Annotated in this window: 54 protein-coding genes and 1 other RNA gene (1 of these 55 only partly in view); 35 read left to right on the top strand and 20 right to left on the bottom strand. The window is 68.1% G+C overall.

The window, feature by feature from the left end; translation table 11 throughout:
- Positions 1-343: transposase (locus AX018_RS08940; RefSeq protein ID WP_146749262.1), on the top strand; the 343-nt coding region annotated here is incomplete at its 5' end.
- Here AX018_RS08940 and AX018_RS08935 read toward each other — a convergent pair.
- Positions 330-848, bottom strand: a complete 519-nt coding sequence (locus tag AX018_RS08935) for a hypothetical protein (protein WP_111876944.1) — start codon at positions 846-848, stop codon at positions 330-332. The two genes, AX018_RS08940 and AX018_RS08935, sit on opposite strands and share 14 nt — an antisense overlap.
- Positions 849-862: 14 nt before the next feature.
- Positions 863-1,078, bottom strand: coding sequence for a hypothetical protein (locus AX018_RS24720; RefSeq protein WP_146749269.1), 216 nt, complete (start codon positions 1,076-1,078; stop codon positions 863-865).
- 249 nt (positions 1,079-1,327) lie between these two features.
- Between AX018_RS24720 and AX018_RS08930 the strand changes: the two genes are divergently transcribed.
- Entirely contained in the window at positions 1,328-1,828 is a 501-nt protein-coding gene (locus AX018_RS08930) for a hypothetical protein (protein ID WP_146749268.1), read from the top strand.
- A gap of 374 nt (positions 1,829-2,202) precedes the next feature.
- Complete coding sequence (locus AX018_RS25205; protein ID WP_170146218.1) at positions 2,203-2,364, top strand: hypothetical protein; 162 nt, start codon at positions 2,203-2,205, stop codon at positions 2,362-2,364.
- Between the two features lie 37 nt (positions 2,365-2,401).
- Here AX018_RS25205 and AX018_RS08925 read toward each other — a convergent pair whose 3' ends face one another.
- On the bottom strand, positions 2,402-2,773 hold the full coding sequence (locus tag AX018_RS08925) for a hypothetical protein (protein WP_146749267.1): 372 nt from the start codon (positions 2,771-2,773) through the stop codon (positions 2,402-2,404).
- A 176-nt stretch (positions 2,774-2,949) separates the two neighbouring features.
- On the opposite strand from AX018_RS08925, the gene AX018_RS08920 reads away from it, so the two are divergent.
- The 6 genes from AX018_RS08920 (at position 2,950) to AX018_RS08895 (ending at position 9,842) form a co-directional block, all read left to right on the top strand.
- Complete coding sequence (locus AX018_RS08920; protein ID WP_170146217.1) at positions 2,950-3,339, top strand: DUF3486 family protein; 390 nt, start codon at positions 2,950-2,952, stop codon at positions 3,337-3,339.
- 154 nt (positions 3,340-3,493) lie between these two features.
- The gene (locus AX018_RS08915) at positions 3,494-3,964 is read left to right on the top strand and encodes a sigma-70 family RNA polymerase sigma factor (protein ID WP_211322402.1); all 471 of its coding nucleotides are present in this window, start codon (positions 3,494-3,496) and stop codon (positions 3,962-3,964) included.
- Positions 3,961-4,938 carry a FecR domain-containing protein gene (locus tag AX018_RS08910; RefSeq protein WP_111876940.1) on the top strand — a complete coding sequence of 326 codons (978 nt, stop codon included), beginning with the start codon at positions 3,961-3,963 and terminating at the stop codon, positions 4,936-4,938. The genes AX018_RS08915 and AX018_RS08910 overlap by 4 nt, the downstream gene beginning before the upstream one ends.
- Positions 4,939-5,032: 94 nt before the next feature.
- Positions 5,033-7,534, top strand: a complete 2,502-nt coding sequence (locus AX018_RS08905; RefSeq protein WP_111876939.1) for a TonB-dependent siderophore receptor — start codon at positions 5,033-5,035, stop codon at positions 7,532-7,534.
- A gap of 3 nt (positions 7,535-7,537) precedes the next feature.
- Entirely contained in the window at positions 7,538-8,260 is a 723-nt protein-coding gene (locus AX018_RS08900) for a hypothetical protein (RefSeq protein ID WP_111876938.1), read from the top strand.
- A 178-nt stretch (positions 8,261-8,438) separates the two neighbouring features.
- Entirely contained in the window at positions 8,439-9,842 is a 1,404-nt protein-coding gene (locus AX018_RS08895; RefSeq protein ID WP_111876937.1) for a M20/M25/M40 family metallo-hydrolase, read from the top strand.
- 86 nt (positions 9,843-9,928) lie between these two features.
- On the opposite strand, the gene AX018_RS08890 is transcribed toward AX018_RS08895, so the two are convergent.
- Positions 9,929-10,636, bottom strand: coding sequence for a hypothetical protein (locus tag AX018_RS08890; RefSeq protein ID WP_146749266.1), 708 nt, complete (start codon positions 10,634-10,636; stop codon positions 9,929-9,931).
- Between the two features lie 88 nt (positions 10,637-10,724).
- Between AX018_RS08890 and AX018_RS25200 the strand changes: the two genes are divergently transcribed.
- Positions 10,725-10,868: a hypothetical protein gene (locus tag AX018_RS25200; RefSeq protein ID WP_170146216.1), complete on the top strand. Its 144-nt coding sequence runs from the start codon at positions 10,725-10,727 to the stop codon at positions 10,866-10,868.
- 173 nt (positions 10,869-11,041) lie between these two features.
- Here the strand turns inward: AX018_RS25200 and AX018_RS08885 are convergent, their stop codons facing one another.
- On the bottom strand, positions 11,042-11,569 hold the full coding sequence (locus AX018_RS08885) for an Mpo1 family 2-hydroxy fatty acid dioxygenase (protein WP_111876935.1): 528 nt from the start codon (positions 11,567-11,569) through the stop codon (positions 11,042-11,044).
- A 124-nt stretch (positions 11,570-11,693) separates the two neighbouring features.
- On the opposite strand from AX018_RS08885, the gene AX018_RS08880 reads away from it, so the two are divergent.
- Both AX018_RS08880 and AX018_RS08875 read left to right on the top strand, forming a co-directional pair.
- Positions 11,694-12,404 (top strand): Crp/Fnr family transcriptional regulator, encoded by a 711-nt coding sequence (locus AX018_RS08880; RefSeq protein ID WP_111876934.1) that lies wholly within the window; start codon positions 11,694-11,696, stop codon positions 12,402-12,404.
- 28 nt (positions 12,405-12,432) lie between these two features.
- Positions 12,433-13,866, top strand: coding sequence for an aldehyde dehydrogenase family protein (locus AX018_RS08875; RefSeq protein ID WP_111876933.1), 1,434 nt, complete (start codon positions 12,433-12,435; stop codon positions 13,864-13,866).
- A 108-nt stretch (positions 13,867-13,974) separates the two neighbouring features.
- Here the strand turns inward: AX018_RS08875 and AX018_RS08870 are convergent, their stop codons facing one another.
- Together AX018_RS08870 and AX018_RS08865 are read right to left on the bottom strand one after the other, a co-directional pair.
- Positions 13,975-14,877, bottom strand: coding sequence for a ZIP family metal transporter (locus AX018_RS08870; protein ID WP_111876932.1), 903 nt, complete (start codon positions 14,875-14,877; stop codon positions 13,975-13,977).
- Between the two features lie 76 nt (positions 14,878-14,953).
- Positions 14,954-15,586: a superoxide dismutase gene (locus AX018_RS08865; RefSeq protein WP_111876931.1), complete on the bottom strand. Its 633-nt coding sequence runs from the start codon at positions 15,584-15,586 to the stop codon at positions 14,954-14,956.
- A 338-nt stretch (positions 15,587-15,924) separates the two neighbouring features.
- Here AX018_RS08865 and AX018_RS08860 point away from each other — a divergent pair, with 338 nt between their 5' ends.
- The 8 genes from AX018_RS08860 (at position 15,925) to AX018_RS08825 (ending at position 24,298) form a co-directional block, all read left to right on the top strand.
- Complete coding sequence (locus AX018_RS08860; RefSeq protein ID WP_111876930.1) at positions 15,925-17,928, top strand: LodA/GoxA family CTQ-dependent oxidase; 2,004 nt, start codon at positions 15,925-15,927, stop codon at positions 17,926-17,928.
- On the top strand, positions 17,925-19,133 hold the full coding sequence (locus tag AX018_RS08855; protein ID WP_111876929.1) for an NAD(P)/FAD-dependent oxidoreductase: 1,209 nt from the start codon (positions 17,925-17,927) through the stop codon (positions 19,131-19,133). The genes AX018_RS08860 and AX018_RS08855 overlap by 4 nt, the downstream gene beginning before the upstream one ends.
- A gap of 35 nt (positions 19,134-19,168) precedes the next feature.
- On the top strand, positions 19,169-19,939 hold the full coding sequence (locus AX018_RS08850; RefSeq protein ID WP_111876928.1) for an SDR family oxidoreductase: 771 nt from the start codon (positions 19,169-19,171) through the stop codon (positions 19,937-19,939).
- A gap of 167 nt (positions 19,940-20,106) precedes the next feature.
- Positions 20,107-21,249, top strand: a complete 1,143-nt coding sequence (gene moaA, locus AX018_RS08845; RefSeq protein ID WP_111876927.1) for a GTP 3',8-cyclase MoaA — start codon at positions 20,107-20,109, stop codon at positions 21,247-21,249.
- Positions 21,246-21,920 (top strand): molybdenum cofactor guanylyltransferase MobA, encoded by a 675-nt coding sequence (mobA, locus tag AX018_RS08840; protein ID WP_211322401.1) that lies wholly within the window; start codon positions 21,246-21,248, stop codon positions 21,918-21,920. The genes moaA and mobA overlap by 4 nt, the downstream gene beginning before the upstream one ends.
- The gene (locus tag AX018_RS08835) at positions 21,917-22,531 is read left to right on the top strand and encodes a GNAT family N-acetyltransferase (RefSeq protein WP_111876926.1); all 615 of its coding nucleotides are present in this window, start codon (positions 21,917-21,919) and stop codon (positions 22,529-22,531) included. The genes mobA and AX018_RS08835 overlap by 4 nt, the downstream gene beginning before the upstream one ends.
- Positions 22,528-23,856, top strand: coding sequence for a molybdopterin molybdotransferase MoeA (moeA, locus tag AX018_RS08830; protein WP_111876925.1), 1,329 nt, complete (start codon positions 22,528-22,530; stop codon positions 23,854-23,856). Before AX018_RS08835 ends, moeA begins: the two co-directional genes overlap by 4 nt.
- A gap of 88 nt (positions 23,857-23,944) precedes the next feature.
- On the top strand, positions 23,945-24,298 hold the full coding sequence (locus AX018_RS08825) for a thioredoxin family protein (protein WP_111876924.1): 354 nt from the start codon (positions 23,945-23,947) through the stop codon (positions 24,296-24,298).
- Positions 24,299-24,320: 22 nt separating this feature from the next.
- Here the strand turns inward: AX018_RS08825 and rnhA are convergent, their stop codons facing one another.
- Genes rnhA through AX018_RS24715 form a run of 3 tightly spaced genes read right to left on the bottom strand, consistent with a single transcriptional unit; the run spans position 24,321 to position 25,937 of the window.
- The gene (gene rnhA, locus AX018_RS08820) at positions 24,321-24,770 is read right to left on the bottom strand and encodes a ribonuclease HI (RefSeq protein WP_111876923.1); all 450 of its coding nucleotides are present in this window, start codon (positions 24,768-24,770) and stop codon (positions 24,321-24,323) included.
- A gap of 31 nt (positions 24,771-24,801) precedes the next feature.
- The gene (locus AX018_RS08815; RefSeq protein ID WP_245951486.1) at positions 24,802-25,662 is read right to left on the bottom strand and encodes a class I SAM-dependent methyltransferase; all 861 of its coding nucleotides are present in this window, start codon (positions 25,660-25,662) and stop codon (positions 24,802-24,804) included.
- A gap of 2 nt (positions 25,663-25,664) precedes the next feature.
- Positions 25,665-25,937 (bottom strand): helix-turn-helix domain-containing protein, encoded by a 273-nt coding sequence (locus AX018_RS24715; RefSeq protein ID WP_146749265.1) that lies wholly within the window; start codon positions 25,935-25,937, stop codon positions 25,665-25,667.
- A gap of 97 nt (positions 25,938-26,034) precedes the next feature.
- Here AX018_RS24715 and AX018_RS08810 point away from each other — a divergent pair, with 97 nt between their 5' ends.
- From AX018_RS08810 to AX018_RS08765, 11 genes are all read left to right on the top strand, one after another.
- Entirely contained in the window at positions 26,035-26,478 is a 444-nt protein-coding gene (locus tag AX018_RS08810; protein ID WP_146749264.1) for a hypothetical protein, read from the top strand.
- Between the two features lie 1,027 nt (positions 26,479-27,505).
- A complete protein-coding gene (locus tag AX018_RS08805) occupies positions 27,506-28,771 on the top strand; it encodes a replication initiation factor domain-containing protein (RefSeq protein WP_111876920.1) in 1,266 nt (421 codons plus the stop codon).
- A 32-nt stretch (positions 28,772-28,803) separates the two neighbouring features.
- Positions 28,804-29,121 carry a hypothetical protein gene (locus tag AX018_RS08800; protein WP_111876919.1) on the top strand — a complete coding sequence of 106 codons (318 nt, stop codon included), beginning with the start codon at positions 28,804-28,806 and terminating at the stop codon, positions 29,119-29,121.
- Between the two features lie 273 nt (positions 29,122-29,394).
- Positions 29,395-29,541, top strand: a complete 147-nt coding sequence (locus AX018_RS25195) for a hypothetical protein (protein WP_170146215.1) — start codon at positions 29,395-29,397, stop codon at positions 29,539-29,541.
- Between the two features lie 286 nt (positions 29,542-29,827).
- Positions 29,828-30,097, top strand: a complete 270-nt coding sequence (locus AX018_RS08790; protein ID WP_111876917.1) for a hypothetical protein — start codon at positions 29,828-29,830, stop codon at positions 30,095-30,097.
- Between the two features lie 367 nt (positions 30,098-30,464).
- On the top strand, positions 30,465-31,649 hold the full coding sequence (locus tag AX018_RS24710; protein ID WP_146749263.1) for a hypothetical protein: 1,185 nt from the start codon (positions 30,465-30,467) through the stop codon (positions 31,647-31,649).
- 1 nt (position 31,650) lies between these two features.
- A complete protein-coding gene (locus tag AX018_RS08785) occupies positions 31,651-31,986 on the top strand; it encodes a DUF2523 family protein (protein ID WP_111876916.1) in 336 nt (111 codons plus the stop codon).
- Positions 31,983-33,314 carry a zonular occludens toxin domain-containing protein gene (locus tag AX018_RS08780; RefSeq protein ID WP_111876915.1) on the top strand — a complete coding sequence of 444 codons (1,332 nt, stop codon included), beginning with the start codon at positions 31,983-31,985 and terminating at the stop codon, positions 33,312-33,314. The genes AX018_RS08785 and AX018_RS08780 overlap by 4 nt, the downstream gene beginning before the upstream one ends.
- Positions 33,315-33,862: 548 nt before the next feature.
- On the top strand, positions 33,863-34,504 hold the full coding sequence (locus AX018_RS08775; protein ID WP_111876914.1) for a recombinase family protein: 642 nt from the start codon (positions 33,863-33,865) through the stop codon (positions 34,502-34,504).
- Positions 34,505-34,518: 14 nt separating this feature from the next.
- Positions 34,519-35,301 carry a hydroxyacylglutathione hydrolase gene (gene gloB / locus AX018_RS08770; protein WP_170146214.1) on the top strand — a complete coding sequence of 261 codons (783 nt, stop codon included), beginning with the start codon at positions 34,519-34,521 and terminating at the stop codon, positions 35,299-35,301.
- Positions 35,302-35,305: 4 nt separating this feature from the next.
- Positions 35,306-36,826 (top strand): transglycosylase SLT domain-containing protein, encoded by a 1,521-nt coding sequence (locus AX018_RS08765; RefSeq protein ID WP_111876913.1) that lies wholly within the window; start codon positions 35,306-35,308, stop codon positions 36,824-36,826.
- 48 nt (positions 36,827-36,874) lie between these two features.
- Here the strand turns inward: AX018_RS08765 and AX018_RS08760 are convergent, their stop codons facing one another.
- From AX018_RS08760 to dnaX, 6 genes are all read right to left on the bottom strand, one after another.
- Positions 36,875-37,027 carry a DUF3096 domain-containing protein gene (locus tag AX018_RS08760; protein ID WP_111876912.1) on the bottom strand — a complete coding sequence of 51 codons (153 nt, stop codon included), beginning with the start codon at positions 37,025-37,027 and terminating at the stop codon, positions 36,875-36,877.
- A 174-nt stretch (positions 37,028-37,201) separates the two neighbouring features.
- The gene (locus tag AX018_RS08755) at positions 37,202-38,260 is read right to left on the bottom strand and encodes an ABC transporter substrate-binding protein (RefSeq protein WP_111876911.1); all 1,059 of its coding nucleotides are present in this window, start codon (positions 38,258-38,260) and stop codon (positions 37,202-37,204) included.
- 154 nt (positions 38,261-38,414) lie between these two features.
- Positions 38,415-38,819, bottom strand: a complete 405-nt coding sequence (locus tag AX018_RS08750) for an MAPEG family protein (RefSeq protein WP_111876910.1) — start codon at positions 38,817-38,819, stop codon at positions 38,415-38,417.
- A 67-nt stretch (positions 38,820-38,886) separates the two neighbouring features.
- Positions 38,887-39,486 carry a recombination mediator RecR gene (recR, locus tag AX018_RS08745; RefSeq protein ID WP_211322400.1) on the bottom strand — a complete coding sequence of 200 codons (600 nt, stop codon included), beginning with the start codon at positions 39,484-39,486 and terminating at the stop codon, positions 38,887-38,889.
- Positions 39,487-39,508: 22 nt separating this feature from the next.
- A complete protein-coding gene (locus AX018_RS08740; protein ID WP_111876908.1) occupies positions 39,509-39,841 on the bottom strand; it encodes a YbaB/EbfC family nucleoid-associated protein in 333 nt (110 codons plus the stop codon).
- 127 nt (positions 39,842-39,968) lie between these two features.
- Positions 39,969-41,951 carry a DNA polymerase III subunit gamma/tau gene (gene dnaX, locus AX018_RS08735; protein ID WP_111876907.1) on the bottom strand — a complete coding sequence of 661 codons (1,983 nt, stop codon included), beginning with the start codon at positions 41,949-41,951 and terminating at the stop codon, positions 39,969-39,971.
- 123 nt (positions 41,952-42,074) lie between these two features.
- Between dnaX and AX018_RS08730 the strand changes: the two genes are divergently transcribed.
- Together AX018_RS08730 and ffs are read left to right on the top strand one after the other, a co-directional pair.
- Positions 42,075-43,643 carry a methyl-accepting chemotaxis protein gene (locus AX018_RS08730; protein ID WP_111876906.1) on the top strand — a complete coding sequence of 523 codons (1,569 nt, stop codon included), beginning with the start codon at positions 42,075-42,077 and terminating at the stop codon, positions 43,641-43,643.
- Between the two features lie 84 nt (positions 43,644-43,727).
- Positions 43,728-43,824: signal recognition particle sRNA small type (gene ffs, locus AX018_RS08725), an RNA gene on the top strand.
- Positions 43,825-43,885: 61 nt separating this feature from the next.
- On the opposite strand, the gene AX018_RS08720 is transcribed toward ffs, so the two are convergent.
- The 3 genes from AX018_RS08720 to AX018_RS08710 are packed head-to-tail and all read right to left on the bottom strand — an operon-like array spanning position 43,886 to position 51,413.
- Positions 43,886-45,259 (bottom strand): TIGR03862 family flavoprotein, encoded by a 1,374-nt coding sequence (locus AX018_RS08720; RefSeq protein WP_111876905.1) that lies wholly within the window; start codon positions 45,257-45,259, stop codon positions 43,886-43,888.
- A 36-nt stretch (positions 45,260-45,295) separates the two neighbouring features.
- Positions 45,296-48,787: a UvrD-helicase domain-containing protein gene (locus AX018_RS08715; RefSeq protein WP_111876904.1), complete on the bottom strand. Its 3,492-nt coding sequence runs from the start codon at positions 48,785-48,787 to the stop codon at positions 45,296-45,298.
- Entirely contained in the window at positions 48,780-51,413 is a 2,634-nt protein-coding gene (locus AX018_RS08710; protein WP_111876903.1) for a PD-(D/E)XK nuclease family protein, read from the bottom strand. Before AX018_RS08710 ends, AX018_RS08715 begins: the two co-directional genes overlap by 8 nt.
- A gap of 119 nt (positions 51,414-51,532) precedes the next feature.
- On the opposite strand from AX018_RS08710, the gene trxA reads away from it, so the two are divergent.
- Together trxA and rho are read left to right on the top strand one after the other, a co-directional pair.
- Complete coding sequence (gene trxA / locus AX018_RS08705; protein ID WP_111876902.1) at positions 51,533-51,865, top strand: thioredoxin TrxA; 333 nt, start codon at positions 51,533-51,535, stop codon at positions 51,863-51,865.
- Positions 51,866-52,142: 277 nt separating this feature from the next.
- On the top strand, positions 52,143-53,405 hold the full coding sequence (gene rho, locus AX018_RS08700; RefSeq protein WP_111876901.1) for a transcription termination factor Rho: 1,263 nt from the start codon (positions 52,143-52,145) through the stop codon (positions 53,403-53,405).
- 63 nt (positions 53,406-53,468) lie between these two features.
- Here the strand turns inward: rho and AX018_RS08695 are convergent, their stop codons facing one another.
- Positions 53,469-53,771 carry the 3' portion of an AAA family ATPase gene (locus tag AX018_RS08695; protein WP_111876900.1) on the bottom strand. It continues 3,153 nt past the right edge of the window, so 303 of the gene's 3,456 nt are visible here — the last part of the coding sequence; its start codon lies beyond the right edge, outside the window; the stop codon is at positions 53,469-53,471.

The raw sequence follows: 53,771 nt of genomic DNA, 5'->3' as shown, positions 1-53,771 counted from the left end.
AACCACAGCCCAAGTGACTGATCGCAAGGGAGCGCTTGCGGCCTTCAAGCGCTGCAAGCGCTCGCTGGGGCGGGTGCAAAGTGTGCTGACGGACAGCGGTTACACAGGCGAGCCCTTCGCGCAAGGCGTCAAGGACATCCTGGGTGAGCATGTGACGGTGCAGATCGCCAAGAGAAGCGAGTTGCACACCTTCAAGGTCATGCCCAAGCGCTGGGTGGTTGAGCGCAGCTTTGCTTGGCTGGACAAGAACCGGCGGCTATGGAAGAACTGTGAGCGATGGCTCAACACCAGCTTACAGTTCGTCCACTTGGCGTTTCTGGCTCTGCTACTCAGAAGATCGTAAACACGTTCTTAGGCTGCTCCTGTTGTGCTGGCACGAACGCAAGCGATCGGTGACCATCCAGGGATTGGACGTGTACGACCAAGCCCCTGGCTCGCATCACGTCGATGAAGCGGTGCAGAGCATCCATGTAGGGGCGATGCAATGTGCCCGCACCGTAGAGGCCATCCCACAGCTTGTTCAACGCCTCAGAGTCGGTCAGTTCGCCGCAGGCCGCGTCCATCAGGCCCATCAGCAGTTCGGGCGCGATGAACACCTGGGGCGCCTTGGGCGCGGCGGCTTCTTCATGCCGAGCCTTGAGAGCTTGCGCCTCCCGCTCGTTGGCCGCTTTGACCACCTGCGCCAACGTGCCTTGCTGTGCATCGACAAATGCCAGAAGTTGCGACGCCTTGACACAAGACATTTCTTCACCCTCTCGCGCCGTGGCGAGCAGGCCGTAGATGAGGCCCAACTGATCGCGGGCGCTTTCCAGTCGGGAGAACTCTTCTTCGCTGATCTGGTAGTCCATGGTGCACCTCCTGATCAATGAACGGCTGTGCTGGTGTCGATAACGGCAAGCGCGGCCACGGCCTGTTGTGCGGCTTCCAGGCCCTGCTGGGCGAAGCCGTACATGGGTTCGTTGACCAACAGGCACGCCTTGGCGCGCTCCATGCAGTTGATAGCCTGCATAAGCAGGTGGGCGGGATCAGTGGAGACGGCGGCAGTATGCGCGCCGGTGGATGCGAGAGAGTCAGCCATGATGGCTCCTTCGTGACAGGTTATGAACCTGCCGCCCCCTCGACCAAGAGAGGGTGGCAGGACTGTGCGGGTTGGTCGACCGGACGAAGGACCGGCACCCCCTTTCGGGAGTCCCGCACAGCCCCGCCGAAACGGAACCATGCCCAGCGCAGCCTGGGAATGAAAAAAGCCGCCGACTCATAAAGAAGCGCGCGGCTGCTGCGCCTTCGTACCGGGCGACCAAGCCCGGATCCCCGAGAGGATGGGCGGATGATAGACCAAATGCCGCCCCGAGGCGGCATTTCAGCGGGGAAGGCGATAATTTTTTATCGTATGCAGTTAACCGTCGTACGATACTTATTTATCGGATATCTTTTTGGCACCTTTATGCGAATCAGCATCACCCTCGATGGCAAGGCCACAACGATCTCGGTGGACGATACCTTGATGGACTACCTGGGGGCCTACCTCGTGGCTGAGAAACCCAAGCTCCACAAGAACGCCAAGCGGCAGCAGGAATGGGCGAAGCAGTACATCCGCGAGGTGATCCTCACGCGCTCCGATGTGCCCGGCAAAGACCTCAGCCAGTACGTACAGCGGCACATCCTCCATGCCATCGCAGTCCCTGGCCTTGCCGACATCATTGAAGCGCGCGGAGCCCGGTACAAGAAGCAGCCTTTCGATGTGGCCTCACTCTTTGCTAGCCCCGCAGAGTACGTACGAGCGCAAGCTGAGGCGATGCGCATCGCTGCGATGCCTTTGGATCATTGACTCCGAACGTTCGGCAAAAGTGGCAACGGCTGCCAAATTTGCGAACCTTGCGCTTGCCCAGGCGACAGCTTCACGAACGGCGCGGGCTGCTACGGCAGCTATCTCAAATATTTGAGATAGCTGCTGGTTACAGTGCCCACCTGAAAGAGGCAAAAGCATTGCCCCATAACGCTTTAGAAACGTATCAACCTGGTTACCGTGCCCATTTGAATGTCAAATATTTGAATTTTCATTGTTACGATAGCGACTATCTTCTGGCCGAATTCGGGCAAAGATAGGAGGTTCAAAGTTGCGACGGTCGCACTTTTTCAGGTGGCGGGTTCTGTACCGCCGATGGCGACGGTCGCCAGAAAAATTCTTACCGTAAGAACCACATGAGCCGCAAGGCCTTGCCAGCATTGGCCTTCGCCGATGGCGGAGTTCTGACCGTCAGAAAAAATGGCGACGGTCGCCAAGTAGTGGCTGGACTTTATTGCCGTGACGGCAAGAAAGCCGCACTCGCGGATTACCAAAAAGCAAGGAAATCAAAGGGTTGACGCCCTTTGAGGTGTCCCTACGCTGCCGTTTCGGCAACTATTGCCCCTTGGCCTTGGCGGACTGTGGCCACAGTTCCATGAGAGAGAAGATGCGATAAAGCATCTTTCGTGCCTCCAAAGACTCCAGCGATTCACCGTCTCGCGCGCGCCGCGCCCCACGCGCCTGCAGCGCATCGAACCGCTGCGCTGCCTTGCGCCACTGCGGTGCCAGCTTTGCGGCCAGCTCTGGCTGCGTGCGCAACAGATGCGGCAACACGTTGAGAAATACCACGAACAGGCCCCCGGCCCAGTCGTCAACTTTGTCCAGCTCCTCGCGCAGCGGGGCCACGGCTCGGGCGGTGGAGATGGCGATCTGCGTATGCAGCCATGCAGCGGTTTCGGGCGAGAGATCGGCGGGCTGGTTGGTCATCATGGGCACCTTGAGAAGTAAGTTGATCGGTGCCGAAATCATGTTGCCGCATGGCCTGCAAATCTAGGCTCAGAGCGGCTTTTTGTTTGGAAGAGGTGCAGAGACAGGGCTTCCAAGATGCAAAGGGAATTGGAAGCGACTGTGCTTCCGACAGGGCAGAAAAGGAACTGCTCTACATGACTTTTCTGGTCCGTTTTGTGATATTGATGGCGGCAGCGTCGTGCTGTCGCTATAGGAGTCCGAAGATGGGCCGTCTCAGCACTATTGACCTCCTGCCCGTAACCGAGAAGCTGTTTGTTGAATCGACGATCCGTGCGCATCGATACCAGCAGATCAACCGCGCGCACGCACTGATCAGGGGAGCAGGCATCAAGGTATCCAGGTCAGCTTTAGCTAGGCATTTTCAGAAGCTGGCTGATCACGATGCCCAGCATCGCGACACCCCCCATGACTTGGTAGTGATCTTGATCGAGCGGAGCACGGGCAGCACGACGACGCTCACCACCGTCGCAGATAGGGCGCTTGTGGTCTGCGCCATCGAGCAACTATCCACCCCGTCCGCTTGATTTCACCCGTTGTAACGAAGTTTCAAATCCTATTTCGCTATATCGCACCGAGTCCCCGTAAATCTCGATTTTTCGCACCGCGTGGGTGTTGGTTTTCTCAACTCCCATCACCAACGCGCCTCCCACGCTCCTTCCAGCCGCCCCGCCCACCGACGTGACCAGCCTCTACCGCCACCATGCCTGGCTGCAGGGCTGGCTGCGCCGCAAGGTGGACTGCTCGCACAGCGCGGCGGACCTGGCCCAGGACACGTTCGTGCGTATCCTGGGCCGGGGGCGCCTGCCCGCCATCCAGGAGCCCCGCCCTTATCTCGCCACCGTCGCGCGGGGCCTGCTCATCGATTTCTATCGCCGCCGGTCGCTCGAGCAAGCCTATATGGAGACGCTGGCGGGCCTGCCCGAACCGATGGCGCCCTCGCCAGAAGAGCGCGCCACCGTGCTGGAGGCGCTCACCGCGATCGACGCCATGCTCGATGGCCTCAAGCCCGCCGTGCGCGAGGCGTTCCTGCTGTCGCAGCTCGAAGGCCTCGGGCACGCGGCCATCGCCGAGCGGCTTCACGTCACCGTGCGCACCGTCACCAACTACCTGCGCACCACCCTGGAGCACTGCTGGGACCTCGCTCCATGAGCGGCGGCACGCCGCCGGACCTCCGCAAGGCGGCCATCGACTGGTACCTGCTGCTGGGCTCGGGCACGGCCACGGAGGGCGACCGGCTGCGCTGGCGCCAATGGCTGGAGGGCAGCCCCCGGCACCAGGAAGCCTGGGCGCGCATGGAATCGATGCGCGCCGTGCTGCAGAGCGTGCCGGCCCACGTCGCCGCCCCGGCACTGCGCGCACGCCAGGACGGCCGCCGGAGCGTGCTGCGGCTCTCCGCGATGGTCCTCACGGGCGGGGCCGCGGCCAGCCTGGCATGGCCGCTCGCCCGCGAAGACGGCTGGCTGCGCCGCTGGACCGCCGACCACCGCACCGATGCCGGCGAGCGCCGCGCGCTGGTCCTGGAAGACGGCTCGCGGCTGGTCCTCAATACCCGCTCGTCCGTGAACATCGCCTTCGACGGGCAGCGCCGGCTGGTGCGCCTGGTCGCGGGCGAGATCTCCGTGCAGACTGCCAAGGCCCCGGCCGGCCGGCCGGCGGAACCCCGGCCCTTCCTCGTGCAGACGCCGGAAGGCACGGTGCAGGCCCTGGGCACCCGCTTCACCGTGCGCTCCGAACGCGGCCGCTCCGTCGTCGCGGTGCAGCAGGACCGGGTCGTGGTGCGCGTGGACGGCCTGCCCGGAACGGCGGCCGTGGCGGCCGGCGAGCAACTGGTTTTCTCGCGCACGGCCCTGGGCACGGCGCAACCCGCGAGCGACGGGGTGGCGGCCTGGGAGCAAGGGAGCCTGCTGGCCTCGGACATGCGCCTGGGCGACCTGGTGGAAGAACTGGCCCGCTACCGCCCCGGGTACCTGGCCTGCGATCCGGCGGCCGGCGATCTGCGGGTGTCGGGCGCGTTCCCGCTGGATGACACCGACCGCGCGCTCTCCGTGCTGGCCCGCTCGCTGCCCATCCAGATCCGCCACCGAACCCGCTACTGGGTGCGGGTGGAGCGCGCCGCGGACTGATCCGGCACCGGCCGCGCGGCGGATTTTCCTGTTTTGGCCGCTCGTCCGGCCTACCGGGCAGATACCTCCCAGAGCCCATCACCGGAACTGCCCTATGCCCTCCCCCCAGCTTTCCCTGCCGCCGCATGCGCGCGGCCTTCTGGCGCACCCGCGCGCCACGCGTCCGGCGCCCTTCGCCCAGGGCCTGATCGCCGCGTCCCTGCTGTGCGGCGCCCTGGCCAGCCAGGCCGCCGGCAACGCGCCGGCGGCAGCGCAGGCCGCCGCAGCGCCCACGATCCGCTATGCCATCGAGGGCGGCAGCCTCGCCGCGGTGCTGAGCCGCTTCGCCGCGGCCTCCGGCATCGCGCTGTCGTTCGACCCCTCGGCCACGCTGGGCATGAAATCGGACGGCCTGCGGGGCGACCTCACCGTGCGGGCCGGCTTCGCGCGCCTGCTGGCCGGCAGCGGCCTGGAGGCCGTGGACAACGGCAATGGCGAGTTCACGCTGCGCACCATGGCGCAGAACACGGCCCCGGGCGCCGCGACGCTGCAGACCGTCCAGGTCACGGCCTCGGGCCTGCGGGCGCCGGTCGAGGCGGACAACAGCTACCGGCCGACGCCCAGCGCCAGCACCTTGCGCTCCGCGCTGCCGGTGCTGGAAGTGCCCCAGGTCGTCAACGTCGTGCCGGCCCAGGCGATCCGCGACCAGCGCCCCCGCAACCTCGACGATGCGCTGGCCAACGTCAGCGGCATCACGCAGGGCAACACCCTCGCGAGCACCCAGGACACCATCATGAAGCGCGGCTTCGGCGGCAACCGGGACGGCTCCATCATGCACAACGGCATGCCGCTGGTGCAGGGCCGGGGCATGAACGCCGCCGCCGAGAGCGTGGAAGTGGTGAAGGGGCCGTCCAGCCTGCTGTACGGCATCATGGACCCCGGCGGCGTCGTCAACGTCGTCAGCAAGCGGCCCCAGCTCGTGCAGCACACCTCGGTCTCGGCCCTGGCCTCGGGCTACGCCGGCGGGCGCAACGGCGGCGGGCTGACCCTGGACACCACCGGCCCCATCGGCGAGGACGGGCTGGCCTACCGCCTCGTGGTCGATCGCGTCAGTGAAGACTACTGGCGCAATTTCGGCAGCCACCGCGAAACGCTCGTGGCGCCCAGCGTGGCGTGGTACGGCGACCAGACCCAGGCCGTGCTGTCCTACGAATATCGGAGCTACCTCACGCCCTTCGACCGCGGCACCGCGCTCGACCCGCGCACCCAGCGGCCGCTGGACATTCCCGCCACGCGCCGGCTGGACGAGCCCTTCAACGCAATGCGCGGCGAAAGCCACCTGGCCCAGCTCTCGGTGGACCACCAGCTCGCCAGCGACTGGAAGGCCCACCTCGGCCTGAGCTACAACCGCGAGACCTACGACGCCAACCAGCTGCGCGTGAACGGCGTCAACCCCACGGCGGGCACGCTGGCGCGAAGCAACGACGCTACGCACGGAGCGCTCAGCACCGACAGCTACGCGATCGGCTACCTCGACGGCAAGCTCACGCTGGGCGGCCTGCGCCACGACCTCCAGGCCGGCGCCGACCTCGAATACCGCCGCATCTACCGCGCCGACCTGCTGCGCCAGGCCAGCCGGAGCACGTTCAGCTACCTGAACCCGGTCTATGGCCGGGAGCAGCCGTCCGCCACCGTCTCGGCCAGCGACAGCGACCAGACCGACAGCCTGCACAACCAGTCGCTGTTCCTGCAGGACGCCATCCACCTGGGCGATCGCTGGATCGCCGTGGCGGGCCTGCGCTGGCAGGGCTACCGGCAGATCGCGGGCCGGGGCCGGCCGTTCGTCACGAACACGAAGACGGACGATCACCAGTGGCTGCCGCGCCTGGGCCTCGTCTACCAGGTGGATGCCGCCACGTCGCTCTACGCCAGCTACACCCAGTCGCTGAAACCCGCCTCCACCATCGCCCCGCTGTCCTCCGGCGTGGTGATCACCTCGGCCATGGAGCCCGAGAAGGCCCGCTCGTGGGAGATCGGCGCGAAGTACGACGTGCCCGGCACGCTCGCCGCCACCCTCGCGTTCTTCAATATCGAGAAGAAGAACGTGCTGGTCTCGCAATTCAACGACGTGACCAAGCTGACCGACTGGCGGACGTCGGGCGCGGCCCGCTCGCGCGGCATGGAGCTCGACGTATCGGGCCAGTTCAACGCGCAATGGAGCGCCATCGGCAGCCTGGCGTACATCGATGCCAGGACGACGGAAGACCCGCTCTATGCCGGCAACCGCCTGTGGAACGTCGCGCGCCATACCGCATCGCTCTTCGGCGTCTATACGACGGCGGGGCCGGATGGCCAGGGGCGGGTGCGGCTGGGCGCCGGGGCGCGGTACGTGGGCCGCCGCGCCGGCGACTCGGCCAACAGCTTTGAGCTGCCCTCCTACACCGTGGCGGACGCCTTCGCGGCCTACGACACGCGCATCGGCGGCCAGCGGGTGAAATTCCAGCTCAACGTGAAGAACCTGCTGAACAAGGTCTACTACACCTCCAGCGTCAACAGCTACTTCATCTCCATGGGCGACGCCCGGCAAATCTCCCTGCTGACCACCTTCGACTTCTGAGCCATGACCGCATTCAAGCCCCTCCGGCACGCCGCGCTGCGCGCCGGCGCCCTGCTCTGCCTCGTCCTGTCCCTGGCGCCCGCCGCACATGCCCAGGCGGCGCCTGCCGGCAAGAAGATCCTGATGCTGATCCAGGCCGGCGGGCCCAACCGGGCCACGGACGAACAGGTGCGCAGCCACCTGCAGGCCCGCGGCTTCGAGGTCGGCCTGGCGGACCAGTCGGCCCGCCCGGACAGCGCGGCGGGCTTCTCGCTCGTGGTCATCTCGTCCACCGTCTCGGGCAAGGACGTGGACCCCGCCTGGCGCCAGTCGCCGGTGCCCCTGCTGACCTGGGAGAACGATCTGCTGGACGATCTGGCCATGACCGGCAAGCGGCATGACAGCGACTTCGGCACCACGGAAAAGGAGCGCTTCCTCTGGCTGGTGAACGCGCCCCACCCCATGGCCGGCGGCCAGCCCGCCGGCCGGGTCAACGTCTACCGCAAGCAGGCGCCGATGGGCTGGGGGCGGCCGGGGCTGGGCGCCACGACCATCGCCACCGTCTATGGACAGCCGGAGAAAGCGGCCATCTTCGGCTACGAGAAAGGCGCCACCATGGACTACGAGGCCCTGGCGCCGGCACGCCGGGTCATGGTGTTCCTGGACAACGACAGCTTCGGCAACCTCTCGGAAGCCGGCGTGCAGCTGTTCGACGCGGCCATCGACTGGGCGGTGGGCAGCCGCTGAACCTGCCCCGGCCGGCCCCACCCCGGGTGTCGCCAAGGCGGCAGCCCCCGGGCGGACGGGCGGGCCGGCGCGCGCAGGCCCCATTACAGTGGGCCTGCGGTGCTTTCCCGCGCAGTCTCTCCCCCGAAAGCGCACTCCCCCCTTCCCCTCCCTCCTTCTCCCGAGAAAGGCTTTTCCCATGCCGCTGCATGCGACCGTGCTCCTGTCCTCCGCTTTCCGCACGCCACCATCGTCCGCCGCGCCTCGCCGCTTCAAGGCGCGCCGGACCGCTGCATGGGGCCTGGCCCTGGCGCTCGGCGCCGGCCTGGCCGGGGGCGCGGCCACCGCGCAAACGCTGCCGCCGGCCCCGGCCGTGCAGCGCGCGGTGGAGGCGGTGCGCGCGGCCCCGGCGGTGCGGCAGGTGCTGGACGATCTGCGCACCGACCATGCCCGCGCCATCGACGAGCTGCGCCACCTGGTGCAGATCCCCGCGCCGCCGTTCAAGGAACAGCGCCGCGCCGAATACGTGGTGAAGCGTTTCAAGGAACTGGGCCTGGCCGATGCCGCCATCGACAAGGAAGGCAATGCCATCGGCATCCGCAAGGGCACGGGCCAGGGCCCCCGGCTGGTGGTGTCGGCCCACCTCGACACGGTGTTCCCCGAGGGCACCGACCTCACCGTGCGCGAGGAAGGCGGCAAGCTGCATGCGCCCGGCATCTCGGACGACACGCGCGGCGTGACCGTGCTGCTCTCGTGGCTCAAGGCGCTCAACGAGCGCAAGCTGGCCACCGAGGGCGACATCGTCTTCGTGGCGAACGTGGGCGAGGAGGAGCTGGGCAACCTGCGCGGCATGAAGGCCCTCTTCCGCGACCATGCCGACATCGACGGCATGGTGGGCCTGGAGCCCGGCGAGGGCGACGGCATCCTCAACCAGGGCACGGGCAGCCACCGCTACGAAGTGGCCTTCAAGGGGCCGGGCGGCCACAGCTTCGGGGCCTTCGGCCAGGTGCCGAGCGCCATCCACGCCATGGGCCGCGCGATCGCGTACATCGGCGACGTGCAGGTGCCGGCCGACCCCAAGACCACCTTCACCGTGGGCAAGGTGGGCGGCGGCACCTCCGTCAACACCATCGCGGGCGACGCGGCCATGGCGGTGGACATCCGCTCCAACGCGCTGCCCGCGCTGCTGCAGGCCGAAAAGGACATCATGGCCGCCATCCAGCGCGGCGTTCATGAAGAGAACCGCCGCTGGAACACCGCCGCGAAGATCACCGCAGAGCCCAGGATGATCGGCGACCGCCCGGCCGGCGCCACCGCCGCCACCGAGCCCATCGTGCAGGCGGCCGTCGCCTCGGTATTGGCCTCGGGCGGCAAGCCCGCGCTGCGCGCGGCCAGCACCGACGCCAACGTGCCCATGGGCCTGGGCATCCCGGCCATCATCCTGGGCAGCGGCGGCAAGAACGGCGGCTTCCACGCGCTGGGCGAATGGTTCGACCCCACCGATGCGTGGAAAGGCGCGCAGACCGGCCTCGTGACGGTGCTGGCGCTGGTGGGCGTGGAAGGAGTGAGCCCGCCGGTGCTGGTCCGGCGCACGCGCCCCTGACCCGGGCAGCCCGGTACCCTGCCGACGCCACAGGCGCTGCCCTTTCAGGCAGTTTCAGGCAGCGGCCCGGGCGCCGGTGGCCGGGTTTATTGCCCGTTCACCACCAGACGTGTCGCTTCCGAGGTCTTGACGCCACTGCCATTGGCCGTGCGCACGACCAGGCCCTTGTACCGGCCCGCTGCGACCAGCCACGTATAGCTGACATTGGCGGTGGTGGCGCCACCGGTCACTTCGATCCGGATCTTGCACGCGGGGAACGTCCCGGCCAGCACGCTGACCGATTCCGACGAGAACGTTGTCGTGCTGGTTTGTGCCAGCGGAGGCTGCGTGGTCCCGCCGCTTTCCGTCGTGGTGGAGTAGTTGGCCGCATAGGCCGTGTCGAGCGCGGGATTCAGTGGCGCCCCGGTATAGGCATAAGGCGTGAAATAACTGCTGGCCGTCGTGGTGTTGCCCTGAAAGAGATTGGAGACGGTCAGGCCATAGGTTTGCCGCACATCGCCGACGACCTTCGAATAATTGTTTTCCGTCGTCGTCATGACGCTGCCGCCAAAGCTCCCATTGACGGCCGCATTGGTGTATGTGGTGGTATTGACCTGATTTACCAGGAACAGGTCTGTCTTGTCACGAAAGCTCGCGCCATTCGACGTTGAAAATCTGCGCTGCTGGGTGGCGATGACGGTGGTGCCGTCGGTGTAATAGACGTTCGCGTCGATTTGGGCCGTATTGCCGGGAACCGTGAGCACCTGGCCGTCTTCACCGCAATCGTTGACGGCGCTCGTCGGGGCGGGCGTCACGGGTGACGGTGTCGTTGTCGTGGTCGAACCACCCGTAGCGGCGGGGCTGCTATCGCCGCCACCACCTCCACCTCCGCAGGCAGACAGCATGCACACCGTCAAAATGCCGAGTGCCGTGGCGATGGTTCCGGAAGGTTTGAATGGGCCAGAAGTGTTGGATGGATTTTTAGTTTCTGGTCTGCGCATGATGAAAGCAATTGTTGAAAGCCCGCGAGCCTATCCGAGGCGCTGATGGTTTTTCAATCGCTTTCACTCAGTTACGCCTATTGGCGAATATGTCAAAACCGGCGCGATATTGAAGTTGACAGGCTGTTTTCTTCCCTATATTGCAACGCAAAGCGGGCGTATTCTGGCGGGCCGAGCGGCCATGGCCGGTTTTTTACTCCTCAGAACGTGTTCACGATCTCAGGCTGCCGTGGCCTGCCCGCGCAGGCGCACCGGCCCGGAACGCGCCTCGATGGCGGCCTGCACCTCGCGGCGCAAGCCCATCACGAAACCCAGTTCCGCAACCACGAAGAGCGGCCCGACGATCAGGCCCACGAGGTCGTCCACGAAGGCGGGCTTGCGGCCCTCGTAGTAGTGGCCCACGAACTGGATCACCCAGCCCACCACGAACAGGCCCACGCCCGCGCCCAGCCACAGCGGCGTGGCCTGTGCCGCCAGCCACTGGCCCGCGGCCAGCATCGCGGCCAGCACCATGGCCATCGCGAGCCCGTAGCGCGCATCGAGCCGGAAGTAGAAGAAGCTGGCCGCCAGCGCCGCCGCCAGGGCCGGCGAGAGCGGCAGCAGGCCGCCCGCCATCCACGCGGGGCGCGACAGCAGCACGGTGACGGCCAGCATGATCATCGGCACGCCGACGAAATGGGTCTGGATGTTGCGCGGGTCGCGGTGGTAGTCGGCGTACTGCGACAGGTGGTCGATCAGGGTTTTCATGGGGTGTCTCCTGCGTCGCGGCCCTCGGTGGCGGGGCGCGTGGGCCGAATAATCGGCGGGACGCGCCCCTGCCGTCTGTCGGCCAGCCGACACAGGCCCGCCCTCCTTCTCCGCCTCCGCCCGCATGCCCGCCACCGCCGCCTCGGACCACCTCGCCGCGCTCGCCTCGGGCCGCTGGTTCGCGGGTCTGCCCGCCGAACTGGCCGGCGCGCTGACCGGCATGGCCCAGGTGCGCACGCTGCGCGCGGGCGAGGCGCTTTTCCTGCGCGGCGACGCGCCCTGCGGACTCTATGCGGTGGTGCGCGGCGCCATCGACATCTCGGGCGTGGGCGGCCCGTCGCGGCAGGCGCGCGCGGCCCTGCTCACGCGGCTGGAGCCCCCGGCGTGGTTCGGCGAGATCGCCCTCTTCGACCACGCGCCGCGCACCCACGATGCCCACGCGGCCGAGGCCAGCACGCTGCTGCACATGCCCCAGGCGCCGCTGCTCGCGTGGCTCGGCGCGCACCCCGTGCACTGGCACGCGCTGGCGCTGCTGCTCACCGACAAGCTGCGCACCGCCTTCGTGGCGATGGAGGAGCTGGCCCTGCTGCCCGCGCCCGAGCGCCTCGCGCGGCGGCTGGTGCTCATGGCCGAGGGCTACGGGCAGTGGACGAGCGAGGGCCGCTCGCGCCGCGCGATCGCGCTGTCGCAGGAGCAGCTCGCGCTGATGCTCGCGCTCTCGCGCCAGACCACCAACCAGATCCTGCGCGAGCTGCAGGCGCGCGGCCTGCTGCGCATGCACCGCGGCGGCATCGAGATCCTGGACCTGCCCGGCCTGCGCGCGGCCTGCGGGTGAGCCGCGGGGCCTGCCGCACAATGCCCGCATGCAATACCACCACATCGCCAACGCCGCCGTGCCCTCCAGCGGCGGCCGCACCCTGCCGGTGATCGATCCGTCCGACGGGCAGCCCTGGGACGAGATCCAGCGTGGCACGGCCGAAGACATCGATGTCGCCGTGCAGGCCGCGCGGCGGTGCCACGGCACCGTGTGGCGCGCGCTCGCGCCGGCCGAGCGCGGGCGGCTGCTGATGCGCCTCTCGAACGCCGTGGCGGCCCATGCCGACGAGCTGGCCGCCATCGAGCAGCGCGACTGCGGCAAGCCCGCGCGGCAGGCGCGCGCCGATGCGCTGGCGCTGGCGCGCTACTTCGAGTTCTACGCCGGCGCCTGCGACAAACTGCACGGCGACACGCTTCCCTCGGCCGAGGGCTACAGCATGCTCACCTGGCGCGAGCCGCACGGCGTCACGGGGCACATAGTGCCGTGGAACTACCCGATGCAGATCTTCGGCCGCAGCGTGGGCGGCGCGCTGGCGGCGGGCAATGCCTGCGTGGTCAAGCCCTCGGAGGACGCCTGCCTCTCGCTGCTGCGCGTGGCGCAGCTCGCGGCCGAGGCGGGCTTTCCGGCCGGCGCGATCAACATCGTCACGGGCTACGGCCACGAGGTGGGCGACGCGCTCGCGCGGCACCCGGGCATCGACCACATCAGCTTCACCGGCAGCCCGCGCATCGGCACGCTGATCCAGCAGGCGGCGGCCGAGCGGCACTGCCCGGTCACACTGGAGCTGGGCGGCAAGAGCCCGCAGATCCTCTTCGCGGATGCCGACCTGGATGCAGCGCTGCCGGCGGTCGTGAACGCCATCGTGCAGAACGCGGGCCAGACCTGCTCGGCCGGCTCGCGCGTGCTCATCGACTCGCTCATCTACGAGAACGTGCTGGAGCGCCTGGCCCGCGCCTTCGAGGCGCTGCGCGTAGGCCCCGCCGCCATGGACCTGGACCTGGGCCCGCTCATCCGCCAGAGCCAGCAGCAGCGCGTGTGGGACTTCCTCTCCGACGCGCAGGTGGCCGGCATCCCGCTCATGGCCCAGGGCACGGTGGTGGACGAGGCACCCCAGTCCGGCTTCTACCAGGCGCCCGCGCTGCTGCGCGACGTGCCGCCCGACCACCGGCTGGCGCAGGAGGAAATCTTCGGCCCGGTGCTGTGCGCCATGCCGTTCGAGGACGAGGAGCACGCCGCCCGGCTCGCCAACGCCACGCGCTTCGGCCTCGTGGCGGGCGTGTGGACGCGCGACGGCGCGCGGCAGTTCCGCATGGCCCGGCGCATCGCGAGCGGGCAGGTGTTCATCAACAACTACGGCGCGGCCGGCGGCGTGGAGCTGCCCTTCGGCGGCGTGAAGTCCAGCGGCCACGGGCGCGAGAAGGGGCTGGAGGCACTGCTCGGTTTCACCACGCTCAAGACGGTGGCGATCCGGCACGGATAGGCGACACAGAAGAAGAGCCCCTGCGGGCCCTTTCCTTGATTGCTATTGAATATATAGCAAACTATTGAGCAAATACGGCGACCTGGCGCCTGAAAGGCTCCAGGTGCTTCATCCCAGGGCCGTATCGAGCAGCATCATCAGCACGAAGCCGATCATGAGCCCGCCCGTGGCCCAGGCCTCGTGGCCCTTGCGGTGGGATTCGGGAATGATCTCGTGGCTGATGACGAACAGCATCGCGCCCGCCGCGAAGCCCAGGCCCCAGGGCAGCAGGCTGGCCGACAGCCCGATCACCGACGCGCCCAGCACCGCCCCCAGCGGCTCGACCAGCCCCGAAGCCATGCCCAGCGCCACCGCGAGCCAGCGCCGGTAGCCCGCCGCCAGCAGCGCCACGGCCACCACGAGCCCCTCGGGCACGTCCTGGATGGCGATGCCGGCCGTCAGCGTGCCCGCCTGCAGCGGATCGACGCCGCCGTAGGCCACGCCGATCGCCAGCCCCTCGGGCAGGTTGTGCAGCGCGATCGCGAACACGAAGAGCCACGTGCGCCGCAACGTGCGCGGCGAGGGGCCGCCCTCCACGCCCTTGATGAAATGCTCGTGCGGCAGCAGCCGCTCCATGGCCAGCAGCACCAGCCCGCCCAGCAGGATCGAGGCGCCGATCACGCCGCCCGCCCCCCACGGCCCGGCGCCGTTGGCCTTGGCCGCGTCCAGCCCCGGGATGATGAGCGAGAACGAGCAGGCCGCCAGCATCACCCCCGCGCCGAAGCCGAAGAGCGTGTCCTGCACGCGCTCGGACAGGCGCTGCGAGAACACCACCGGCAGCGTGCCGAGCGCCGTGGCCAGCGCCGCCACGAGCCCGCCCTGCCACGCCAGCGCGACGCGCGGATGCGCCTGCAGGAACTGCGTGAACTGCAGCACCAGCACCACCGCGCCCGCGAAGGCGATGGCCACGCCGAGCCACTTGCGGGGCCCCCAGCCGGGGCGGCGGGAAGAGAGCGTGTTCTGGGCATCCATGGGCGGGCGTTCCGGAGGGGTTTTCAAGGGAGGGGAATTCCTGTCGGGAAAGGATCGGCGGCGCGGGCCGTCAGGGTCAACCGCGGGCCTTCGCGTAGCGGCGGGCCACTTCGTCCCAGCGGACCACGCGATAGAACGCCGCGATGTACTCGGGGCGGCGGTTCTGGTATTGCAGGTAGTAGGCGTGCTCCCACACGTCGAGCCCGAGGATGGGGGTGTGGCCCGAGAGCAGGCCCGCCATCAGGGGGCTGTCCTGGTTGCCGCTGTTCTCCACCGCCAGCCGGCCGGCGCCATCGACCACCAGCCAGGCCCAGCCGCTGCCGAAGCGCGTGAGCGCGGCCTTGGTGAAGGCTTCCTTGAAGGCCTCGAAGCCGCCCAGGTCCTTGTCGATGGCCTCGGCCAGCGCGCCGGAGGGCTGGCCGCCACCGCCCTGCCCCTCGGGCACCATCACGGTCCAGAACAGGCTGTGGTTGGCATGGCCGCCGCCGTTGTTGCGCACGGCCGTCTGCAGCGACTCGGGCAGCGACTGCAGGCGCGCCACGAGTTCGTCGATGGGCGCATCCGCATGGGGGGTGCCCTCCAGCGCCGCATTGAGGTTGTTGATGTAGGTCTGGTGGTGCTTGGTGTGGTGGATTTCCATCGTCCGAGCGTCGATGTGCGGCTCCAGGGCGTCGTAGGCGTAAGGCAGGGCGGGAAGGGTGTAAGGCATAGGGTTCTGGGTTCTCAATTGCAGGAAACGTCGGGGCCGTGCGGTCCGGGGAAGACACACAGGCGCCCCTCCGTCAAGTCCGCATGGCATGCAAATGATAATTATTTGTATTCATTGATGTGTCAAGGGGTTATTGCCATCCGACCCCATTTGGTGCGCCCCGGCCACAGTCGGGGAAACCCTGAGACAGCCCCCCGGGAGCGCCCGGACAATGCCATCGCCCTCGCGGGCCCCTGCTTGCCGCCCCGGGCGGCAAGCAGGCGTCTTCCCGCAGGCGTTTGCTTCCATTCCAACGATTCGCGGCCGCCGCCGGGCGCCCGCACAGAGAGAGGGTTTCCATGCCAGACCACACGTCCACCCCCGGGGCGGCTGCGGACACGCGCGTCGTGCGCGCCGCCATCCACCCCGCCATCGGCATCGCCCGCGTGGGCAACAGCCGCGAGGCCTTCTACGTCGGCCCGCAGGTGGTCCACCCCGCGCCCGAGCAGCCGGGCTTCTACCGCGACGCCACCGGAGCCCTCAAGCGCGAGGCCGCGCAGTTCCGCATCTACGGCTACAACGCCGCCGGCGAGGTGGTGCGCGAGCTGACCGCCGACACCGCCGAGATCGCGTGGGAGGTGCACGTGGCCAACCGCAAGGCGGCCTGGTACCAGTGGCAGATCGCCATGGACATTCCCGAGGCGGCCACCACCGTGCTGCCGCGCCGCAACGCCAAGGTCAAGGCCGGCCGCGAGGCCCTGGCCATCGACGCGGGCGCGCAGCGCATCGCCGGCAAGAACGCGCCCTCCGTGCCCTGCACGGGCGAATTCACCGGCGTGCCCGTGCAGCTCGGCGAGCTGCGCACCGACGCCGGCGGGCGCCTGCTGTTCCTGCCGGGCTTCGGCATCTCGGCCTCGCCCACCGGCAGCCCGATCTTCATCGAGGGCGACGACAACTCCTTCATCAATGCCGACGGCTGGTACGACGACACCTGCGACGGGCCGGTGTCGGCCTCGGTGCGCATCGACGGGCAGGCCGTCCCCGTGGAGCCGGCCTGGGTGGTGAGCGCCCCGCCCAACTACGCGCCCCAGGTCAAGGCCGAGCGCACGCTGTACGACCTGCTGCAGGACCTGTACGTGCAGGCCGGCTGGGTCGCAACCCCGGACACGCTCTCGTTCACGAACGACGTGTACCCGATCCTGCAGCGGCTCTCGGGGCTGCAGTGGGTGAACCAGGGCTTCGCCACGCAGTTCGGCCACAACGGCGCCTTCGACTTCGAGCACCCCGCGTTCGTCGAGCGCCTCGCCGCCCTGCCCCCCCAAGGCGCCTACGACCCGAACGCCGAGCTGCGCCGGCAGGTGTTCAACAGCTTCCGCCCACCCCAGCCGCAGGACGGCAACCAGTTGCCCTGGCCCTGGCTGTACGGCGACGCGATGACCGTTCCGGCCGGCCAGAGCCCGCGCCAGAACGCCAGCATCAGCCAGACCCAGAGCGACATCCTCGCCCGCTGGGTCGAGGGCCGCTTCGCCGCTGATTGGGGCTGCCTGCCCCCGCCCCCCTCCCGCATCGAAGAGGTGCCCCTGCGGGAGCAGCCCGCCACCCTGGACCGCGCGGCGCTGGAGTTCTGCCTCGCCGACGCCTTCCACCCCGGCTGCGAGCTGACCTGGCCGATGCGCCACCTGAGCCTCTACAGCGCCCCCTTCCGCATCCGCCGGCGCCCGGCCGGCGCGGCCGAGCCCGACTACGGCCCCACGCTCGACCAGGCCACGGCCCTCTCCACCCACGGCCCCCTCAACGCCCAGGGTCCGGGCGACCTCAACCGCTGGATGGGGCTGCCCTGGCAGGCCGACACCGCCTGGTGCCGCGCCGGCTACGACACCCACTACGACCCGTTCGCGCCCGCGTTCTGGCCCGCGCGCGTGCCCAACCAGGTGCTCACCGACCAGGACTACGCGATCGTGGTCGATCCGAAGCAGCCGATCGAGCGCCGCATCGCGGCCTTCTCGAACCGCACCGACTGGAACAAGCCCCTGCGCGGCTCCACCGCCGAGGTGATGACCACCATGGTGCGCATCTTCGGCTCGATGGGCCTGCTGGAAGTGCGCCCCGGCGTCGAAGGCGATCCGCGCTTCCCCGCGCGGATGATGGTGGCCGCCTACGGGCCCGACGTGGCCCCCGCCGACGCGCGCAGCACGATCGACGGCGACACCCCGGCGCCGGACAAGGCGCTGCTGCGGGGCGACGAGGCCCCGGCCCGCGGGAAGGCGCCGCACAAGCCGCTGCCGCCCGGCGCCAACTTCCGCTCGCACGAGGAAGCCCGCACGGCCCCGCTGCCCGTGCGCAAAGGCCCGCCCCGGCAATGACGCCTGCCGCTCCGACGGCCGCCCGCTCCAGCGCACCCTTTGACGCGGCCATCGCCGGCGGCGGCCCGGCGGGCGCCGCCTGCGCCATCGCGCTCGCGCGCGCCGGCTGGCGCGTGCTGCTGGCCGACGCGGGCGGCGACCGACCCGCGCGCATCGGCGAGAACCTGCCGCCGGCGGTGTTCAGCCTGCTGGACGAACTCGGCCTGCGGGCGCGGGTGCTGGCCGGCGGCCACCGGCCCAGCCACGGCGCGCAGTCTTTCTGGGGCGACGCGGCCGGCCAGGCGAGCGACACCCTGCGGCACCTGCAGGGCGACGGCCTGCAGCTCGACCGCGCGCGCTTCGACGCCAGCCTGCGCGAGGCGGCGGCCCAGGCGGGCGCGCAGGTGCGCGGCGCCACCCACCTGCAGGTGGAGCAGCCCGCCTGCGAGGGCACGCCCCACCACATCCGGGCCCGGGGCGGCGACGGCCCCGGGCCCGACCTGTGCGCGCGCTGGTTCATCGACGCCACCGGCCGCGGCGCCACCCCGGCCTGCCGGCTGGGCGCCCGGCGGCTGCGCCACGACGCCCTGCTCGCCTTCCACCTGCGCCTGGAGAGCCCGGGGCACGGCGACCGCGACGGCCGCACCTGGGTCGAGGCGGTGGAGGACGGCTGGTGGTACAGCGTGCTGCTGCCCGGCGGCGAGCGCGTCGTGGCCTTCCAGGGCGATGCCGACCTGCTGGACCGCCGTGCGCTGCTGGCCGACGGCGGCCTGTGGCGCAAGCTCCAGGCCGCCCCGCAACTGCGCGCGCTGTGCGCCGCGCACGGCTACCGCCCGGCCGGCACCGCGCAGGGCGCCGATGCCGGCAGCTCCGAGCTGGACCACGCCGCCGGCCACCGCTGGCTGGCCGCGGGCGATGCCGCCCTGGCCTTCGACCCGCTGTCGTCCAAGGGCATCGGCAACGCGCTCTACACCGGCCTGCGCGCCGCGCAGGCGATGCTCGCCCACGAGGGCGGCGATGCGCAGGCCCCGGCCCGGTACGCGGAGCATGTGCGCGCCATCCACCGCGTCTACCGCGCGCAGCTGGCCGAGGTCTACGGCATGGAGCGGCGCTGGGCCGATGCGCCCTTCTGGGCGCGCCGCCATGGGCCGGGCGCCCGCCCCTCCGGCCGATCCACGGCCGCTACACTGGGCCCGGCTTCCGCACCGCAGGCCGCCGGCCGATAGCCCGGGCCATCCCGATCCCACCAGGAGACTCCGCCATGCGCGTCGAGGGCAAATCCATCATCGTCACGGGCGCCGGCGGCGGCATCGGCGAGGGCATCGCCCGGCGCCTCGCGGCCGAGGGCGGCCGCGTCATCGTCAACGACATCCGGCCCGAGGCCGCCGAGCGCGTGGCCCAGGCCATCCGCGACGCAGGCGGCGCCGCGCAGGCCTTCGCCGCCGACGTGACGCGCTCGCACGAGGTGCAGGCCCTGGTCGCCGAGGCCGTGGCTCGCCACGGCGCGCTCGACGTAGTGGTCAACAACGCCGGCTGGACGCACCGCAACCGCCCCCTGCTCGAAGTGACCGAGGAAGAGTTCGACAAGGTGTACGCCGTCAACGTCAAGAGCCTCTACCTCTCGGCGCTGCACGCGGTGCCGGCCATGCGCGCCAATCCGCAGGGGCGCGGCGGCTGCTTCATCAACATCGCCTCCACCGCCGGACTGCGGCCGCGGCCGGGGCTCACCTGGTACAACGGCTCCAAGGGCGCGGTCATCGTCACCAGCAAGTCCATGGCCGCCGAGCTGGGCCCGGACAACATCCGCGTGAACTGCATCAACCCCGTCTTCAACCCCGACACGGGCCTCGCGGCCGAGTTCGCGGGCGGCCCGCTGGACGAGGCGCGGCGCGCGAAATTCCTCGCCACCATCCCGCTGGGCCGCTTCTCGACGGCACAGGACGTGGCCAACGCCGCGCTGTACCTGGCCAGCGACGAGGCGGCCTTCGTGAGCGGCACCTGCATCGAGGTGGACGGCGCGCGCTGCGTCTGAAAAAGCCCCCCACGCGCCTTCGCTGCGCGTGGTCGCGGCCCCAAAAGGAGGCGCTTTTCATCTTGGGGCGGCCCGGCGATGAAAAACGGCGCCGCGCACGATGGACCGCCGTCAAATCCCGCCCCGCCGCCGATACCCCTACAGCGCCCATGCGGCAAAATCCGCCCATGGCCGAACGTGTGATTCCCCTCGTGGACCAGCGCATCGCCGCGCTGCGGCCCCGCGTTCCCGAGGGGCCCGCCACCCGGCCCACGGGATGGCTCACCGACACGCTCGGGCGGCCGCTGCGCGACCTGCGCATCAGCGTCACCGACCGCTGCAACTTCCGCTGCAGCTACTGCATGCCCAAGGAAGTGTTCGGCAAGGACTACCCCTATCTGGCGCACGACGACCTGCTGCGCTTCGAGGAGATCGCCCGCCTGGCGAGCCTCTTCCTCGCGCACGGCGTGCGCAAGATCCGGCTCACGGGCGGCGAGCCCCTGCTGCGCCGGCACCTCGAAAACCTGGTGGAGCAGCTCGCGCGGCTGCGCACCGCCGAAGGCCGCGCGCCCGACATCACCCTCACCACCAACGGCTCGCTGCTGGCGCGCAAGGCCCGCGCGCTGCGCGGGGCGGGCCTCTCGCGGATCACCGTGAGCCTCGATAGCCTGCAGGATGCCGTCTTCCGGCGCATGAACGACGTGGACTTCCCCGTGGCCGAGGTGCTCTCCGGCATCGAGGCGGCCCAGGCGGCGGGCTTCGACCGCATCAAGGTCAACATGGTGGTCAAGCGCGGCACCAACGACCACGAGGTCGTGTCCATGGCGCGGCACTTCCGCGGCACCGGCATCACGCTGCGCTTCATCGAATACATGGACGTGGGCGCCACCAACGGCTGGCGCATGGACGAGGTGCTGCCCTCCGCGGACGTGATCGCCCGGCTGCGCGAGCACCTCCCCCTCGTGCCGCTGGCACCCGCCGCGCCCGGCGAGACCGCGCAGCGCTGGGGCTACGCCGACGCCCGGGGCCGCCACGACCCGGCACTGGGCGAGGTGGGCACGATCAGCAGCGTCACCCGCGCCTTCTGCGGCGACTGCAACCGCGCCCGGCTGTCGATGGAGGGCCGGCTCTACCTGTGCCTTTTCGCCACCCGGGGATGGGACCTGCGCGCGCTGCTGCGCGGCGGAGCGAGCGACGCCGACATGGCGGGCGCCATCGCGGGCATCTGGCAGGGCCGGGCCGACCGCTATTCCGAACTGCGCGGCACGCTGCCGCCCGATGCCGGCGCGGCCACGGCGCGCCGCGTCGAGATGAGCTACATCGGCGGATGAGCCGGCCCCTCGCCACGCCCCCGGCGGTGATCGCCTGCGCCGACATCACCGGGCTGGTGCTCGCGGGCGGCCAGGGTGCGCGCATGGAAGGGCGGGACAAGGGGCTGCAGCCCTTCCACGGCGTACCGCTCGCCTCACATGCGCTGGACCGGCTGCGCCCCCAGGTGGCGGAGGGGCAGCTCATGGTCAGCGCCAACCGGCATCTCGACCGCTACGCGGCATTCGGCGCCCCCGTCATCGAGGACGCCATGCCCGGCCACCCCGGGCCGCTGGCCGGCATGCTGGCCGGCCTGGATCGCTGCGCCACGCCCTGGCTGCTCACCGTGCCGTGCGACGTGCCGCGCTTTCCCGCAGACCTCGCGCGCCGCCTTGCCGAGGCCGCAGCCGGCGCGCGGGCACCCGGCGCCATCGCCGCGGCACCGGAAACACCGGATGGCGGCACCCCGGCCACGGCCCCGCTGCGCCACCACCCCGTGGCCTGCCTGCTGCATGCGTCGCTTCGCGACGATCTGCGCGCCTACCTGGCCGGCGGCGGACGCAAGGTGATGGACTGGATGGACCGCCATGGCATGGCCGTCGCCGTTTTCGGCCAGCCCGGCGACGATCCGCACGCATTCCGCAACGCCAACACGCTCGCCGAGCTGCACCGGCTGGAGACCGACACGCCATGAGCCCCCCGGACGCCCCCGCCCTTCCCCCCTCGCCGGGCCATGCCGGCGTGCATATCGGCGTACTGGACGCCGCGCACGTCCATGCCTACAAGGCGCTGCGCGATGCGGCCCTGCGCGATGCCCCGGAAGCCTTCACCTCGGACTACGCCAGCGCGCTGCCGCGCCCGGCGGAAAGCTATGCCGCGCGCTTCGGCCCGCCCGCGTCGGGCACCTTCTTTCTCGGGGCGTTCGATGAAGCCACCGGCGCACTGCTGGGCAGTATCGGCTGCGAGCGGGAATCCCGGCTGCAGCAGCGCCACTGCGCCCAGGTGGTGGGCATGATGGTCGCCACCTCAGCGCACCGGCGCGGCATCGGCCGCACGCTGCTGCGCGAGTGCATCGCGCACGCCCGGCAGGTCGAAGGGCTCGAACAGCTGGTGCTCACCGTGACGGCGGCCAACCCGCACGTGGTGCGGCTCTACGAGAGCGAGGGCTTTCGCCCCTGGGGGCTGCTGCCGCGCGCCATCGTGGTCGCCGGCACGGCGTACGACAAACTGCACATGCACCTTCCGCTGCCCCAGGCCGCCATCTCTGCCATTGCCGCGCATGCTCCGCGGACCGACGCTCCATGATCTCTGGCCCCGCCTCCGCCCCCACCGCCCCCCAGTCCCCTCCGACGCCACATGCCGCGCCGCAAGACCTGTCGGTCGACGCGGTACGGGCCCTGCTCGATGGCCTCGCCACGCCCGTGGCCGGCGTGGAAGACGTGGCGCTGTCCGATGCCCTCGACCGGGTGCTCGCGCACGACGTCATCTCGCCCATGGACCTGCCGCCGCACGACAATTCCGCGATGGACGGTTTCGCGTTCGACGGCGCGGCCCTGGCGGCCGGCCAGCCGCTCGCCCTGCAGGTGGCGGGAACCGTGCTCGCGGGCCATCGCTGGGGCGGCACGGTCGGCGCCGGCCAGTGCGTCCGCATCATGACGGGCGCAGTGATGCCCGAAGGGACGGACACGGTCATTCCCCAAGAGGCCGCCCCCTGCACGCGCGATGCCCATGGCGTCGAGACCGTTCATGTGCCGCAGGGCGCGGCGCGGCGCGGCGACCATCGGCGCCGCGCCGGGGAAGACCTGGCCCGCGGTGCCTGCGCGCTCGCGCAGGGCACATGGCTCACGCCGGCCGCGCTCGGCCTGATCGCCAGCCTGGGGCAGGCGTCGGTGCCCGTGTTCCGGCGCCCGCGCGTGGCCTTTTTCTCGACGGGGGATGAAATCCTCGGCCTCGGCACCCCCTGGCGCGAGGGGGCCATCTACGACAGCAACCGCTATACCCTCCTCGGGCTCCTGAAGCGCACGGGCGTGGAACCCATCGATCTCGGCGCCGTGCCGGACGAACCGGCGGCACTCGACGCGGCGCTGCGCCGTGCCGCGGCGCAGGCGGACGCCATCGTGACGAGCGGCGGGGTCAGCACCGGCACCGCGGACCATACGCGCACGTTGCTCGCGGGACTGGGGCAGGTCGACTTCTGGCGCGTCGCCATGCGGCCGGGCCGCCCCTTGGCCGCCGGACGGATTCCGAAGCCGGGGGGCACCGACGGCGCCGCCACCGTAGCCGTGCTGTTCGGCCTGCCCGGGAATCCCGTGGCCGCGATGGTGGCGTTCCTGGTCTTCGTGCGCCCGGCCCTGTGGCGCATGATGGGAAGCACCCGCTCGGCGCCGCCCCCGCTGCGGGCGCTGGCGGCCGAGCCGCTGCGCAAGCGGCCGGGCCGCACGGAGTACCAGCGCGGCATCGTGTTCCGCGGCGCGGACGGCAGCCTGCGCGTGCGGACGACGGGGCCGCAGGGCTCGGCCATGCTGGGCTCGATGGTGCAGGCCAACGGGCTCATCGTGCTGCCGCAGGACCAGGGCAGCGTCGCGGCCGGCGACCCGGTGGACGTGCTGCTCTTTGACGGCATGCTCTGATACAGACCCGTGAGGCGCCGGGCATCCCCTGGCGCCTCAGGCTTCGCTCCCGAGAACGTGTTCACGATCCGAAAAGAAAGACACCCCCATGTCCTACACCGCCCAGCATCTCGAACAGCCCCCCACGCGGGAAGAGATCGACCGCCTCCAGGGCGCTGCCGTGCTCGAATTCGGAACGCCCTGGTGCGGCCATTGCCAGCGTGCCCAGCCACTCATCGAGGCCGCGCTGAAGGACCAGGGCCAGGTGCGGCACATCAAGGTCGAGGACGGCCCGGGGCGACCGCTCGGGCGCAGCTTCGGGGTGAAGCTCTGGCCCACGCTGGTCTTCCTGCGCGACGGCCGGGAGATCGACCGCGTGGTCCGTCCCCAGGAGCCCGAAGCGCTGCACGCGGCCGTTCAGGCCATCGCCCACGCTTCGGCCATCGGCGTCGGCCCGGCCTGAGGCATGGACTGCGCCGGCCGGATCACCCCCGCCCCAGGGCCTTGTCCACGCCCTTGTTGGCCAGCGCGTCCGCGCGCTCGTTGCCCGGATCGCCCGCGTGGCCCTTCACCCAGCGCCAGTCGATCGCGTGCCCGCCCTGCGCGACGAGTTCGTCGAGCCGCTTCCACAGCTCCACGTTCTTCACCGGCTGGCCGGACGCCGTGCGCCAGCCCTTCTTCTTCCAGCCCTGGATCCACTCGGTGATCCCCTTGCGCACGTACTGGCTGTCGAGGTAGAGCGTCACATCGCAGGGCCGCTTGAGCGCGGCCAGGGCCTCGATCACCGCCATCAGTTCCATGCGGTTGTTGGTGGTGCCCAGCTCGCCCCCGCAAAGTTCCTTTTCCAGCGCTCCCGAGCGCAAGACCACCCCCCATCCACCGGGGCCCGGATTGCCCTTGCACGCCCCGTCGGTGTAGATCACAACCTGATTCAAAACTCGCTCGCTTCCATCTTCGTTCGTTGATTCACCCATGGCGCGCCCCCGGGGCGCGCCCCGCCGCGCCGTGGCGCTGCGCCACGGACACGGTCGCCGTGGCGCCCTGCGGCACCTTGCCCGCGCGCCACGAGGGGCCCAGCAGGCGCATGCCATGCACGCGCTTGACGGCAACCACCATGTAGGCGGCCCCGAGTATCGGCCACCAGCGCGCGCCCAGGCCATCCATCCATTCGTAGCGCTGCAGCCAGCGCGCGCTGCGCACGGCGGGGCGGTAGCCGCCGAAGCTCACGGTCTCGATCTCGAAGTTCAGCAGCCGCAGCCAATCGCGCAGCCGCCAGTGCCCGATGAACTCCCCCACGTCGGGCAGATAGAGCTGCCCGCCCGCGCCCAGCCGCTGGTAGAGGCGCGCGCGCCGCTGGCGCAGCCCCCAGAGGCTGGCCGGGTTGAGCCCGCTCACCACCACACGGCCCTCGGGCACCAGCACCCGGTGGACCTCGCGCAGCGCGGCATGCGGGTCGACGCTGAGCTCCAGCGAATGCGGCAGCAGCACCAGATCCAGGCTGTTCTCGGGAAACGGCAGCGCCACGGGATCGGCCAGCAGGGCCGCGCGCACGGGCGGCCGGGCCTCGCCGGCAGGAGCCCCCCAGGCCGGGCTACCGTCCTGCGGGGAGGCCGGGCCATCGTCCGCCACCGGCGACCACAGCAACGCCTCGGCCGCGCCCAGGGCCAGCCAGCGGTACGGCATGCGGTTGGCCCGCAGCCCTTGCAGGCCGGGCATGCCCAGCTGCAGCGCGTGGTAGCCGAACACGTCGGCCACCATCTCGTCATAGCGCTCCTGCTCCCACGCCAGCAGGTAGCGGCCGGGCGCAGAGTCGAACCAATGGTGCAAACCTATGGGTTCGCAGCGCTCAGTTCTACGCCCCATACCTTTGCTGCTGCTGGGTTTTTCCACAGTTCTAGTTCGCAGATTGTTTGCTCAAACGGCAGGCCTGCTTTGTCGGCGTAGTACTTAACCTCTGTCGGCGTCAACGCGCATTTCCCGTTTTTCAGCTTGGTGATGCGCGTTTTGTCATAGCCCAGTTCCTGGGCCATTTCTTGTAACTCCATCCCGCTTTTGTATTTTGCTAAATCAATCAGACGGGTCGGAGTAATAGTGAAATTCAATAGCACAAATATCCTCCTTGATGGTACATTTATCCCATTGCCACCAGGGGCCTGAATTGGCCTCCGGTGGTGTAAATGTACCACCATGGAGCTACCCATGCCAGCGCAACAAATGCTCTTGCCCGAGGTCGCCGCGTGCGATGCGGCAAACGATTGCAGTCCCCCTGCTGATGCGGCCCTCCCTCCCGCATGCGTGGTAGCTCACGATGGTGGCGGGGACTGCTCCCGGTTTAACGATGCCTTTTTGCCTGATGAGGCTGCTCGCGATTTCCGCGAGCAAGTCGAGGCGGCGCAAAAGCGTCGTGGTCGTCCCCGCAAGTGGGCTTCTGATGCGGAGCGCAAGGCGGCATACCGCGCCGGCAAGTCCCGTATCGACTACACGGACAAGCCAGAGATCAAGGCCACGCTTGCAAAGCTGGCCGATCAGTTCGAGGTGGGCGAAAACGAAGTGCTGCAGGAGCTGGTCCGGTTTGCTCTCTGCAGCCGCGATTGGGCGCGTATGGGCTTTGCGGCGCGGCGCGTCGATGGGCGGCTGCAATGATTGTTGTCCACAGCTATTTGGGTCTGTTTGTGAGGCCGTGTGGTGCCATGGTGAAGGTGCATCTGTCGGTCTGCATGTATGGCCCCGGGTCGTCTCGTGGTAGGTGGCCCGCATGAGTCCCGAAGAAGTCCGCGATCTGCCCTACCGCTGCCGCAGGGCCATATCCGCTCCGGTCCCGAAATCCATTGTGGATGGGTCCAAGGGTGCGGCCGATGTATACAAGCGCCTCGCTGCTGGCGTCAGCACGTACTTGCGCACGGGCCATCAGCCAGAGCGCGCGCGTGCTCGCGTGGAGCGCTTAGAGCGGATGCAGGGGATCGAGCCATGATGTCTTTTGCTCTGCTGCTTGTCGGCCCGTTGCTGATCGCGACGGCGTGTTGGCGCCGGATCGTGGAGCGCGCTAACGGCCTGCGTTGCAGGCCTGCTACTGACGCGCTGTTTTACGCGGGCTTGAGCGTTATGGCGGTTGTCATGTTGAGCGGGGTGGGCGCGTGATGCTGCACATCCTCTCGTGCTTGCCTCCGCTCTGGAGTCTCCCCCTGCTCTGGAGACAACTGGGGCCCCGCCGAAGCGCGGCTAGCGCGTCCCCCGCAGGGGGCTCGGTGGGGGCGGGGTATGGGGTGCCAAACCCCATGTTGGACCCTTGCGCGCCCTGTACCCCGTGCCATGTTGACGATGCTTCGTGCCCCCCCGCGCGACGGATTCCTGTATCGATCACAACGCCATGCGCTGGAGGGGGCTGCTATCAACCGCCTGCGCCCGGCAATGCATCCGCATGGCTCGCTATAGCGGCTTTTTGCGATCCTGAGCCCGGGCGTGATCTGTTCGTGCACGCGCGCGTGATTGGTTTGCGTGCGGCCTCTTGTGCAGTGTGCGCGGATGCACGCGCCTGCGCGGAAGGGGCCCCGCTTGCGGGGGGGGCGTCCGCGCAGGCGGCGGCAGGGGCGCAAGCCCTCCCCGATGGTAATCACGGGGATAACGAATAACGGTAGGCCGTTCGGTCTGTATTAGTACAAAAAAGGTTTGTATGAGTCATCCGATGGGTTCACGTGTTGATAAGCATGCTAAGGGTCATGCTGGTGCTTGCAATTTGGTTCTTGACGGGAATCAGGTCAAGGTCCGCTTGATGGCTGAGCGCATTGCATCCGGCGTCCCTGTGCATGTTGACTGGGTGCGCTTCACTTGTCATTTGCGCAATGCTCCGATGCCATCGGTTGACGTGCTGTTCCCGGAAGAGGATTTGGAGCCTCTTAGTCAGTGGGATCGTGATCAGCGCACGGTACGTATCCAGCGCTTGCGCAAGTTTTTGCGGTTTGTTCCGGACGCGGATTTTTCCCCAAGCGTGCAGGCATTCGAGCTTGCGGAGCGCGTGGCGGAATCTCTCGGCACTGAGTTCATGGTCCATCCTGAAATTCGGAAGGGCCACGATTTTTACCGCTGCCGCTGGAGCATTGAGCGCAATGGCGCCGAAGTGGGTTGGGTTGGATTCCTCGCGTCTGGCGACGGTCCTCGCCAGCGGGCTCAGGCAAAAACCATCCACGTCAATGTGTACGGCTCCGCTTGCACATTCGCTCAAAGCGGTTGGCGCGATCACCTTGCAAATGTGATCGACGAAAGCAGGGGTTGGCTCACCCGCGTTGATCTTGCCCTTGATTTTTTCGACGGTATCAAGGGTGGCATGGAGCGTGTCAAGGCCGACTATGAGGCCGGCTTGTGCGACGTCGGGGGGCGTCGTCTCAAGTGCAACATGGTGGGAGACTGGAGCGAGTGCGGCGGCAAAGGTCGGTCGTTCTACGTCGGGACTAAGGAGGTGGGCAAGCAGACCAACGTGTACGAAAAGGGCCACCAGTTGTTTGGCGATGCAGATACATCGGCTTGGATTCGCGCGGAATTGCGGTGGGGCAATAAAGCGCGCTTTTTGGAAACCGACATGTTGCGTCGTCCTGCCGACTATTTCCACGGAGCTAGCGACTGGCACGCATCCCTATTGCGTGAAGCCGAAGCAATTTCGTTCCCGGTGACGGTTCCTTGTGAACGCAAGCGCCAGATTGAAACCGTTCAGGGTGAAGCGGTGCGCAATGTGCGATGGCTGCGTGAGGTGGCTGCTCCAAGCTTGGCAATCGCTTTCGAGCATTTGGGCGTCGATCACTTCATGGAGCTTGTTTGCGACAAAAAGGCTCCTGGTCGTCTCCAGAAATTCAGCCGCAGCGAAATTGCTGCTGCTTACGGTGCTGCTTTCGAGCGCAGCAAAAAAGTTTCCCACGGCGCCGACGTTGGCCACGTCATGGCATAGCCCGTATCAGTAGGCCGCACAAAGGAAAAGCCATGAAGTTCCAAACAGAAGTTGTCGTCCACGGTGTGAAGGAGAGCGAGGGCACGATCGAGGGCCGCGCGTACAGCAGCACGACGTTCCATTGCGAAGTCGATCTGTCGGAAAACTCTGCTGGCCGCAGCATCGGCCGTGCCACTCGGCCGTTCAAGCTGGGCGATGCCGCCGAGTTCAATAAGTGGGCGCACCTGGGTGCATCCCTGCCGATCAAGGCCGTGGCCACGTTCGAGATGGCTGCAGGCGCTCAGGACGCGACGAAGCTCAAGCTGGTGGACATCAAGCCGGTCGAGCGCGCTGCGGCAAAGGCTCCTTGATATGTACGTCATCCAATCCGCTACGACAGGGGCATTCCTTGCCCCATCCGGAAACGGTGAGCCGGAATGGGTGATGTTGCTTGCGGATGCGGGTGCTGTGCACGATCTCGATGACTGCGCCCAGCTAATCGATGACAACGCGGAGCCATGGCACCGTGCGCAGGTTGTTGACTTGCTGACGCTACGTAGGGTCACCGGGTAGCGGATCGAATTTCGTTCCCGGTGACGTTTTAAAAGAAGATGTAGTCCTCTATAGGACTAGAGAGGTAGGACATGGATGAGAAAGCAGAGTGCCCGCATTGCGGTCATGAAGGGCCGTTGGATGATTTCCACGGCGAGGACAGCGCTGGTGGTGAGGACTGGCTGGTCTGTCCCGAGTGTGGCGGTGGCGGAATGTTGGACGATTTTTCCAATGGCTGACGCGGCATATCTAGTTACTTGCGCGGTTAATCAGATTCCTTGTCCTCTGGATCAGCAGGGCATTTTGGATTTGGCCGCGCTTTTGGACATGTCTCTGCTTGGCATCACTCCGGAGAGTGTGGCAAAGGCCATCGGCGCTTCATTCACTTTTGTGCTTAGTGCCTATTTGGTGGGCTATTTCGTGGGTATCAAGGTTGGCTTGATACGTAGGCTGTAAGTCGTCAGCGCTGAGTTTTGTTGATTCAGCGCTGCCGATTTGGCAGTGTTTAAAGCAAAGGTTTTTTTTATGCAAGTCAACCAAATTGTCTCGGTGCCTGTGCGTGTCCGTGTGGCGTCCAAGATCAAGTCCGCCGCCGCCAAGGTTTCGGCGGTTTCCTTCCTGGTGGCTGCCACCGCAATGCAGTCCGCCCATGCCGCTGGCCTCGACTGGATCTGGGATGAACTGGATCTGAGTGGCACGGCTACGAAGGTCGTGGCGGCCGGTGTCGTGATCATCGGTATCGCCCTCGCTTTCAAGGGTCCCGTTCTCGGTAAGCGCGTCGTCAAGGCTGTCTGAACGTGACTGGCGCCCTCGTTGCTTTGTTTTTTGCCTTGATGGCGATGCTTGGCGGCCTGGGCGCCGTCTGTTTTGTTTTGGGAGTGAGGTCGTCGTTATGAGTCGTGCTGCCGTTTTCCTTGCTGTTCTGGCTTTTTCTGCCCTCCCTGTCCATGCCATAAATAAATCTGGCATGTCTGGATACCGGTATTCGGTGAGCGATTCGGGCAGGGTTGCGAGCATCCGCCCCAATCAGAGCGGATCGACTGGATCGTTTGGCAGTGTTGGTTCTGTGCCGCCCGGGCAGGTTGGGAGCCAGATCGGCAACTCAGGTTGGTATGTTGGGGCATCTGGTAGTGGCAACCCTAGCGGCCGGGGCACGATGCACATGGTGCATACCGGTGATGTGTTTTTCGCTGGCACGAAGTACAAATTTCAGGCCGGTTATCAGGTACCGCAGAAAGCATTTGTTGAGGCTCTCGGTGTCCTTTGCAAAAACCCGCTGCTTTGTGCCGCTGCTGCCGCTGCGCCGGCCATCATGGATTGGATGGCTAGGGGCAAAGTCTCCGTGAACCCAAACGAGGCTGACTACCCGAATAAGCCTTTCCTCCGCGAAGAGGAAAGCGACGGCAAGCAATATCGAGTTGTGCAGCCGGCTATGCCTGACCAGTGGTACGGCTCTCCGACTGCTGCGTGTAGTGCGGCCCTTGATTGGGCCTACAACGTCACTATGGAGACGGGTGCATGGCGGTCTTTGTCAAAGGCTGGCCCTTGGGTGTCTGCGAGTCAGCAGGACTGCTCGGCGGCCCTGGACGGTGTGCGCAAAGATGGCACAAAGGACAGCCTTATCAGTCAGTGGACGATTTCCAGTCGTACGGCCACGAATCTGGACATGCTCCCTAGGTCGATGGATGACATTGCGCCCTATATGGACTTACCGGACACCCCGTCAGCAGCATCTCAGTTGGTTCGCGATCTGCTTGATAAGGGCGCTGATATTCAGTTACCCAGTACACCGACTGTGTCTGGTCCCTCTCAGGTGCCGGTATCAAGGGAGGAGACTGCAAATCCTGACGGAAGCAAAACCGTGAAGGAGACGGTTAATAACTATAAGACTGACGGTAACAAAATAACTAATACGACAACAGTAACAATTAATCAGACCTGTACTGCTCAGGGGGCTTGCTCGCCTACTACCACTACGAATACTCATCCGGACGAGGCTAATGATGATGCTGATGACCCGAAGGATGAGGACCCGCCGTCTGATACTCCATTGAGTGATATCCCTAAATTGTATGAGCGTAAATATCCTGATGGCATGACTGGCATTTGGGATGAGAAAAGCCAGCAGATAAAAAAATCAAATATTGCACAATTGCCATCAAAGTTGATGCCTGTTGGATTTGTAGCGGGCACATGCCCTAATTGGCGTATCGACTTGAGTTTGACGAGGTACGCTCAATATGGGTCCGTTGATGTTGCTCCACCCTGCTGGCTTTGGAGCGTTGCCAAGGCCATTCTTCTCGTTACGGCCTTGATAGTTGCAAGGTCGTTGGTTTTTGGAGGCTGAAATGGCTCAAGCTTTTTCGATGCTCTTTTCCAAGATTGCTGCGTCCTTGGCCTGGATCGGTAAATTGTTTGTCGCTGTTTTTGAGGCGCTTTGGGATTTGTTACGCGATGCTGTTTGCTGGCCGTTTGAGCAAATAATGACCATCGTTGTGTCTGCTATTGATGCCGTGGACATTTCTGGTCTTAGCGATCAGGTGGGGGCGTGGGGTTCATTGCCTGCCGAGATTATTAATATTCTCGGATTGTTGGGCGTTGGAACGGCATCTATGATTATTGTTTCCGCCATCGGCGTGCGCCTTGTCCTTCAGCTCATTCCTTTCACTCGGCTCGGATCATGATTAATGGACTTGAGGGTATTCCTGGATCGGGGAAGAGTTACGAGGCGGTAGCGTATCACGTCTTGCCTGCATTGCAAATTGGTCGCAAGGTGATTACCAATTTGCCTTTGGTGGTTGATATGTTTGCGGCTATTGATCCTGATTATCGCAAGCTTATTGAGATTCGCACCACATCTTCGAAAATTAAGGGCGAGTGGGATGCCACTGCCATTGACGAAAATGGGAATGGGCAGGCTTTCAGATTGTTTCCTTCTGAGTCGGATTATTTGGACCCGCCTCATGATGCCACGCTATTTGGTGGCGTTTGGGACTACCATTCTGAGTGGAAACATCCAAAAACCGGACAGGGTCCATTATTTGTTATTGATGAGTCTCATGTCCCACTCCCTTCAACCGGCACTTCCAAAGAGGTAGTTCAGTGGTTTAAGCTGCATCGGCATTTCAATGCGGATGTGCTGTTAATGACTCAATCTTTTCGGGATATGAATCAGCCAATTGCTAGATTAATGGCAATGGTTATTGTCTGTCGCAAGGCTGATATTCTCGGGAAAAAGGATTGCTATATACGCAAGGTTAAGGGCGGTTATAGAGGTGCAGTTATCAGCACGGAGCAGCGTCCTTATAAGCCTCAGTTTTTCGGCCTTTATAAAAGTCATACTCAGGGCAATAGCGTTGCGGAAGCTGCTGCATCTGATGTATCTTCGTTTGTTGGTAAGTTTCGGCGCTTCACCATTGGTTTTTGGGTGTTTGCAGTCGTAGTAGTTATTTGGGCATTTTGGCCGGCTGAGAAAAAACAACCTAAATCGAAAGCCGCCACTCAGGCCCAGTCCGTATCTGCTCACTCTGTTCCTGGCGCGTTGCCTGCGCTTTTGCCCGTCTCGGCGCCGGCATTGCCTGCGTCTGATTCTGGTGTGGCATCTGCTCTTCCGGGTAACCCGGAACCATATGCATCAAAGGGCTTGCATTTGACTGGGCGTATAGCTATGGGCTCGATGGTTGTCTATACGTTTTCGGTGTCTATGGCAGGCCGGCGCATCGCTACGTTGGATAGTCGTGATTTGATAGCCGTTGGCTATACATGGCAACCGCTGACCGATTGCGCTGGCATCTTGCGATGGGGGTCTGATGCCAAGGCTGTGACGTGCGATGCTCCTGATCTGGGGCAGGGCACCGTAGATAGGCCTGTTGTGTTGGCGGTGCCTGAAGGCTCGTCTACGCCTACTGCTTCTAGTGTCCCCGGCATCGTGTCTGTGTCGGCGCCTCCCGCTCCTGTCCGTCAATCCGGCATGATCACCCCTGCGGAAATTACCGCGTCATTGGGGAGGTAGGTTGTATGGGTATGCAGGATCGTGACTATTACAAAGATTGGCTGCGCGAGAGGAATCGACCCCCGCGCCGTTTTGCGGCTCTGCGCAAGTGGTTTCGTCCTCGTTCCAGGATTCGTGTTGCCGTGACACCGTGGCAACACAATTTTCGTGCCGCTGCGGCCGTTGTCCTGTTGGCGTCTTTGGCGGTCGTTGCCAAGCGCCTTGGATTGTTTGGCTGATGGCTTTTACGTATGCGTATGCTTTATGACATATGGTTTCGGCTTCACTGGTGGTATTGGTCTACCTCCTTTGCTCGGCGTAGGCGTGTTGCGCGGTTGCTTGCGCCATGAGTCGATGCCCGAAGCGGTTCGTGATATTTTGTCAGCGAAGCGGTAAGGGGTCTGTGTTGTGGGCTTGGTGATGGTGGAGCGGCTTGGATTGTTGGGCTAGCGGCTTTTACGCATTGGTAAGACAAACGGCCCGTAGGGGCCGTTTTTCATTGGATGGCTATGGAGGTGTCGCCAATAAAACTTTGGGATTCGTTCCCGGAACATAAAGGAGGATTGGCGATGGCTGATATAGCGGGTCGTGTGCTGGGGTATGCGAGGGTGAGTACGTGGGAGCAGGACACGGCGTTACAGCTTGACGCGCTCAAGCGTCATGGGGTCGTCGATTTGTACAGCGAGTCTGGATCGGCCGTTGGTCCTCGGCCGGTGCTCAAGGCTGCTTTGTTGGGCTTGCGCAGTGGTGACATGCTTGTGGTTTGGAAGCTTGATCGTATTGCCCGAGATCTGTACGACTTGCTTGGACTGCTTAACAAGCTGCAGGCTCTCGGGGTGATGTTCCGATCCCTTACTGAGCCTATAGATACGTCTACACCCCTGGGGATTTTTATGGTGCAGATGTTGGGGGCTGTTGCTCAATTGGAGCGCGCCATGATCCGAGAGCGTGTGCTTGCTGGGCAGGTTGCTCATATACAGCGTGGCGGATCGCATGGCCGTCCACGGCAGTTAACTGATGTGCAGCAGGGTCTTGTTAAGGCCTTGGCGATTGCTGGCCATACTCAAGCTGAGATAGCGCGCCAGATGTCTGTTTCGCGTGCTGTGGTGGATCGTGTCATGAATCCTTGGCGGTCTCGATACCAGCCGCAGCGCCCGGTGTTGGGTCCGTTGCTGGCACAATCGCCGGCCCTGCTCGATGCTCCGAAATGATAATTTCGTCGCTCATGAACTTGCTGCCGCTGCCCGCTTTCACCGACAACTACATCTGGATGCTGCACGACACGCAATCCGCCGTCGTGGTCGATCCGGGAGAAGCCGGCCCGGTGCTGCAGGCGCTGCAGCACCGCGGTCTGGCGCTGCAGGCGATTCTAGTCACGCACCACCACGGCGATCATGTCGGCGGCGTGGCGCAACTGCGCGAGGCCACCGGCGCGCAGGTGCACGGCCCCGCGCGCGAATCGATTCCCGGGCCGGCGCACCCCCTCGCGGAGGGCGACACGGTGCAGGTGCTGGGGCAGCGCCTGGCCGTGATCGACGTGCCCGGCCACACGGCGGGCCACATCGCCTACTACGGCGCCGACCTGCCCGGCGGCCCGGCCCTCTTTTGCGGCGACACGCTCTTTTCCGGCGGCTGCGGGCGCCTCTTCGAGGGCACGCCCGCGCAGATGCAGCAGTCGCTGGACCGGCTCGCGGCCCTGCCCGGCGAGACCCGGGTGTGCTGCGCCCACGAATACACACTTTTGAACCTCGCTTTCGCCTGCGCCGTGGAACCCGCCAACCAGGCGCTGCTCCAGTACCGCCAGGAGTGCGAGGCCCTGCGTGCCGCCGGGCGGCCCACCCTGCCCTCGCGCATCGCCACCGAACACGCCGTGAACCCCTTCCTGCGCACCCGCGAGCCCGTGGTGGCCCGCGCCGCGCAAAGCTTCGATGCGCGCACCGATGCCGGCGACGCCGTTGCCGTGCTCGCGGCGCTGCGCCAATGGAAAAACGAATTCCGACCGACCTGAATCCATGAAACTCCTGCACATCCTGGGCCTCGCGAGCGTGCTCTGGCTCACCGGCTGCGCGGCCCCCGGCACCGCGAACAAAGACACCCCGCCCCCGGCCGCCACGGGCAGCGCCCCCGCCAGCCCCGCGCCCCGGATACCCTCCGGGCCGCTGCTGCCGATCACCGCGGCGGATGCGAGCCACTTCAGCGTGACCTCGCTCGCGGCCCCCTCCGACCTCTGGGACCGCATCCGCCGGGGCTTCGCCATGCCCGACCTGGACCAGGACCTCGTGCGCGACCGCGAGCTCTGGTACGCGAGCCGGCCCGACTACATGCAGCGCATGACGGAGCGCTCCAGCAAGTACCTGTTCCACATCGTCGAGGAGTTGGAACTGCGCGGCATGCCCACCGAGTTGGCCCTGCTGCCCTACATCGAGAGCGCCTTCAACCCCATGGCGGTCTCCAGCGCGAAGGCCGTGGGCATGTGGCAGTTCATGCCCGCCACGGGCAGCGACTACCAGCTCAAGCAGAACGCCTTCCGCGACGACCGCCGCGACGTGCTCGCCTCCACCCGCGCCGCGCTCGACTACCTGCAGCGGCTCTACACCATGTTCGGCGACTGGCACCTGGCCCTGGCCGCCTACAACTGGGGCGAAGGCAACGTGAGCCGCGCCATCGCCCGCAACCAGAAGCAGGGCCTGGGCACCGGCTACACCGACCTGAACATGCCGGCCGAGACGCGCCTGTACGTGCCCAAGCTGCAGGCCGTGAAGAACATCGTCGCCAGCCCCGAGCGCTTCAACACCGAGCTGCCGCTGATCGAGAACCACCCCTACTTCCAGACCGTGGACATCACGCGCGACATCGACGTCTCGCTGGTGGCCAGCCTCGCGGGCGTGCGCGAAGGGGATTTCCGCGAACTCAACCCCTCGCTGCACAAGCCCATCATCCTCGCGGCCGGCATGCCGCAGATCCTGCTGCCCTGGGACAACGCCCAGGTGTTCCGCAAGAACCTGGAGGCCTACACGGAGGGCCAGTACGCGAGCTGGACGGTCTGGAGCGTGCCCACCACCATGAGCGCCGCGGCGGCGGCCCAGCGCGTGGGCATGAGCGAATCCGACCTGCGCAACGTGAACAAGATCCCGCCCCGCATGCTCATCAAGGCCGGCTCGGCGCTCATGGTGCCGCGCGGACAGGCCACGCGGGCCGACGTGCCCGGCCAGGTGGCCGACAACGGCCAGGTGGCCTTCACCCCCGAGATCGTCACGCGGCGCACCACGGTGCGGGCCGGCAAGCGCGACTCGGTGACTACCATCGCCCGCCGCTACAAGGTGACCACCGCCGACGTGGCCACCTGGAACGACGTGAAAGCCACGGCCTCTTTCAAGGCCGGCGAGCAGGTGGTGGTCTACCTGCCCGTGCGCATGTCCTCCTCGGCCGCGCCGTCGCGCGGCAAGCAGGCCGCCCCGGCCCGGGGCAACGCCAAGAAGACGGCCGCGCCCACCTCGCGCAAGGGCGGCACGCCCTCGCGCAAGAAGCGCTGACGGCAAGGCCACCGTGCCGGCCGGGCCCGGCCGGGCGGCGCGGCCCGGTCACAGGCGCAGCGTGTGCATGCCGACCAGGCCCAGGATGCCGATGACGATCAGGTAGAGCGCCACGATGATGTTGAGCAGGCGCGGCATCACCAGGATGAGAATGCCTGCGATGAGGGAGACGAGCGGGCCGATGCTGAGGTTCAGCGACATGGAGGGGTTCCTTTGTGGCGGTTTGCGGGGAGAAAAAGAAGAAAGGACAGGCCGGCCCGGGACGGGTTTCCCGCGCGCGGCGCCGAGCACTCTATCCCGCCGCGGCGGCCCTGGCCTGTCGGACCATGGCGGCACTTGGAATGCGTTCACGATCTCGCAGGGGTCGCGCCAGCGTCATGCATTGAACTTGGTCTTGGCCTTGCGCGCGAATTCGTTCGTGAAGGTCCGCCCCAGGTCCACCTTCGCGGAGGCCTGCTCGGGCTGCAGCCGCGCGAGGGTGCGCAGCGCCGTGGCGGGGCCGTCGTCGGGCATCAGGCCATCGGGCGAGAACGTGTCGCGCACCTTGTGGAACGCGGCCAGGTACGTTCCCCGGTCGCCCATCAGGTAGTCCTGGGGCACCACGCGCATGAGGTCGGCGGCGCTGGCCGTCTGCAGCCATTTGAGGGCGTGGACCATGGCATTGACCAGCGCCTGCGACGTGGCCGCCTGGTGCTGCACGAAGGCACGCGGCGCATAGAGGGTCGCCCCCGGCATCGTGCCGCCGAAAAGCTCCTGCGAGCCCTTGAGCGTGCGCGTGTCGCACAGCAGGCGCACCTCGCTGCGCTGCTCCAGGAGGCTCACGATCGGATCGGCATGGCACAGCGCATGGACGCGCCCCTGGCGCAATGCGGAAAGCGCGGACTGGCCCATGCCCACGCCGATGAAATCGATGTCCTCCAGCGACGCTCCCCCCTGCGAGAGCGCCATCCGCGCCACCATGTGCGAGGAGGAGCCGGGGGCCGTCACCCCGACGCGCAGCCCCTTGAAGCGGGGCACGCTGCGCACCGGCCACGCGCGCGCGGAGGCCGCGAGCGCGAGCTGCGGCGCCCGGACCTGCAGCACGAAGGCGGTGCAGGGCAGCCCCTGCAACTGCGCGCGCAGCGTATGGTCGTAAGCCCCCGAGCACACGTCGGCCTCGCCCTGCAGCAGGGCCCGCAGCGCGAGCGCCCCGCCCGTGTAGTCCTGCAGCGAGACCTCCAGCCCCTCGGCGCGGAAGAACCCCAACTGCTGCGCGATGGTGAGCGGCAGGTGGTAGAGCAGCCCCGCCCCGGCCACCGCCACGCGCACCCGGCCATGCACCCCCTGCGAGAAAGGCGGCGCGATGGCCCGCGCCGTGCCAGCCCCCAGGCCCGCCAGCGGCAGGCATGCGGCAATCGCTCCGAAGCGGCGGCGATCAATCGAGGACAGGCTCATGGAAACGGCAGGGGGCTCTGCATGTTGCAGTGCAGCAATCGTGCCTCAAAAACCCTCCGGCCGGCATCCGTAGGAATCCCTGTAGGCGAAAAAAACACGGCGCCCTGGAGGCGCCGCGCGAAGAGCGGTGGAAAGAATGCGCTCCGGGGTCGCCCTACCGGTAGCCCAGGAAAAAAATCGCCGTGTTGACCATGAACGCGCCGAGCCACACCGCGCTGCGCGCGGTCGGCATGTCCGACACGTACATCAGCACGTAGAAGCCGCGCAACATCACGAAGGCCAGCGCCAGCAGGTCCAGCAGCGTCTGGGCGGCGCCCAACTGGTGCGCCACGATCACGGCGCCGATGAAGAACGGCAGGCATTCGAACGTGTTGGCCTGCGCCGCGATCACACGGCCCCGCCAGTCGGACTGCCGCGCGGCCCAGGCGCGCGGATCGTGGTTGTCCGCGCCGCGGAAACTGCCGCGCTTGGCGAGCATGGCACAGGCGATCGGCATCAGCACCATCGCGAAGACACACCAGTACGCCACGGTGAACCGCGCGATGTGCAGGGAGTTCATGTCAAAGCCTTTTCACGCCCATGTCGCCGAAAAATGGACATGAGCAGCTATTAATTCTATAGCACACCTACCGCCGGTCGACGAGGGCGTGCGCGATGGTGCCGAGGTCCACGTATTCGAGCTCGCTGCCCACGGGCACGCCCCGGGCCAGCCGGGTGACATGCAGGCCGCGCGCCTTCAGCACCTCGCTGATCGCATACGCGGTCGCCTCGCCCTCGGCGGTGAAGTTGGTGGCGAGGATCACTTCCTGCACCACGCCGTCGCCGGCCCGCTCCAGCAGCTTCGCGAAGCCGATGTCCCTGGGGCCGATGCCGTCGAGCGGGGAGAGCCGCCCCATCAGCACGAAATACAGCCCCCTGAAGGCCCCCGTGCGCTCCAGCGCGGCCTGGTCGGCGGGGGTTTCCACCACCGCCAGCCGGGACGCATCGCGCTCCGGGTCCAGGCAGGTCGCGCACACCTCGCCTTCCGTGAAGGTGTGGCAGCGCGCGCAGTGCCGCACGGACACGGCCGCCTCGCGCAGCGCGCGAGAGAGCAGCTCGGCCCCCTCGCGGTCGTGCTGCAGCAGGTGGAAGGCCATGCGCTGGGCCGACTTCACGCCGACGCCCGGCAGGCGCCGCAGGGCCTGCACGAGGGCGTCGAGGGAATGCATATCGGATGCGGGCGGCATGCTCTGCGAAATGGCGTGGCGCTCAGAACGGGAACTTCATGCCCGGCGGCAGGCCGGGCATGCCGGCGGTGAGCTTGCCCATCTTCTCCTGCGAGGTTTCCTCGGCCTTGCGCACGGCGGCGTTGAAGGCGGCCGCGACCAGGTCCTCCAGCATGTCCTTGTCGTCGGCGAGCAGGCTCGGGTCGATGGTCACGCGCTTGACGTCGTGCTTGCAGGTCATGAGCACCTTGACGAGGCCGGCGCCGGATTCGCCCTCCACCTCGATGTTGGCCAGCTCGTCCTGGGCCTTCTTCAGGTTGTCCTGCATGGCCTGCGCCTGCTTCATGAGGCCGGCGAGTTGTCCTTTGTTGAACATGGTGTGGTTCCTTTTCTGATGGGTCGGAGGGGTTTCCGGAGAGAAAAAAGACGAAAGCGAAGGCGATGGCCGGGCGGTGGCGGCCCGCGGTGTCCCGGCGGGCGGGCGCAGCGCCCTCGGAACGTGTTTACACGGGCTTGATGCTGCCGGGCACGATTCTCGCCCCGAAGTCGCGCATCAGGCTCTGCACGTAGGGGTCGTTCTCGACGATCTCCTGCGCGCGCCGCTGGCGCTCGGCGGCCGCGTGGGCGTTGCGCCGGGCCGGGCTGTCGATGACGGCGCCCACCTCCACGCTGATCTGCCGCGCGAAACCGGCGGCCTCCAGGGCGGCGCGCAGGCGCTCGCGGGCCACGGGCTGGTTCAGCGACTCGCGCTCCACGCGCAGCAGCCAGTGGTCGGCATCGCGCGCCACCAGTTGCGACTGCAGCGCCAGCTCGCGCACCAGGGCGTTGATGGCCTCCGCCGCCACGAGCTGCCGCACGGTGGCGTGCCAGACGTCGCCCTCTTCCGTGGGGGTATAGCGTGCCGAGGCCGGCATGCCGCCGGGCGCGGCCACGGGCTGCAGCCGGGCCCCGGGCTCCGGAGCTTCCCGCACGGGGATTGCTACGATTTCAGGAGCAGGATATGTAGATTTCTCGGCGACATGGGGCCTGCCTGACTGCAAATCGGCCGCCGTGCGGACCGGCAGGCGCACCGCCTCGCCCCCCGGCCCCGGATGCGCGGCGGAGACCTGCCCGCCGCCGGCGGATTCCCACTCGGGCGGCGCGGGAGGCTCGGACCTGGGCGGCGGCGCCTCGGGTTCATGGAGGGCGGCACGGGGTGGCTCCGCGTCGGTGGGAACCCCTTCGGATCGCGTGGGCGCCGGGCCGGCCTCCCTGGGCGGCATCGCAGCGAGCCCGGCCGGCGCGCCCTGCACCGATGGCGTGGCTACGGGGGGAGGCCCGCCCCGCTCAGGGGTGGCGGGCAGTGTTTTTTTTTCCGCCGCGGGCCCGCCGCCATCCACGGGAGGCTTGAACGCGAGCAGCCGCAGCAGCGCCATGGTGAGCGCGGCGTATTCGTCGGGCGCCAGCCCCAGCTCGGTCCGCCCGTGCAGGCAGATGCTGTAGAGCAGCTGGGTTTCGTCGGCGGGCATCGCGGCCGCGAGCCGGGCCGTCTCGGCGGCATCGGGGTCGCCCGCGTCCACGGCCTCGGCCATCTGCGGCACGGCCTGCAGGACGGCCATGCGCTGCAGCACCGCGCTCATCTCCTCCAGCGTGGAGGCGGCCGAGAGGCCGTGCATGCGCAGCGCGTCGGAGGTTTCCACCACCGTGCGGCCGTCGCCGCGCGCCAGGGCGTCGATGAGCCGGAACACATAGGAGCGGTCCACGCTGCCCAGCATCTGGCGCACGCCGGCCTCCTGCAGCTGGCCGCTGCCGAAGGCGATCGCCTGGTCGGTGAGCGAGAGCGCGTCGCGCATCGAGCCCCGCGCGGCGCGCGCCAGCAGCCGCAGCGCCTGCGGCTCGGCCGGCACGCTCTCTTGCGCCAGCACGCGCGTGAGGTGCTCCAGCACCGTCTCGGGGGCCATGGGCCGCAGGTTGAACTGCAGGCAGCGCGAGAGCACCGTGACCGGCACCTTCTGCGGATCGGTGGTGGCCAGCACGAACTTGAGGTATTCCGGCGGCTCCTCCAGCGTCTTGAGCATCGCGTTGAACGCGGTGTTCGTGAGCATGTGCACTTCGTCGATCATGAAGACCTTGAAGCGGCCCTGCACCGGCTTGTACACCGCCTGCTCCAGCAGGCCCTGCACCTCGTCCACGCCCCGGTTGGAGGCCGCGTCCAGCTCGGTGTAGTCCACGAAGCGGCCGGAATCGATGTCGGTGCAGGCCTGGCACACGCCGCAGGGCGTGGCGGTGATGCCGCCCTGCCCGTCCGGGCCCTGGCAGTTGAGCGACTTGGCCAGGATGCGCGAGACCGTGGTCTTGCCCACGCCACGGGTGCCCGTGAACAGGTAGGCATGGTGCAGCCGCTGCTGGGTGAGCGCGTTCGAGAGGGCCTGCACGACGTGCTCCTGGCCCACCATCTCGGAGAAATTGCGCGGACGGTACTTGCGGGCGAGCACGAGGTAGGACATCCGCGGGATTCTACGGGGGTCGAACCGCCTCGCCGCGCCCGCCGGCTCCTTTAGCATGGCCGGTACCCGGCGGTGCCGCGCTTGGCGGGCCCGAGCCGGGCGTTTTTCCGAAAGACCGGACCCATGGACACCGCTCCCCGCCCATCCACAGGCATCGCCAAGCGGCTCGGCCTGCTCATCGCCTGCGCCATGCTCGGCATCGTGCTCATCACCGCCATCCTGCTGGCGTCCGAGAAGCGCCTCATCATGGAGGAGCGCAAGAGCAGCGTGCGGCAGAACGTGGAAACGGCGCACAGCCTGGTCGCGCACTACCACGCACTCTCGACGCAGGGAAAGATGTCCGATGCCCAGGCGCGGCAGATGGCCCAGGACAGCCTGCGGTCCATGCGCTACAGCGGCAGCGAGTATTTCTGGATCAACGACATGCAGCCGGTCATGGTGATGCACCCGATCCGCCCGGAACTGGACGGCAAGAACCTCTCGGAGAACAAGGACCCCACCGGCCTGCGTATCTTCGTGGCCTTCGTGGATGCGGTGAAGGCCAACGGCGCGGGTTTCGTGTACTACATGTGGCCCAAGCCGGGCAGCTCCGACCCCGTGCCCAAGGTGTCCTACGTCAAGGGGTTCGCGCCCTGGGGCTGGGTGGTGGGCTCGGGCGTGTACGTGGACACGGTGGAGTCCACGGTGAATTCCCGCATCCTGACCTTCGGCATCGCGGCCCTGGCGCTGGCCAGCGTGCTGCTCGGCATCGGCCTGCTGCTAGCGCGCGGCATGCTGCGCGAGCTGGGCGGCGAGCCCGGCACCGCCGCGCGCGTGAGCGGGCAGATGGCGGCCGGAGACCTGTCGATGGACATCCCCCTCAAGCCGGGAGACCGCTCCAGCCTGCTGTACGCCATGGAGCGCATGCGCCAGAGCATCGCCCACATCGTGAGCGAGGTGCGCGCCAGCACGCAGTCCATCGCCAACGCATCGACCGAGATCGCGGCGGGCAACAACGACCTCTCCTCGCGCACCGAGCAGCAGGCCAGCGCGCTGCAGCAGACGGCCGCCTCGATGGAGCAGCTCACGAGCACCGTGCGGCAGAACGCCGACCATGCGCGCCACGCGGCCGAGCTGGCCAGCACCGCCTCGGAGGTGGCGCAGAAAGGCGGCGCGGTGGTGGGCGAGGTCGTGAGCACGATGGGCGCCGTCAACGCCTCCTCGCGCAAGATCGTGGACATCATCGGCGTCATCGACGGCATCGCCTTCCAGACCAACATCCTGGCGCTCAACGCGGCGGTGGAGGCCGCCCGCGCCGGCGAGCAGGGGCGCGGCTTCGCCGTCGTCGCGGCGGAGGTGCGCGGGCTGGCGCAGCGCTCAGCCTCCGCGGCCAAGGAGATCAAGCAGCTCATCGACACCTCGGTGCAGCAGGTGGGCGAGAGCTCGCGCCTCGTCGATCAGGCCGGCAGCACCATGGCTGAAGTGGTCAGCAGCGTGCAGGAGGTGGCCGGGCTGATCCGGGGCATCGCCTCCGCCAACCAGGAGCAGGCGGCGGGCATCGACCAGGTGAACCTGGCCGTGACGCACATGGACCAGGCCACCCAGCAGAACGCCGCGCTGGTGGAGGAAGCCGCATCGGCGGCGGAATCCCTGAAGACACAGGCCGCCCGGCTGGAGGAGCTGGTGGGGGTCTTCAAGGTCCCGCCCCGCTGAGAACGAGTTCACGATCCTGAACTCGTTCCGGGATCGCGGGCTTTTTCGGGAAGACGGTCCGGCACATTGGATACAATGCGCGCTGACGGGCCTCCCCGCATGGGGAAGCGGCCAACCGGGTCAGGTGGGGAACCAAGCAGCCCTAACCGTGGAGCCAGTGCCGGGGGTAAGGCTCGTCAACTTCCTTTTCTTCTTTCGCGCCTTCCCGGGCTCTCGCCCGGCCATCCGGGCGCGCAACGACCTCAATCCGCCGCCGACCGCAGCCACTGCGCGGCCCCCTGGCCCGCCGCGGCCCCCGTCGCCATGCAGGCGGTGAGCAGGTAGCCCCCCGTGGGGGCTTCCCAGTCGAGCATCTCGCCCGCGCAGAACACGCCCGGCCGGGCCGCCAGCATCAGCCGCGCGTCCAGCCCATCGAACGCCACGCCGCCGGCCGTGCTGATCGCCTCGTCCAGCGGCCGGGGCGCCACCACGGTGACCGGCAGGGCCTTGATCGCGCGCGCCAGCGCATGGGCGTCCCGCACCCCGTCTTTGCCCAGTTGCTCATGGAGGATCGCGGTCTTGATGCCATCCAGGCCGAGCCGGCTCTTGAGGTGGCTGCCCAGGCTGCGCGTGCCCCTCGGATGGCGCACCTCTTTCTCGACCCGCTCGGGCGTGTGGTCGGGCAGCAGGTCCAGGAAGAACGTGGCGTGGCCATGGGCCGCGATTTCGTCGCGCAGCAGCGCGGACACGGCATAGACCAGGCTGCCCTCCACGCCCGAGGCGGTCGCCACGAACTCGCCGCGGCGGTGGAAGGCCCGCCCCTGGCTGTCGGTGAAATGCAGCGCCACCGACTTGAACGGCTGGCCGGCAAACCGCTCGGCGAAATACGCCGTCCAGCCCAGCGGCGGCGTGGGCTCCCGGCCGATGAGCGCCTGCAGGAACTCACGCCGCGTCTCGTCCGCCGGCGCGCCCGGCCCCAGCACGTCGAAACCGCAGTTGGCCGGCTTCAAGGGCGACACGGGCACGCCCTGCGCCGCGAGCCACGGCGCCCAGGCCCCGTCCGAACCCAGGCGCCGCCAGCTCGCGCCGCCCAGCGCCAGCACGGCGGCCCGGGCCGCCACATGGACCTCGCCGGCCGGCGTGAAAAAACCCAGGGAATGCCCATCGCGCCCGCCCTCGCCCAACGGAGTCGCCGCGCCCTGCCAGCGGTGCCGCATGTGCAAGCGCACGCCCATGCCGCGCAGGCGGTGCAGCCAAGCACGCAGCAGCGGGGCCGCCTTCATGTCCGCGGGAAACACCCGGCCCGACGTGCCCACGAAGGTCTCCACCCCCAGGTCGCGCGCCCAGTTGCGCAGCGCATCGGGGCCGAAGGCCTCCAGCCAGGGCGCCAGCACGGCCGCCCGATCCCCGAAGCGCCCCATGAACGGGCCGAGCGGTTCTGAATGCGTGAGGTTGAGCCCGCCCTTGCCGGCCAGCAGGAATTTCCGCCCCACCGAGGGCATGGCGTCGAAGACATGCACCGCCAGCCCGGCCCTGGCCAGCACTTCGGCCGCCATCAGGCCGGCAGGCCCGCCGCCGACCACCGCGGCGTCACAGGACCAGGAAGCGACCGCGGGCGCGGGAGCGGAAGAAGACATGTCGATCCAATCGAATAGGAGAAAAACGCCGCCCCGTCAGTCGAACAGGGCGCCTTGCACGGGACGGCCCGGCGCGGCAGGCGGAGGCGGCGCGGACGCCGGGGGGGGCGATGGTAATGGCTGCGCGGGCCCCGCGCCGCCATCGGGCTCGGGCAGGACCTCGACCATGCGGCCATCCCCGGCGAGAAACGCCGCCCGCACCACGTCGCCGGGCGCCTGCGCCTGCACGGCGGCGCGGTAGCGGCGCAGCTGCGCGAGCAGCCCGGGCTGGCGTTCGGGTTCCGCCGCGCTCTTGTAGTCCAGCACCCACCACTCGGCCGGCCGCCCCCCGGCCGCCGGCCGGCGCACGAGGCGGTCGATGCGCAGGGACTGCCCCCGGTGCACGATGGGCGCCTCGTCCAGCGCCAGGTCGATGGCCGACGGGTCCCAGGCCCACGCGCCCTCGCCGCCCAGGATGCGCCGCGCCAGCGCCGCGGCCTGCCCGGCACGGCCCTCGGGCAGGTCGAAATCCTTCGCGAGCCGCGCCAGCCGCGCGGCCGGCCAGCCGCTCTCCAGCACGCCCCGGCCGCCATCGCCGGCAAGCCCGGCCTGCTCCAGCAACTGGTGCATGGCCTCGCCCTGCCGGGAATCGGGGGTGGATGCGGCCGCTTCCGCCCCGGGCGGCGCCAAGGCCTCGCCCTGCACCGCCGCGCCGGCCTCCAGCGGGCCCGGGGCCTCGGCCCAGCCCGGCAACTCCGGCAGCCGCGTGGTGCCGGCATCCCCCTCCCCGGCCGCGCCCGGCATTTCGGCGTCGTCGGGCGCCAGCGCCGGCAAGGCCAGCGGAGCGATCCGGTTCCACCAGCTTCCCGGCGCGGACTGGCCGGGCCGCACCGAGGACAGCGCCAGGCAATGGCGCGCCCGGGTCATCGCCACGTAGAGCGTGTTGAGTTCCTCGCGCTGGCGCTCGGCCTGCTCGGCCGCCAGCGCATCGACGGCGCTGGGCGGCGGAGCGGATTCGCTCGCGAGAAAGACGAAGCAGCGCGGCTCGGGCATCTCCCCCGGCCAGTCCACCAGCACGCCCATGGTCTCGGCCTTCTGGGGACGGGTGTCGGTGTCGAGCAGCAGCACCGCATCGGCCTCCAGTCCCTTGGCGCCGTGCACCGTGAGCAGGCGCACCGCCTGCGCGTCCACGCGGCCGGGCGCGCGCTGCCCCGGCCGCTTCATGGCGCGCACGAAGGCATAGGGGGTGAGATAGCGCCCGCCATCCTGCTGCAGCGCGGCCGACAGCAACGCCCGCAGATTGGCCAGCACGCTGGCGCGCAGCGGCGCCGGCGCCGCCGCGGCGAACCGGGCCAGCACGTCACGGTGGCGGTAGATGGCGTGCAGCGCGTCGTGGGGCGGCCATTGGTCCACCCAGCGCTTGTAGAGCATCAAATCGGCCGCCAGTCGCCGATTCTGCTGGGCAAGTAGCTCATCTTTCGATAGCAAATCGAACCAGGCGGGGGCCTGACCCTGGCCCGCCTCCGTGGCCGCGGCCGCCGCCGCGCGGCGCGCCACCGCCACGCGCACCAGCAGGTCGTCGTCCAGGCCGAAGAGCGGCGAGCGCAGCGCCCGCGCCAGGGACAGGTCGTGCCCCGGCGACACCAGGGCATCGAGCAGGGCCACCACGTCCTGCACCTCGGGCGCCTCGCACAGCCGCGCCTTCTCGGGTTGCACGCAGGGGATGTGCAGATCCCTCAGCGCCTCCTGCAGGCTGGCGAGCCGGTCGCGCTTGCGCGCGAGCACCATGATTTCCCGGGGCGGCGTGCCCGCCGCGATCTGCCCGGCCACCCAGCGCGCGGCCTGGGTGCATTCCTGCATGCGCAGCGTCTCCTCCGGCTCGTGGCGCGGCTGGGTCAGGCTGTCGCGCCAGGCCAGCGGGTCCGCCGTGGCGGCATCGGCCAGGGGCTCCTCCGCCGGCTCCCCGGCGATGGGCGGCAGGCACAGCAGTTGCCCCGCGTCGCGGGATTCGGTGGTGTGCTCGCGGTAGCCCGCGGTTTCGCCCTGCGCCTGCGCGGCGCCCATGACCTGGTTCACGGCGGCGATCACGCCCGTGGCATTGCGGCGCGTGTGGTCGCAGGCCAGCAGGTCGCCGCCCAGCCCCTGGCGCACGAAGGCCTGCGCCGCGAGGAACACCTGGGGCTCGGCGCGGCGAAAGCGGTAGATGCTCTGCTTGGGGTCGCCCACGATGAACACGCTGGGCGGCCGGTGCCCGCCGCCCGTGCCCGCATAGCTGGACAGCCACGCGTGCAGCGCCTGCCACTGCAGCGGGTTCGTGTCCTGGAATTCGTCGATGAGCAGATGGCGCACGCGCGCGTCCAGGCGCTCCTGCACCCAGCCGCTGAGCACGGGGTCGGAGAGCATCACGAGGGCGGTGCGCTCGACATCGTTCATGTCCACCCATCCGCGCTCGCGCTTGAGCGCCGCGAAAGCGGCCACCAGCGCCCGGGCGAGCCGCGCCATGCGCTGCTGGTGCAGCCAGGCCTCGTGCTGGCGCCGGGCCAGGCACAGGCGCTGCAGCTCCTGCTCCGCCTCCTGCGCGGCCGCGAATTTCTCCAGGTTCCGGGACAGCCGGTCTTCCTTGGCCACGAAGAGCGCGCGGCGCAGCGTGTCCAGCCGCGCATCGGCATCGACGCCATCGAAGAACGCCTCGATGATGGCGGCCGCGGCCTTCTGCGGCGTCTTGTTCGCCTCAGTGCCGAGGGCCGACGCCCAGGCCAGCCAGCGCTCGCGGCACGGCGCCGCCGCGAGGGCCTGGGCGGGATGGTCGAGCCCGGACCATTCCGGGAACAGCGCCCCGAAGGGCGGGACGGAGCCGTCGATCACGCCCGAGGCATCGGCCAGCTCGAACTCCACGCGCTTGTCCAGCGCCGCCTCCAGGGCCTTGCGCGTCTGCGATCGGCCATGGCGCGCCACCGCCTCGGTGTAGTCGGCATGCAGGGCGGCATCCGCCACCACCACCGGCAGGAAAAGCGGCCAGACCTGCCGCACCGCCTCGGCATCGTCCTCCAGCAGTTCATAGCGCGCCGGCAGCCCGCGCGACTGCAGCACCGCCAGCGGCGCGGTGCCCAGCAGCGCGGCGAACCAGCTGTGGAAGGTGCGGATCTGCACGGGCCGCCCGGCGCCCAGCACCCGGTGGTACAGGTCCTTGAGCCGCTCGCTCCCCTCGCGGGCCTGCTGCGGCGGGAGCCCGCGCGCCAGCAGTTCCTCCTGCAGGCGCGGCAGCGGGGCCTCGGCGAAGGCTTCCAGCCATTCCTGCAGGCGCTGGCGCATCTCGCCCGCGGCCTTCTTCGTGAACGTGATCGCCAGGATCTCGTGCGGCGCGCACCCGTCCAGCAAGGCGCGCACGATGCGCGACACCAGCATCCAGGTCTTGCCGGCGCCGGCGCAGGCCTCCACCGCCACGCTGCGGCCGGGGTCGCAGGCGATGGCGTAGAAGGCTTCCCGCTCCACGGGACGGCCGTTGTGCTCGTAGGCAGCGGACACGGACGGCGGATGCGGCTCAGCCATGCCAAAAATCCTTGCGGCACAGGCCGCGCGCGGCGCAGTAGTCGCACACGGCGCCCTCGCCCAGCGCCGGCATCGGCGCGCCCTCGGCGATGCGTTTGAAGTCGTGCAGGATGCCTTCCACGAGCCGGTCGCGCAGGGGCACCACGTCGGGCTGCTCGAAGCTGCGCGTCTCGCCCCGCTCGCCCACGTTGACGTAGGCCGCGCGCAGCGTGTCGTCGCCCAGCAGCGCGGCATAGAACGCGAGCTGGGTGTCCTCGGTGCCGGCGGCGATGCGCCGCCGCGTGACGGCCTCGCTCTCGGTCTTGTAGTCGATCACCATCGTCGCCGGCTCGTCGCCGGGCGCCTGCGCGCGCACCGCATCGACGCGGTCGAGCAGGCCGACGAGCTGCAGCGTCCCGAGCGGCTGCGCGCAGCGCCGCTCGGCCTCGCGAAAGCGCGCCCCCTGGGCCTCGTGCTCCGCGAGCCAGCGCAGATAGCCGTCGCGCAGCGCGGGCCAGCCCGCCATGAAGGGCAGGAACTCCGCCGGCGAGAGGCGCTGCGCGCGCAGCGTGGCCTCGGCGGCCGCATCCAGCAGCGCGCGGCGCACGCCGTCGTCTTCCACGGGCGCATCGCGCAGGGCCTCGTGGAAATGCTGCAGAACGGCATGCAGCCAGTTGCCGAAGTCGCGCTTGTCCACTTCGGCGCCCAGCTCGTCCGACTCCTGCAGCCCCAACTGCCGCAGCGCGAAGAACCGATAGGGGCAATGCCGCAGATCGGCATACGCGGTCGATGAAAGCTGCGATACGGGCAATGCGTCGCCCGTGGGCAGGGGCCTGGGGACAGGCGCCAGCGCCACGTCGCGGCCCTCGCGCGGATCGGCCGCCGCCCGCCCCCGGCCCGACGCCAGCAGCGCCAGCACCAGCGGGCTGGCCAGCAGCGGCTCCCCGCCCTCGTCGCCGATGCGCCAGAGCACGTCCACCGCCGGCGCGCAGAGCGCATGCGCCCACGCCGCGCGCTGCGCGGCCTCCAGGGCCGCGCGCGCGGGCAGGCCCAGGCCATCGCGCTGCGCCTGCGTCCACGGGCCGGGCGGCTCCGGCGCGGCCTGCAGCCGCTTCTCGTCGCACCCCGCCGCCACCAGCGCAGCGAACGGCCGGGCCAGCATCTGCTGCAGGGGCACGACGACCACGTCGGGCGTGCCGCCGCCCTCGAAGCGGGGACGGAACCGGCCCGCCTCCAGCACCTCGTCCACCCAATGGGTGAATTCCGGCAGCGACATCGGGCGGCCGGCCGCGTCCAGCGCACGCCATTCCTCCTCCAGCCCCTCGCCCATCCGCAGCTCGGCCAGCACCCGCATGCCCGCCCCATCGGCCAGAAGCCATTCCCACTGGCCGGTGGACCGCAGCAGGGCCCGCAGCGCCGCCAGCCAGTCCGGCAGTGCGCGCGCGGGCTGCATGGATTCCCGCCACGCCTCGACCTGGCGCACCATCGCCTGTGGGGCGGAAAAAGGGCCCGTGGAAAGCCGCTCGGCAGCCGCGCGCACGCCCGGCTCCGGGCCGGCCACCCCGTCCAGCCCCGCGCCGCGCACCGCCGCGCCCCAATCGCCCAGGCCCGAGCGGCGCAGCCAGCGCTCGGTCTGGCGCACCGCGCCGGCCTCGGCCGCCGGCGCATGCTTGAGCCAATCCAGCACCGCATCGCCGGAGGCCTGGCGCGCGCACGCACGCAGCGCGGCCATGGCGTGGGCCCCGGCGCGGGTGGTCGAGAGCGTCCACCCGTTTTCATCGTGCACCGACAGGCCGCGCCCCAGCAGCAGCGCACCGATGCGGCGCGTGAGCGCGCGGTCGATGGCCGCCAGCGCAATGGGCGCGCGCCCCTGGGCCCGGTGCGCCAGCACGCAGGCGGCGGCGCGCTGCGCCTCGTCCTCCGCATCGGAGGCGGCATGCAGCGCAATCGCCTGCGCGGGCCTGCCGCCGGCCGGTACCTCGGGGCTCCACAGCGGCAGCGCCCCCGCGCATGCGCCCCCCCAGTGGGCGCGCAACGCATGCGCCAGCGGGTCCGGCTGGAATCCGTCGAGCACGATGAGCGCCGCGGTCGAGGCGCGCACGCGGGCCTCGAAGAGCACGTCGGTCGCATGCCGCGTGGCCAGGGCCCATTCCAGGGCGATGCGCGCCACGGCCGCCTCGTAGCGCAGCACGGCCCCATCGCCCGCCGGGGGCAGCAGCAGCCGCGCCTGCGCCGCCCACGCATCGCGCGCGGCGGGCGGCACCGCGGCGACGGCGGGCGCCAGCTGGCTCGCGGCCTCCAGCAGCGGGCCCGCGAGCAGTTCGCGTTGCGCCTGCAGACCGGCACGGTCGAGCAGGGAGCGGGCCGTGAGCGTATCCCGCCCCGTGTCCTGCGCGAGATCGTCGCCCTGCGGCACGAAAGGCGCGATGCGCCCGGCCCAATTGCGCGTGGTTTCGAACCGCGGCGCGAAGCCCTCCGGAAAGGACAGCGCCCATCGCCGCTGCGCCTCGCCCATGAGCTGCGCATACGGCACGAGCACGACCACGGAGCCGGCCGGCGCGGCCGGGCCTCGCGCCAGGCCGTGCACGCGCTCCAGCAGCGCCGCCCAGGCCCTGTCCAGCACATCGGATTTCGCTATGACTGTCATAGCGGCGCGGTCGCCGCCCACAAGAGGCGGCGGGGAATGTCTTTCTGTCACAATCCCGGAACTTTATCCGCACCTTCCACGGACATCCCACTTTCTTTCGCATCCACAAGGAACGCGCCATGGCCAGCGAACTGATCAAACACATCTCCGACGCCAGCTTCGAATCCGACGTGCTGCAACCCGGCAGCACGGTGCTGGTGGATTACTGGGCCGAATGGTGCGGCCCCTGCAAGATGATCGCCCCCATCCTCGACGAGGTGGCCGGCTCCTACCAGGGCAAGCTGACGGTGGCCAAGATGAACGTGGACGAGAACCGCGAGGTGCCCGCCAAGTTCGGCATCCGCGGCATCCCGACGCTCATGCTCTTCAAGAACGGCCAGCTCGCCGCCACCAAGGTGGGTGCCATGAGCAAGGCGCAGCTGACCGCGTTCATCGATCAGCAACTCGCCTGACCACCATTCATCGCAGCCGTTGCCGGGGCCTTTGCCAAAGCCCCGGCACCCTCTTCTCCCCAACGCCTTCAACCACCGCCACCCCTCTTGCGCGCAGCTGCCAAGCCCCTGATGAGCGGACGCCTTTTCCTGTCATAATCCGCGCTGATCACCGGGCCAGCCCAGCATCGGCGGCCGGTCGCAGATCCTCAAGAACCGCCAGGATCCGCCTCGAGCGATTCACCCGGCACGCGGTCTCTCCCTGAATTCCTATCCACTCCGTTCCGGAGTCACCCCCATGCATTTAAACGAACTCAAGGCACTGCACGTGTCCGAAGTGCTCAAGCAGGCCGAAGAGCTGGAGATCGAGAACACCGGGCGCATGCGCAAGCAGGAGCTGATGTTCGCGATCATCAAGAAGCGCGCCAAGGCGGGCGAACAGGTCTTCGCCGATGGCGTGCTGGAAATCCTGCCCGACGGCTTCGGCTTCCTGCGCAGCCCGGACACGAGCTACACGGCGAGCACCGACGACATCTACATCTCGCCCAGCCAGGTGCGCCGCTTCAACCTGCACACCGGCGACATGATCGAGGGCGAGGTGCGCACGCCCAAGGATGGCGAGCGCTACTTCGCGCTCACCAAGCTCGACGCCGTGAACGGCGGCCCGCCCGAGCAGAACAAGCACAAGGTCATGTTCGAGAACCTGACCCCGCTGTTCCCCAAGGAACAGATGAAGCTCGAACGCGACATGAAGGGCGAAGAGAACATCACGGGCCGGATCATCGACATCATCGCGCCCATCGGCCGGGGCCAGCGCGCACTGATCGTGGCGCCCCCGAAGAGCGGCAAGACGATGATGATGCAGCACATCGCGCACGCCATCACCGCCAACAACCCCGACGTCCACCTGATGGTGCTGCTCGTGGACGAGCGGCCCGAGGAAGTGACCGAGATGCAGCGCACCGTGAAGGGTGAGATCATCGCGTCCACCTTCGACGAACCCGCCGCCCGCCACGTGCACGTGGCCGAGATGGTCATCGAGCGCGCCAAGCGCCTCGTCGAGCTCAAGAAGGACGTGGTGATCCTGCTGGACTCCATCACGCGCCTCGCCCGTGCCTACAACAACGTCGTGCCCTCCTCCGGCAAGGTGCTGTCGGGTGGCGTGGACTCCAACGCGCTGCAGCGCCCCAAGCGCTTCTTCGGCGCGGCGCGCAAGGTCGAGGAAGGCGGCTCGCTCACCATCATCGCCACGGCCCTGGTGGACACCGGCAGTCGCATGGACGAAGTGATCTTCGAAGAATTCAAGGGCACCGGCAACAGCGAAGTCCACTTGAACCGCCGCCTCTACGAGAAGCGCGTGTTCCCGGCCATCGAACTCAACAAGAGCGGCACACGCCGTGAAGAGTTGCTGCTGCCGCCCGAGATCCTGCAAAAGACCCGCATCCTGCGGCAGTTCCTCTACAACATGGACGAGATCGAGAGCATGGAGCTCATGATCAAGAACATGAAGGCCACCAAGACCAACGTCGACTTCTTCGACATGATGCGCCGCGGCGGCTGAAACGCTCCGCCCCGATCACAGGCCTCAGGCCCCTCCGCAGCAATGCGGCGGGGCCTTTTCCATTCAGGGCACCGCGAAGCGCCTGTCGAGCGCGCTGTAGTCCAGGCCGACACCCTTGTGCACCCGGATCTGGACCGGAATGCGCTCCTTCAAGGCCTCCACATGGCTGATCACGCCGATGGTCTTGCCCCCCGCATGCAACCCGTCGAGCGCGTCCAGCGCGATGTCCAGGGTTTCTCCGTCCAGCGTGCCGAACCCTTCGTCGAGAAACAATGAATCGATGCGGGTCTTGTGGCTCACCAGATCGGACAGCGCGAGCGCCAGCGCCAGGCTCACCAGAAAGCTCTCTCCACCCGACAGGGTGCG

The organism is Paracidovorax anthurii, from assembly GCF_003269065.1.
GTDB classification, from domain to species: Bacteria; Pseudomonadota; Gammaproteobacteria; order Burkholderiales; family Burkholderiaceae_C; genus Paracidovorax; species Paracidovorax anthurii.
Note: the sequence above shows the minus strand (reverse complement) of the source record. Positions and strands in the feature narration are given on the sequence as shown.

What these genes read in the sequence shown, in the direction of transcription:
- AX018_RS08935 (WP_111876944.1), bottom strand. Translation starts at nt 848, where the DNA reads ATGGACTACCAGATCAGCGAAGAAGAGTTCTCCCGACTGGAAAGCGCC.
- AX018_RS24720 (WP_146749269.1), bottom strand. Translation starts at nt 1,078, where the DNA reads ATGGCTGACTCTCTCGCATCCACCGGCGCGCATACTGCCGCCGTCTCC.
- AX018_RS08930 (WP_146749268.1), top strand. Translation starts at nt 1,328, where the DNA reads ATGATAGACCAAATGCCGCCCCGAGGCGGCATTTCAGCGGGGAAGGCG.
- AX018_RS25205 (WP_170146218.1), top strand. Translation starts at nt 2,203, where the DNA reads ATGAGCCGCAAGGCCTTGCCAGCATTGGCCTTCGCCGATGGCGGAGTT.
- AX018_RS08925 (WP_146749267.1), bottom strand. Translation starts at nt 2,773, where the DNA reads ATGACCAACCAGCCCGCCGATCTCTCGCCCGAAACCGCTGCATGGCTG.
- AX018_RS08920 (WP_170146217.1), top strand. Translation starts at nt 2,950, where the DNA reads ATGACTTTTCTGGTCCGTTTTGTGATATTGATGGCGGCAGCGTCGTGC.
- AX018_RS08910 (WP_111876940.1), top strand. Translation starts at nt 3,961, where the DNA reads ATGAGCGGCGGCACGCCGCCGGACCTCCGCAAGGCGGCCATCGACTGG.
- AX018_RS08905 (WP_111876939.1), top strand. Translation starts at nt 5,033, where the DNA reads ATGCCCTCCCCCCAGCTTTCCCTGCCGCCGCATGCGCGCGGCCTTCTG.
- AX018_RS08900 (WP_111876938.1), top strand. Translation starts at nt 7,538, where the DNA reads ATGACCGCATTCAAGCCCCTCCGGCACGCCGCGCTGCGCGCCGGCGCC.
- AX018_RS08895 (WP_111876937.1), top strand. Translation starts at nt 8,439, where the DNA reads ATGCCGCTGCATGCGACCGTGCTCCTGTCCTCCGCTTTCCGCACGCCA.
- AX018_RS25200 (WP_170146216.1), top strand. Translation starts at nt 10,725, where the DNA reads ATGCACACCGTCAAAATGCCGAGTGCCGTGGCGATGGTTCCGGAAGGT.
- AX018_RS08885 (WP_111876935.1), bottom strand. Translation starts at nt 11,569, where the DNA reads ATGAAAACCCTGATCGACCACCTGTCGCAGTACGCCGACTACCACCGC.
- AX018_RS08880 (WP_111876934.1), top strand. Translation starts at nt 11,694, where the DNA reads ATGCCCGCCACCGCCGCCTCGGACCACCTCGCCGCGCTCGCCTCGGGC.
- AX018_RS08875 (WP_111876933.1), top strand. Translation starts at nt 12,433, where the DNA reads ATGCAATACCACCACATCGCCAACGCCGCCGTGCCCTCCAGCGGCGGC.
- AX018_RS08870 (WP_111876932.1), bottom strand. Translation starts at nt 14,877, where the DNA reads ATGGATGCCCAGAACACGCTCTCTTCCCGCCGCCCCGGCTGGGGGCCC.
- AX018_RS08865 (WP_111876931.1), bottom strand. Translation starts at nt 15,586, where the DNA reads ATGCCTTACACCCTTCCCGCCCTGCCTTACGCCTACGACGCCCTGGAG.
- AX018_RS08860 (WP_111876930.1), top strand. Translation starts at nt 15,925, where the DNA reads ATGCCAGACCACACGTCCACCCCCGGGGCGGCTGCGGACACGCGCGTC.
- AX018_RS08855 (WP_111876929.1), top strand. Translation starts at nt 17,925, where the DNA reads ATGACGCCTGCCGCTCCGACGGCCGCCCGCTCCAGCGCACCCTTTGAC.
- AX018_RS08850 (WP_111876928.1), top strand. Translation starts at nt 19,169, where the DNA reads ATGCGCGTCGAGGGCAAATCCATCATCGTCACGGGCGCCGGCGGCGGC.
- moaA (WP_111876927.1), top strand. Translation starts at nt 20,107, where the DNA reads ATGGCCGAACGTGTGATTCCCCTCGTGGACCAGCGCATCGCCGCGCTG.
- mobA (WP_211322401.1), top strand. Translation starts at nt 21,246, where the DNA reads ATGAGCCGGCCCCTCGCCACGCCCCCGGCGGTGATCGCCTGCGCCGAC.
- AX018_RS08835 (WP_111876926.1), top strand. Translation starts at nt 21,917, where the DNA reads ATGAGCCCCCCGGACGCCCCCGCCCTTCCCCCCTCGCCGGGCCATGCC.
- moeA (WP_111876925.1), top strand. Translation starts at nt 22,528, where the DNA reads ATGATCTCTGGCCCCGCCTCCGCCCCCACCGCCCCCCAGTCCCCTCCG.
- AX018_RS08825 (WP_111876924.1), top strand. Translation starts at nt 23,945, where the DNA reads ATGTCCTACACCGCCCAGCATCTCGAACAGCCCCCCACGCGGGAAGAG.
- AX018_RS08810 (WP_146749264.1), top strand. Translation starts at nt 26,035, where the DNA reads ATGCCAGCGCAACAAATGCTCTTGCCCGAGGTCGCCGCGTGCGATGCG.
- AX018_RS08805 (WP_111876920.1), top strand. Translation starts at nt 27,506, where the DNA reads ATGAGTCATCCGATGGGTTCACGTGTTGATAAGCATGCTAAGGGTCAT.
- AX018_RS08800 (WP_111876919.1), top strand. Translation starts at nt 28,804, where the DNA reads ATGAAGTTCCAAACAGAAGTTGTCGTCCACGGTGTGAAGGAGAGCGAG.
- AX018_RS25195 (WP_170146215.1), top strand. Translation starts at nt 29,395, where the DNA reads ATGGATGAGAAAGCAGAGTGCCCGCATTGCGGTCATGAAGGGCCGTTG.
- AX018_RS08790 (WP_111876917.1), top strand. Translation starts at nt 29,828, where the DNA reads ATGCAAGTCAACCAAATTGTCTCGGTGCCTGTGCGTGTCCGTGTGGCG.
- AX018_RS24710 (WP_146749263.1), top strand. Translation starts at nt 30,465, where the DNA reads ATGGTGCATACCGGTGATGTGTTTTTCGCTGGCACGAAGTACAAATTT.
- AX018_RS08785 (WP_111876916.1), top strand. Translation starts at nt 31,651, where the DNA reads ATGGCTCAAGCTTTTTCGATGCTCTTTTCCAAGATTGCTGCGTCCTTG.
- AX018_RS08780 (WP_111876915.1), top strand. Translation starts at nt 31,983, where the DNA reads ATGATTAATGGACTTGAGGGTATTCCTGGATCGGGGAAGAGTTACGAG.
- AX018_RS08775 (WP_111876914.1), top strand. Translation starts at nt 33,863, where the DNA reads ATGGCTGATATAGCGGGTCGTGTGCTGGGGTATGCGAGGGTGAGTACG.
- gloB (WP_170146214.1), top strand. Translation starts at nt 34,519, where the DNA reads ATGAACTTGCTGCCGCTGCCCGCTTTCACCGACAACTACATCTGGATG.
- AX018_RS08765 (WP_111876913.1), top strand. Translation starts at nt 35,306, where the DNA reads ATGAAACTCCTGCACATCCTGGGCCTCGCGAGCGTGCTCTGGCTCACC.
- AX018_RS08760 (WP_111876912.1), bottom strand. Translation starts at nt 37,027, where the DNA reads ATGTCGCTGAACCTCAGCATCGGCCCGCTCGTCTCCCTCATCGCAGGC.
- AX018_RS08755 (WP_111876911.1), bottom strand. Translation starts at nt 38,260, where the DNA reads ATGAGCCTGTCCTCGATTGATCGCCGCCGCTTCGGAGCGATTGCCGCA.
- AX018_RS08750 (WP_111876910.1), bottom strand. Translation starts at nt 38,819, where the DNA reads ATGAACTCCCTGCACATCGCGCGGTTCACCGTGGCGTACTGGTGTGTC.
- recR (WP_211322400.1), bottom strand. Translation starts at nt 39,486, where the DNA reads ATGCCGCCCGCATCCGATATGCATTCCCTCGACGCCCTCGTGCAGGCC.
- AX018_RS08740 (WP_111876908.1), bottom strand. Translation starts at nt 39,841, where the DNA reads ATGTTCAACAAAGGACAACTCGCCGGCCTCATGAAGCAGGCGCAGGCC.
- dnaX (WP_111876907.1), bottom strand. Translation starts at nt 41,951, where the DNA reads ATGTCCTACCTCGTGCTCGCCCGCAAGTACCGTCCGCGCAATTTCTCC.
- AX018_RS08730 (WP_111876906.1), top strand. Translation starts at nt 42,075, where the DNA reads ATGGACACCGCTCCCCGCCCATCCACAGGCATCGCCAAGCGGCTCGGC.
- AX018_RS08720 (WP_111876905.1), bottom strand. Translation starts at nt 45,259, where the DNA reads ATGTCTTCTTCCGCTCCCGCGCCCGCGGTCGCTTCCTGGTCCTGTGAC.
- AX018_RS08715 (WP_111876904.1), bottom strand. Translation starts at nt 48,787, where the DNA reads ATGGCTGAGCCGCATCCGCCGTCCGTGTCCGCTGCCTACGAGCACAAC.
- AX018_RS08710 (WP_111876903.1), bottom strand. Translation starts at nt 51,413, where the DNA reads ATGACAGTCATAGCGAAATCCGATGTGCTGGACAGGGCCTGGGCGGCG.
- trxA (WP_111876902.1), top strand. Translation starts at nt 51,533, where the DNA reads ATGGCCAGCGAACTGATCAAACACATCTCCGACGCCAGCTTCGAATCC.
- rho (WP_111876901.1), top strand. Translation starts at nt 52,143, where the DNA reads ATGCATTTAAACGAACTCAAGGCACTGCACGTGTCCGAAGTGCTCAAG.